Source organism: Stenotrophomonas sp. LMG 10879, from assembly GCF_002750935.1.
Taxonomy (GTDB): domain Bacteria; phylum Pseudomonadota; class Gammaproteobacteria; order Xanthomonadales; family Xanthomonadaceae; genus Stenotrophomonas; species Stenotrophomonas lactitubi_B.
Genome location: NZ_PEJT01000019.1, coordinates 1 through 40844, shown reverse-complemented (window position 1 = coordinate 40844; position 40844 = coordinate 1). Strand labels below are relative to the sequence as shown.

35 protein-coding genes and 1 riboswitch are annotated in these 40844 nt (G+C 66.4%); of the genes, 25 read left to right on the top strand and 10 right to left on the bottom strand.

All coding sequences use genetic code 11. From position 1 onward, the window contains the following. Positions 1-553: 553 nt before the first annotated feature. Entirely contained in the window at positions 554-2131 is a 1578-nt protein-coding gene (locus CR919_RS20735) for a BCCT family transporter (protein ID WP_099821633.1), read from the bottom strand. A gap of 266 nt (positions 2132-2397) precedes the next feature. After that, positions 2398-2499, top strand: a riboswitch (TPP riboswitch). Positions 2500-2592: 93 nt separating this feature from the next. On the opposite strand from CR919_RS20735, the gene thiC reads away from it, so the two are divergent. The 5 genes from thiC (at position 2593) to CR919_RS20710 (ending at position 11746) form a co-directional block, all read left to right on the top strand. Next, entirely contained in the window at positions 2593-4437 is a 1845-nt protein-coding gene (thiC, locus tag CR919_RS20730; RefSeq protein ID WP_099821632.1) for a phosphomethylpyrimidine synthase ThiC, read from the top strand. A 100-nt stretch (positions 4438-4537) separates the two neighbouring features. Beyond that, positions 4538-5209 (top strand): ion channel, encoded by a 672-nt coding sequence (locus CR919_RS20725; RefSeq protein ID WP_099821631.1) that lies wholly within the window; start codon positions 4538-4540, stop codon positions 5207-5209. A gap of 259 nt (positions 5210-5468) precedes the next feature. Continuing rightward, positions 5469-7793, top strand: coding sequence for a winged helix-turn-helix domain-containing protein (locus tag CR919_RS20720; protein ID WP_099821630.1), 2325 nt, complete (start codon positions 5469-5471; stop codon positions 7791-7793). A 115-nt stretch (positions 7794-7908) separates the two neighbouring features. Next, positions 7909-8808, top strand: a complete 900-nt coding sequence (locus CR919_RS20715; protein WP_099821629.1) for a helix-turn-helix transcriptional regulator — start codon at positions 7909-7911, stop codon at positions 8806-8808. A 49-nt stretch (positions 8809-8857) separates the two neighbouring features. After that, positions 8858-11746 (top strand): TonB-dependent receptor, encoded by a 2889-nt coding sequence (locus CR919_RS20710; protein ID WP_207761055.1) that lies wholly within the window; start codon positions 8858-8860, stop codon positions 11744-11746. 299 nt (positions 11747-12045) lie between these two features. On the opposite strand, the gene CR919_RS20705 is transcribed toward CR919_RS20710, so the two are convergent. Both CR919_RS20705 and ppa read right to left on the bottom strand, forming a co-directional pair. Then, positions 12046-13167, bottom strand: a complete 1122-nt coding sequence (locus tag CR919_RS20705) for an HDOD domain-containing protein (RefSeq protein WP_099821627.1) — start codon at positions 13165-13167, stop codon at positions 12046-12048. Positions 13168-13318: 151 nt separating this feature from the next. Further along, positions 13319-13855 (bottom strand): inorganic diphosphatase, encoded by a 537-nt coding sequence (gene ppa / locus CR919_RS20700; protein WP_025874161.1) that lies wholly within the window; start codon positions 13853-13855, stop codon positions 13319-13321. Positions 13856-14037: 182 nt separating this feature from the next. Between ppa and CR919_RS20695 the strand changes: the two genes are divergently transcribed. From CR919_RS20695 to CR919_RS20680, 4 genes are all read left to right on the top strand, one after another. Next, positions 14038-14511, top strand: a complete 474-nt coding sequence (locus CR919_RS20695) for a hypothetical protein (RefSeq protein WP_099821626.1) — start codon at positions 14038-14040, stop codon at positions 14509-14511. Between the two features lie 72 nt (positions 14512-14583). Further along, positions 14584-15084, top strand: coding sequence for an RNA polymerase sigma factor (locus tag CR919_RS20690; RefSeq protein WP_099821625.1), 501 nt, complete (start codon positions 14584-14586; stop codon positions 15082-15084). A 104-nt stretch (positions 15085-15188) separates the two neighbouring features. Continuing rightward, positions 15189-16121, top strand: coding sequence for a FecR domain-containing protein (locus CR919_RS20685; RefSeq protein ID WP_099821624.1), 933 nt, complete (start codon positions 15189-15191; stop codon positions 16119-16121). 314 nt (positions 16122-16435) lie between these two features. Next, a complete protein-coding gene (locus tag CR919_RS20680; protein WP_099821623.1) occupies positions 16436-19354 on the top strand; it encodes a TonB-dependent receptor in 2919 nt (972 codons plus the stop codon). A 117-nt stretch (positions 19355-19471) separates the two neighbouring features. Here CR919_RS20680 and CR919_RS20675 read toward each other — a convergent pair whose 3' ends face one another. Next, a complete protein-coding gene (locus CR919_RS20675) occupies positions 19472-19729 on the bottom strand; it encodes a DUF2789 domain-containing protein (protein ID WP_099785305.1) in 258 nt (85 codons plus the stop codon). 108 nt (positions 19730-19837) lie between these two features. Between CR919_RS20675 and CR919_RS20670 the strand changes: the two genes are divergently transcribed. From CR919_RS20670 to CR919_RS20650, 5 genes are read left to right on the top strand one after another with little or no spacing between them, the layout of a single operon-like run. Beyond that, the gene (locus tag CR919_RS20670; protein WP_099821622.1) at positions 19838-20425 is read left to right on the top strand and encodes a biliverdin-producing heme oxygenase; all 588 of its coding nucleotides are present in this window, start codon (positions 19838-19840) and stop codon (positions 20423-20425) included. A 31-nt stretch (positions 20426-20456) separates the two neighbouring features. Further along, positions 20457-20924: a YbaN family protein gene (locus CR919_RS20665; RefSeq protein WP_099821621.1), complete on the top strand. Its 468-nt coding sequence runs from the start codon at positions 20457-20459 to the stop codon at positions 20922-20924. After that, on the top strand, positions 20911-21639 hold the full coding sequence (gene exbB, locus CR919_RS20660) for a tonB-system energizer ExbB (RefSeq protein WP_099821620.1): 729 nt from the start codon (positions 20911-20913) through the stop codon (positions 21637-21639). Before CR919_RS20665 ends, exbB begins: the two co-directional genes overlap by 14 nt. A gap of 9 nt (positions 21640-21648) precedes the next feature. Continuing rightward, positions 21649-22074: a TonB system transport protein ExbD gene (gene exbD, locus CR919_RS20655; RefSeq protein ID WP_099821619.1), complete on the top strand. Its 426-nt coding sequence runs from the start codon at positions 21649-21651 to the stop codon at positions 22072-22074. Further along, positions 22071-22790, top strand: coding sequence for an energy transducer TonB (locus tag CR919_RS20650; protein WP_099821618.1), 720 nt, complete (start codon positions 22071-22073; stop codon positions 22788-22790). Before exbD ends, CR919_RS20650 begins: the two co-directional genes overlap by 4 nt. Before the next feature lie 132 nt (positions 22791-22922). Here the strand turns inward: CR919_RS20650 and CR919_RS20645 are convergent, their stop codons facing one another. Next, positions 22923-24950 carry a sodium-translocating pyrophosphatase gene (locus CR919_RS20645; RefSeq protein WP_099821617.1) on the bottom strand — a complete coding sequence of 676 codons (2028 nt, stop codon included), beginning with the start codon at positions 24948-24950 and terminating at the stop codon, positions 22923-22925. A gap of 306 nt (positions 24951-25256) precedes the next feature. Here CR919_RS20645 and CR919_RS20640 point away from each other — a divergent pair, with 306 nt between their 5' ends. Next, positions 25257-25760: a hypothetical protein gene (locus CR919_RS20640; protein ID WP_099821616.1), complete on the top strand. Its 504-nt coding sequence runs from the start codon at positions 25257-25259 to the stop codon at positions 25758-25760. Between the two features lie 95 nt (positions 25761-25855). Here the strand turns inward: CR919_RS20640 and CR919_RS20635 are convergent, their stop codons facing one another. Next, positions 25856-27112, bottom strand: a complete 1257-nt coding sequence (locus tag CR919_RS20635) for a 6-phosphofructokinase (protein ID WP_099821615.1) — start codon at positions 27110-27112, stop codon at positions 25856-25858. Between the two features lie 136 nt (positions 27113-27248). On the opposite strand from CR919_RS20635, the gene CR919_RS20630 reads away from it, so the two are divergent. The 3 genes from CR919_RS20630 to CR919_RS20620 all read left to right on the top strand — a co-directional run bounded on the left by CR919_RS20630 (position 27249) and on the right by CR919_RS20620 (position 30079). Further along, positions 27249-27812, top strand: coding sequence for an adenylate kinase (locus CR919_RS20630; RefSeq protein WP_025874177.1), 564 nt, complete (start codon positions 27249-27251; stop codon positions 27810-27812). Between the two features lie 327 nt (positions 27813-28139). After that, entirely contained in the window at positions 28140-29504 is a 1365-nt protein-coding gene (mpl, locus tag CR919_RS20625; RefSeq protein WP_099821614.1) for a UDP-N-acetylmuramate:L-alanyl-gamma-D-glutamyl-meso-diaminopimelate ligase, read from the top strand. Further along, the gene (locus CR919_RS20620) at positions 29501-30079 is read left to right on the top strand and encodes an LON peptidase substrate-binding domain-containing protein (protein WP_099821613.1); all 579 of its coding nucleotides are present in this window, start codon (positions 29501-29503) and stop codon (positions 30077-30079) included. Before mpl ends, CR919_RS20620 begins: the two co-directional genes overlap by 4 nt. Before the next feature lie 143 nt (positions 30080-30222). On the opposite strand, the gene CR919_RS20615 is transcribed toward CR919_RS20620, so the two are convergent. Next, complete coding sequence (locus CR919_RS20615) at positions 30223-32220, bottom strand: bifunctional DedA family/phosphatase PAP2 family protein (protein WP_099821612.1); 1998 nt, start codon at positions 32218-32220, stop codon at positions 30223-30225. Positions 32221-32305: 85 nt separating this feature from the next. Here CR919_RS20615 and CR919_RS20610 point away from each other — a divergent pair, with 85 nt between their 5' ends. Both CR919_RS20610 and CR919_RS20605 read left to right on the top strand, forming a co-directional pair. Continuing rightward, positions 32306-32968: a serine/threonine-protein kinase gene (locus CR919_RS20610; RefSeq protein WP_099821611.1), complete on the top strand. Its 663-nt coding sequence runs from the start codon at positions 32306-32308 to the stop codon at positions 32966-32968. Beyond that, a complete protein-coding gene (locus tag CR919_RS20605) occupies positions 32965-33453 on the top strand; it encodes a DUF2867 domain-containing protein (protein WP_243380379.1) in 489 nt (162 codons plus the stop codon). The genes CR919_RS20610 and CR919_RS20605 overlap by 4 nt, the downstream gene beginning before the upstream one ends. A gap of 47 nt (positions 33454-33500) precedes the next feature. On the opposite strand, the gene CR919_RS20600 is transcribed toward CR919_RS20605, so the two are convergent. Beyond that, a complete protein-coding gene (locus CR919_RS20600) occupies positions 33501-34184 on the bottom strand; it encodes a hypothetical protein (RefSeq protein ID WP_099821609.1) in 684 nt (227 codons plus the stop codon). 107 nt (positions 34185-34291) lie between these two features. On the opposite strand from CR919_RS20600, the gene CR919_RS20595 reads away from it, so the two are divergent. Both CR919_RS20595 and CR919_RS20590 read left to right on the top strand, forming a co-directional pair. Further along, complete coding sequence (locus tag CR919_RS20595) at positions 34292-35110, top strand: NAD(P)-dependent oxidoreductase (protein ID WP_088101214.1); 819 nt, start codon at positions 34292-34294, stop codon at positions 35108-35110. A 92-nt stretch (positions 35111-35202) separates the two neighbouring features. Then, the gene (locus tag CR919_RS20590) at positions 35203-36195 is read left to right on the top strand and encodes a YiiG family protein (RefSeq protein WP_099821608.1); all 993 of its coding nucleotides are present in this window, start codon (positions 35203-35205) and stop codon (positions 36193-36195) included. Between the two features lie 256 nt (positions 36196-36451). On the opposite strand, the gene CR919_RS20585 is transcribed toward CR919_RS20590, so the two are convergent. Further along, positions 36452-37324 (bottom strand): ion transporter, encoded by an 873-nt coding sequence (locus CR919_RS20585; RefSeq protein ID WP_089238093.1) that lies wholly within the window; start codon positions 37322-37324, stop codon positions 36452-36454. Positions 37325-37387: 63 nt separating this feature from the next. Here CR919_RS20585 and CR919_RS20580 point away from each other — a divergent pair, with 63 nt between their 5' ends. Further along, positions 37388-38614, top strand: coding sequence for an acetylornithine transaminase (locus CR919_RS20580; protein WP_099821607.1), 1227 nt, complete (start codon positions 37388-37390; stop codon positions 38612-38614). A gap of 144 nt (positions 38615-38758) precedes the next feature. On the opposite strand, the gene CR919_RS20575 is transcribed toward CR919_RS20580, so the two are convergent. Then, positions 38759-39361, bottom strand: coding sequence for an HAD-IA family hydrolase (locus tag CR919_RS20575; RefSeq protein ID WP_099821606.1), 603 nt, complete (start codon positions 39359-39361; stop codon positions 38759-38761). Between the two features lie 122 nt (positions 39362-39483). Between CR919_RS20575 and azu the strand changes: the two genes are divergently transcribed. After that, positions 39484-39933, top strand: a complete 450-nt coding sequence (gene azu, locus CR919_RS20570) for an azurin (protein ID WP_099821634.1) — start codon at positions 39484-39486, stop codon at positions 39931-39933. A gap of 301 nt (positions 39934-40234) precedes the next feature. Then, the coding region (locus tag CR919_RS20565; protein ID WP_165787298.1) for a transposase at positions 40235-40844 on the top strand (610 nt) is incomplete at its 3' end.

Sequence of the window (40844 nt, the reverse complement as noted above, 5' to 3'; positions counted from 1 at the left end):
CGGGCGGATCAAGGGAGATTCCGGCGTGGGCGCCAAGCTACATGGCGATCGTCGAGATCCAGGCTTGCACGGCGGCCCACGCCGGCTCTCGACACCTACGCTGCCAGATTCCGATCAGATAAGGCTTAGCCGCGGCATCCATGCCGCGGACACCCCCGCCACCCCCACCCGCACGCCCCCCGAAAGTTTCCGTGCGCGTCAGCCACGGAAGAGAAAGAAGAAGAGCAAAAGCAGAGGCAACAGCCGCGCGCTTTGGGTTGGGGTCGGATCCGTTTTCCTTCGGAAAACGGATCCGACCCCTTCTTGTTTTCCGGTACACCTTCATCCACGCATGGCGTGGATCTACTGCCGTCACCGGGAAATTGTCGGAGGCGGGGAGGGGGCCGATGGCGGGACCGTCCACGGCATGGATGCCGTGGCCGAGCCTACAGGGATGTACTTGCGGCGTGTCCCGCCATCGGCCCCCTCCCCGCCAAACCCTCAGCATCCCAAGCCGCTTTTGAAGTTGCCGTTGCTTGAAAAAAGCAGTGCAGCCGCAGGCTGCAAAACACCCTCAATCCGAATCCTGCGCGCGCACCGCCTCCGCCTGGGTCTCTTCCTGCGCCGCCATCTCACGCGCGATCCACGCATCGATCATGTGCCGCTGGCGTTGCGCCTGCCGCCGCTCCCGCGTGTACTCCTGGTCCAGCACCCGGTACAGCGACACCATCACCAGCACCATCAACAGCGCGAACGGCAACGCGGCGATCGTGATCATGCCCTGCAGCGCCTCCAGGCCACCGGCCAGCAGCAACGCGCCCGCGATCAGTGCGATGCCCACGCCCCACGCAATCTTATGCCTGCGCGATGGCTCGCCCGCATCGTCGGTGGACATCGTGGCCAGTACCAGCACCGCCGAATCGGCCGAGGTCACGAAGAAGATCATCAACAGCACCAAGGCGATGCTCGATAGCAGCAACGGCAGTGGCAGGCTGTCGAACAGGGTGAACAGCACTGTTTCATAGCCGTTGCCCAGCGCCTGCACCAGGTCGGCGTGGCCGAAGATCTGCGACCAGATCGCGGTGCCACCGAAGACCGAGAACCAGAAGAAACCGAGCAGGGTGGGCGCAAGCACCACGCCCACCACGAACTCGCGAACACTGCGGCCGCGCGAGATGCGCGCGATGAACGAACCGACGAACGGTGCCCACGAAATCCACCATGCCCAATAGAAGATCGTCCAGTCCGCCACCCAGGTGCTGGACGAGAACGGCGACATGCGCAGGCTCATGGTCACCAACTGGTTGAGGTAGGAACCCAGCGTGGTGGTGAAGGTGTTGAAGATGGCGCCAGTCGGGCCGAGCACCAGCACCAATGCCAGCAGCAATGCCGCCAGCGCCAGATTGACGTTGGACAGCCACTTCATGCCACGCCCCACGCCGCTCAGCGAGGAGGCCATGTACAGCACGAACGCGACTGCAATGATGGTCAGCTGCAGCGGTATGCCTGCGTGCAGCCCGAACACCCGTTCCACGCCGGCGGCGATCTGCACCGTGCCGAAACCCAGTGCCGTGGCCACGCCCACTGCGGTGGCGACCACGGCGGAGATGTTGACCACCTTGCCGATCCAGCCGCGATGGTGTCGGCCGATGATCGGCTGCAGCATGTCGCTGATCTGGCCACCACCGTTGCGGTTGAACTGGAACCAGGCCATCGCCAGGCCGATCAGCGCATAGATCGCCCACGGATGCAGGCCCCAGTGGAAGAACACATAGCGCATCGCGGCGCGTGCGGCGTCCATGCTCTGCGGTTCAATGCCTTCCGGTGGCTTGGTGAAGTGCGAAATCGGCTCGGCCGCTCCCCAGAACACCAGGCCGATGCCCATGCCGGCAGCGAACAGCATCGACATCCAGCTGGCGCGCGAGAACTCGGGCTCGGCGTCTTCGCCACCGATGCGCAGGTTGCCGAAGCGGCCGAACGCCAGGTACATCAGGAACACCAACGCCAGGAATACCACCAGCAGGTACAGCCAGCCGACGCTGCGGATGACATCGCCCAGCGCCGCCTGCACGACGGTATTGAAGGGGCCGGGCGCGAGGCCGGCCAGCAGCACCAGGGCAAACACCAGTGCAATGGAAATGCGAAACACCATGAAGGAGCTTCTCCGATCAAGGGATTGAGGGGAGCGAGCGAAAGCTTGCAGGGAGTGGTCCAGCGACAGCGTGCGCACACCGGACAGGCGCCGCGATGGCGGCAGGGAATGCACCGCTTGCGACGGTGCGGTGCGCGTGCACGTTACTGAATGCGACGTCACGGTTCTGTTAACGAATGGCGATTGGGGTCAGATCCGTTTTCCGCAGGAACCGGATCTGACCCCGGAGGCAACCCCGGAGGCAGGCGGTCTATGCTCTAATGCGCACCAAGAAGCGGGGGTACCGCGGCCTTGTGGCCACGGTTGAGATAGTCCCTTGGAACCTGATCCGGCTCATACCGGCGTAGGGAAGCTTTGCAATGCAGCCGTGCCCCGACCCCGCCCAAGGACCGCCTTGGTGCTGTCCGGGCGCAGGTGCAGTGCGCCGCCGCTTCGTCCCTGACCTTCCTGGACGATGCCCGATGAACGCACAGCTCTCTGCCCTGCAGCAACAGGCCCAGCAACTCTCCGAATCCGTGACCCGGCCCATTCCCGGCTCGCGCAAGATTCACGTGCCCGGCTCGCGCCCGGACCTGCAGGTGCCGATGCGCGAGATCGCGCTGACCCGCACGCCCACCGTGTTCGGTGGTGAAGAGAACGCACCGGTCACCGTCTACGACACCTCCGGCCCGTACACCGATCCGCAGGTCCCTATCGATCTTTCCGCAGGCCTGCCCGCATTGCGTCGTGCGTGGGTGGAGGAGCGCAACGACACCGAACAGCTTGATGGCCTCAGCTCCTCGTTCGGCCGCGCGCGTGAGCACGATCCCAAGCTGGATCCGGTGCGTTTCCCCGCGCGCAGCCTGCCGCGCCGCGCGCAGGCCGGTGCCAACGTCACCCAGATGCACTACGCGCGCCGCGGCATCATCACCCCGGAAATGGAATTCGTCGCCATCCGCGAGAACCAGCGGCTGGAGGCGATCCGTGATGCCGCGCTGCTGCAGCAGCATCCCGGTGAATCCTTCGGCGCATCGATCCAGCACATCATCACCCCGGAATTCGTGCGCGAGGAAATCGCCCGCGGCCGTGCGGTGCTGCCCAACAACATCAACCACCCGGAAAGCGAGCCGATGATCATCGGCCGCAACTTCCTCACCAAGATCAACGCCAACATCGGCAACAGCGCGGTGTCCTCGGGTATTGCCGAGGAAGTGGAAAAGCTGGTGTGGGCGATCCGCTGGGGCGGTGACACGGTGATGGACCTGTCCACCGGCAAGCACATCCACGAAACGCGCGAGTGGATCATCCGCAACTCGCCGGTGGCGATCGGTACGGTGCCGATCTACCAGGCGCTGGAGAAGGTCGACGGCCGCGCCGAAGCGCTGACCTGGGAGATCTTCCGCGACACCCTGATCGAACAGGCCGAACAGGGCGTGGACTACTTCACCATCCATGCGGGCGTGCTGCTGCGCTACGTGCCACTCACCGCCAAGCGCGTTACCGGCATCGTCAGCCGCGGCGGTTCGATCATGGCCAAGTGGTGCCTGGCCCACCACAAGGAAAACTTCCTCTACACGCATTTTGAAGACATCTGCGAAATCATGAAGGCCTACGACGTGACCTTCTCGCTGGGTGATGGCCTGCGCCCGGGCTGCATTGCCGATGCCAACGATGCGGCGCAGTTCGGCGAGCTGGAAACGCTGGGTGAGTTGACGAAGATCGCCTGGAAGCACGACGTGCAGACCATGATCGAAGGCCCCGGCCATGTGCCGATGCAGCTGATCAAGGAGAACATGGACAAGCAGCTGCGCGAGTGCGGCGAGGCACCGTTCTACACGCTCGGCCCGCTGACCACCGACATCGCGCCGGGCTATGACCACATCACCAGTGCCATCGGCGCGGCCATGATCGGTTGGTTCGGTACCGCCATGCTCTGCTATGTCACGCCGAAGGAGCATCTGGGCCTGCCAAACCGCCAGGACGTGCGCGACGGCATCATGGCCTATCGCATCGCCGCGCACGCGGCCGATCTCGCCAAGGGCCACCCCGGTGCGCAGGTGCGCGACAACGCATTGAGCAAGGCGCGATTCGAGTTCCGCTGGGATGACCAGTTCCACCTCGGCCTGGATCCGGAGAAGGCCAAGGAATTCCATGACGAGACCCTGCCCAAGGATGCGCACAAGCTGGCCCACTTCTGCTCGATGTGCGGCCCGCACTTCTGCTCGATGAAGATCACCCAGGACGTGCGCGAATACGCCGAGAAGGGCATGCAGGAGAAGTCCGAGCAGTTCCGTGCAGCCGGCGCCGAGGTGTACCAGCAGGGCTGATCGCAGAGGGCGGCGCCGGGCCACGCCCGGCGTCATCCCATCACCCATCTCACCGACATGCCGCTATCCTCGGCCCATCGTTCCCTGGGGATAAGGAACCATGCCCATTGCCGTGACCACCCGCTGGCTGGCCATCGCCCGCCGTCATCCCTCTGCCTGGCTGCTCGGGGCACAGCTGCTGTCGGTACTGCTGTACCCGGCGCTGGACGAAACCGCTGCCGGGCGCGCGGCAGTAGGCGTGTTCGGCATGGCCGTGCTCGGCCTGGCCCTGTGGGTGGTGCAGCGCAGCCCGCTGGGCACCTGGCTGGCGTTGGTGCTGGCCATCCCGGCGGTGGTGTTTTCCCTCTCTGCGGCACTGCTCGACCGGCCGGCACTGGGCATCACCGCACAGCTGCTGGAAAGCCTGCTGTATTTCTATACCGCGGGTGCGCTGATCGCCTACATGCTGCAGGACCACAAGGTGACCCGCGACGAACTGTTTGCCGCCGGCGCCACGTTCACGTTGTTGGCGTGGGCATTCGCTTTTACCTTTGCGGTATGTCAGCAGTGGTATCCGGGCAGTTTCCAGGGCGCCAGTGGTGGGCCGCAGCGCACGTGGATGGAGCTGCTTTATCTGAGCTTCAGCTTATTGTCAGGTGTTGGGCTGAGTGATGTCGTGCCACTGCATCCGCAGGCCCGCGCGCTGGTCATGCTGGAGCAGTTTTCCGGCGTCATGTATGTCGCGCTGGTGGTTTCGCGGCTGGTCGGCCTGACCATGCTGAAACGCTTCTGAAAATGAACGCCAGATAAAAATATCGCGCCCGAAAGGGCGCGAATGATGATGCTTATTATGTGAATGCGTCGGCGAGAGAGAGCCTGATGTCGACCACGCGATAGGCGAGGTAACTCGCATAGGCTAATATCCGGAGGCTTCGTTTTTTTTGCGGTATGCGCCGATGCTTTGTGCGGAATCTGGCTTCTTGCTGTGCCAAGGATGGGAAGGGATCGATGGTGAACAGTGTTTGCGGCCTGTTTCAACCCCATAGCAACGAATGATCAACAGCGAAATCCAGTCGCCTGAATCCGACCGCGTCCGCGTCGGCGAGTGCATCGTTACTTTGTCCTCGCGTGAGGTCGAAGTCGCCGGTGCCCGCCGTACACGACGTTTGACGCCCAAGTCGCTGGGCGTGCTGCGCATGTTGATGCGGCAGCCCGGGCGGGTGGTGACCCGTGACGAACTGTTCGCCGAAGTGTGGCCGGACACGCTGCCGACCAACGACGTGCTGACCCAGGCGGTTACCCAACTGCGCAAGGCGTTCAGCGTCGACGACGACAATGGCCAGGCGTACATCGAGACCATCGCCAAGACCGGCTACCGCTTGCTGGTACCGGTGCAGCCGCTGGCGGACCACGAGACCGATGCGATCGCTGCGGCAGAGGAGTCGGCGGCATCGCAGCCGACTGCACCGGATGCCGTCGCCCCCGCCGGCGCGGCCGTGGTTGAACGTGGCAGCCGTCGCTGGCGACGCCTGCGCCGTCGCCTGCTGCTGGCGCTGGGCGTGGTGATGCTGCTTGCGCTGGTGGTGTTGAGCGTACTGCTGCTGCGCCGCCCGGCGCCGGTGAATTCTCCGGTGGACGCCGCCGTGGAGAACGGCACGCGGGTGATCGGAAGCCCTGAACGGCCATATCGGTTGATCACCGCGACAGCCGGTTTTGAGACCTATCCCACACTTTCGCCTGACGGATCGCAGGTTGCCTACGAAGGCGCCAACGACGACGGCAAGGGTGGCAACGCCATCAAGGTGCAGACCTCCGGCAATGCGCCCGCACGTCAGCTGCTTTCGCCGCCGGCAGGTGCCAGCGACCGCTTCCCGAACTGGTCGCCGGATGGCCGCGAAATCGCCTTCGCCCGCTTTGGCGCCGATGACAGCTGCCAGGTATTGATCGCCAGTGCCACTGGCGGCGCCGTGCGCCAGGCCACGCGCTGCGACGGCACCGAGCTGCTCAGTTTCGACTGGACACCCGATGGCCGCGGCCTGGTCTTCGGCAGCATGGTCGGTCGCTATGCCCATCGCGGCATCCGCGTGCTCGATCTGGCCAGTGGCCAATGGCGGGCGCTGGACTACGCGGTCGACGAGGATGATTTCGACTACGCCCCGCGCTATTCGCCGGATGGCAAATGGCTGGTGTTTGTCCGCAACCCTCAGCTGGGCGACCTGTGGCGGATGCCTGCCAGCGGCGGCACACCGGAGCAGTTGACGACCGAATCGGCCGAGCTGCGCGGTTGGGCATGGCTGGGCGACGGTCGACATATCGTGTTCGGTCGTCGCGTGGACAGCGAGGCACGCCTGTACTACCTCGACGTCGAGCGCCGCACGCTGCGCGACGCCGGGCTCGACGATGCGCAGTGGCCGGCCGTCTCCCGGCGCGGCGACATGCTGGCATTCGTGCATCGGCGCGCGCAGTTCGGTGTGTTCAGGATGCCCGCGCAGGGCGGTGCCGGCGAGCGTCTGTTCGCCTCCAGCGGCCGCGACGGGCAACCGATGGTGGCGCCGGATGGACGGCAACTGGTGTTCAGTTCCGATCGTTCCGGCAGCTTTGCGCTGTGGTGGGCCGACATGCAGCGGCCGGAGTCCTTGCGACCGATCGAAGGGCTGAAGCCGGAAGCGCGGCAGGCACCGGACTGGTCAGCCGACAGCCGGCATCTGCTGGTGGTGGGCCGCGATGAGCATGGCGAAGCGGTTGTCTACGAGATCGCCCCGCGCGACGAACAGCTGCATCGCCTTCCGGTGCCCGCCGAGCAACCGTTGCAGGCGTTGTACGGCGCCGACGCGGAGCAGCTGCTGGTGGTTGAACGGGATGCCGACCAGCACACCCGGTTGAGCCTGTTCGACCGCAGTGCGCAGCCATGGCGGCGGTTGGCCAGTCTGGAAGGCGTGTCGCAGGCGCGTTTCGACCGCAGTACCGGGCGGGTGCTGTTTACCCGGCTGGCAGCCGGCGGGCTGTGGTCGGTGGACACGGCGTTGACCCCGGCCAGCGTGCAGCAGGTCAGCGAGGACCGGCCGAGCCGCTGGCGCTACCGGACCTGGACCGTGGCCGGCAACGGCAGCATCGACTACCTTGGCAGCAGTGCCGACTGCGGCACCACGCTGGTCCGTATCCAGTCTGGCCGCGAAGAAGCGGAGCGCTGCCTGGACGCGCAGCGCCTGAGCGCGGGCAATGGACTCAGCGCCAGCGCCGACGGAAGCAGCCTGTACCTTGCCCTGGCGATCAGCGATGGAGCCGACATCGGTGTGATGCGATTGCCCGAACAACCGCCCACGCTGTTCCCCGCATTCTCCAAGCTGTTGATCTTGAACGAGAAAGGGCCTTCGTAATTTCTTCGTGACGATCTCGCCGCGATTTCGTGGCGATCTCGGCCGTCTTTCCTGACGCGCTGCCACCTGATTTGGCAAAACGGAGGCCTGTACTTGGCAAATCCGTGGTGCCCTCATGCGTCAACTCTCGCTGGCTGATCGTGGCCAAACCCTATCCCTGGACAAGGCGATCGACGATATCGCGCCGACCTGCATGGGCGTTGCCCGCCTCGGCAGCCTGCAGACCGCCGGCACCAGTTTCAGCGTGTGGATGCAGGTGCGCGGCACCTCATGGGTGGAAGCCAAGGAAGGACGGTTCCGGCTCCGGCAGGGCGAGTGGATCGCGTTCGAGAAGGAGTCCAGGCCGCTGGTCCAGGCCGGACGCAACGGCTTGTGCGTCGGCATGAACCTGAATGTCGAAGCGCTGCGCGTGCTGACCGAGATGGCCGACTGCGGCCTGTATGCCGGCCGCGGTCTGATGAACCGTGCCGATGCACGCGTGGCATTGCGCCTGTGGCGTGACGCCCTCGCCAGCGGGCAGCCGGCGCAGGCGCTGCGTCCGTTGCTGTTGCATCTGGCCGGTCTGCAGCGCAGCCTGGCCGACAACGTACAGCGTTGCCCGGGCCGCTCGCGCAGCCGCAAGCGCCAGGTGTTCGGTCGCATGCAGCGCGCGCGCCTGTACCTGGAAGGCAACAGCCACCGTGTGGTGCGCATCGGCGAACTGGCCGAGCTGACCAACTTCTCCAGCTGGTATCTCTCCAAGACGTTCCAGAGCCTGTACGAGGAAAGCCCGCAGTCGCTTTCGGCACGGTTGCGCCTTGAGCGCGCGGCTGATCTGCTGCGCGACACCGACATGATGGTCGGCGAAGTCGCTGCCGCCAGCGGTTTCGACAACTGCTGCAGCTTCGCGCGCGCCTTCCGCGCCCGCTATGGGCAGTCCGCTTCGCGCTTCCGCGAGAACGACGGGCAGCTTCCGCCACACTCCGCAAAGTCTCCGGTTGTGTCGCGCAAATACAGCGCTGCAACGCAATCGTAACGTGCTACGGCGTTTTAACACGCTACTAACACGTACCTTGGAGAGATTGATGAACGTTCGTATTCCCGCAGTGCGGCTCGGCTTGCTGCCGGCCGGCATTGCGCTTGCCTTGGCACCGTCCTTCGCTTCGGCGCAGGACGCAGCTGCCGGCGGCACGACCGACCTGGACCGCATTTCGGTCACCGGTTCGCGCATCCGCCAGGCGAGCATGGAAACCGCGCAGCCGGTGATCGCGCTGCAGCGCGCCGACATTGAAAAGCAGGGCTTCACCAGCGTTGCCGACATCGTGCAGAACCTGTCGGCGACCGGTTCGCCGGCGATCAGCCGCGCCGATGCCCTGAGCTCGGGCGAAGAAGTCGGCGGCCAGTACGTCGACCTGCGCAACCTCGGCCCGGAGCGCACCCTGGTGCTGCTGGACGGCAAGCGCATGGGCACCAGCACCGGCGGCTACACCGATCTGGCCTCGATCCCGACCTCGGTCGTGGAACGCATCGAAGTGCTGACCGACGGTGCATCGGCCATCTATGGTTCCGACGCCATCGCCGGCGTGGTCAACATCATCACCCGCAAGAACTTCGACGGTCTGGAAGCCAGCGTCTACGGTGGCCAGTACGGCCAGGGCGACGGCCAGAAGCAGGTCTACAACTTCGTCTACGGCCAGACCGGTGAGCGCGGTTCGATCACCTTCGGCGCCGAGTACAGCAAGGAAGACGAGGTCCAGGCCAAGGATCGCTCCTTCAGCCGCTACCCGAACGGTCGCTTCCATCCGAACCCGACCGCCGACGATGCCAATGGCTGGTCGCCGGCATCCAACCAGGGCGTGCTGATCGATGACATGGGCACCCCGAAGGATGCCGACGATGACATCTGGTACACCCGCGCCAATACCGGTGCCGGCAACGGCATCGGCGACTTCCGCGAGTTCGGCACCGGTGATTACACCAATGCCAGCCGTGAAATGTGGCTGCAGAACAAGCTGACCCGTCGCTCGGTGTTCGCCAACGGCAACTACGACCTGACCGACAACATCCGCGCCACCGCGAACGTGCTGTACACCAAGCGCACCGCGACCTCGCAGATTGCCGGCTACCCGTACCAGTCCGAGGTCTACGGCACCCCGCTGTCGGCCGACAGCATCTACAACCCGCTGGGCAAGGACGCGGAATTCATCCGTCGCACCTCCGAGTTCCCGCGCCAGACCGAATCCGAGCAGGAAACCTTCCGCTTCTCGGCCGGCCTGGAAGGTTCGTTCGAGTTCGCTGACAAGTTCTGGGATTGGGACGTGGGTTACGTCTACAACCAGAACAAGGGCGTCAAGACCGGCACCGGCAACCTGTTCATCCCGAATGTGCAGAACGCCGTCGGCCCGTCCTTCATGGACGGCGACGTCGCCCGTTGCGGCACCCCGGGCAAGGTGATCGCCGGTTGCACCCCGTGGAACCCGCTGGCACCGTACGGCTCCACCGGCAATGGTTCGCTGGCTGACCCGGCACTGCAGGCCTACCTGTTCCTGCCGAGCCACGACACCTACACCAACACCACCAAGGCTTACAGCGCCAACATCTCCGGTTCGCTGTTCACGCTGCCGGCCGGTGACCTGGCCATCGCTGCTGGTTACGAGCACCGTCAGGAAAGCGGCGAGTACAACCCGGATGCACTGCTGCAGTCGGGCCTGAGCACCGACCTGGCCGGCGCACCGACCAAGGGCAGCTACAAGCTCGACGAGTTCTACGTCGAACTGAACGTGCCGGTGCTGGCTGACATGCCGTTCGCCAAGGAACTGTCGCTCGACATGGCCGGTCGCTATTCGGACTACAATACCTTCGGCGACACCATCAACAGCAAGTTCGGCCTGAAGTGGAAGCCGATCGACGACCTGCTGGTGCGTGCGACCTATTCGACGGGCTTCCGCGCGCCGAACATCGCCAACATGTACGGCGGCACCTCGCAGACCTTCGACGCCTACACCGATCCGTGCGACAGCAGCTTCGGTTCGGCCTCGCGCAACCCGTCGGTTGCCGCGGCTTGCGGTGCACGTGGCGTTCCGGCGAACTTCCGCCAGATCACCTCCGGTGGCGCACAGTCGACCGGCCCGGGCACCCAGTCCTACAGCGCCTTCGAGTCCGGTTCCAACCCGGAACTGCAGCCGGAAACCTCCAAGACCTGGACGGCTGGCCTGGTCTACAGCCCGAACTTCGTGCAGGGCCTGGACGTCAGCCTGGACTGGTGGAAGATCCGCATCAACAACGTGATCGCCGCCGAGTCGGTGACCTCGATCCTCAACCAGTGCTACGTGCTGGGCGTGGCGTCGGCGTGTGACCGCTTCAGCCGCGGTACCGAAGGCCGTACCGTCAACCAGGTGGTCGACGTTACCCGTACCCTGATCAACGGTGGTTACCAGGAAACCGCAGGTTACGACCTGGGCATCAAGTACCGCCTGCCGGAGTTCTCCTTCGGCAAGATCGTGGTTGACTGGAAGACCACCTACGTCGATTACCTCGAGTACAAGCGCGACAACGAAGCCGAGACTCCGGTCGAGCAGCACACCAGCTGGGCAACCGGCGACTGGGGTGCAAACTTCCGCGTCCGTTCGAACCTGAATGTCGATTGGAGCCTGGGCAACCTGGGCGTCAACTGGGCCGTGCGTTACTACTCGAGCATGAAGGAGCCGTGCTCCTACGACACCGAGTGCAACCTGCCTGACTTCAACTCGGCCTACACCCTGGGTCAGCCGACCCGCAAGGTCGGTTCGAACACCTTCCACGATGTGCAGGTGCGTTACACCCTGCCGTGGCAGGCCACGGTCTCGGTCGGTGCCAACAACGTGTTCAATCACGAAGGCCCGGTCATGTACAGCCAGCCGAACTCGAGCTTCTCGTACTACGGTGGCTTCGACATCGGTCGCTACTACTACATGAAGTACACCCAGCGCTTCTGATCGATCGAAGCGTGACAGCAGAAAGAGGAGGGCGGGCCGCAAGGTCCGCCCTTCTTGTTTGCGCGATCGGGCAACGCGGATACCCACGCCGCGCGCCGAACTTTCGGTCACCCGCGACTGCCCGACACCGCGCGCGGACGAACCTCCGCTCACCAACGGCTGATCCACGCCACGCGGACGAACTTCCGGATACTTCCAGTAGATCCACGCCATGCGTGGATGGATCTTCCGGCACAACTGAAAAAGGCAGGCCTCCTGGCCTGCCTTTTGTCCCATTCCTACTTGCCTGCCGCTACGCCTCAGGCGTCGCTGGGCACCAGCCCCATCAGGCTGTTGGCGTGTTCGCGCCACTGCGGCAGCTTGTTCAGCACACCGGCGCGCTGCAGATACTCTTCATCCACCGGATCACCGTTGACCAGCGCCAGCGCCACGTGCACCGCGCCGGTCACCCAGAAGCTGCGGGTGTTGGCGCGCTGCGGCTGCAGATGGAACGCCACTGCCTCGATGATCGGCATCGGCAGGCCCCACAGGCCCAGCAGATAGGCGCCGGCTTCGGCATGGCCGGGGCGATCGTCGTCGGCCGGCTCGGCTTCGCTGCGCTCGTTGCGCACGCCCGGCAGCAGCAGGCCGATGTCGGCCAGCAGTGCGGCGGTGGCACCGAGTTCGGCGCTGGAGTCGGGCAGCAGGCGTGCGGCCAATCGCGAGGCCATCAAGGCGCGCTGCTGCAGCGAGTTGCGTTCGGCACCGGACAAGGTCGGCGCGGAAAACACTTCGCTGGCCAGCACCAGGTCACGCAGCGTCGCCAGGCCCAGCCGGGTCACGGCCGTGCGCAGGTCGGCGATGGTGCGGCCCTGGCTGAAGAACGCCGAATTGGAAAGCTGCAGCACCTTGGCCGCGATCGCCGGGTCGGCGGCGACCAGCTTGGCAACGTCGGCGCTGTCGGCGTCGTCGTCATGTTCCAGTGCCTGGGTCAGGCTCAGGTACAGGTGCGGCGGCGAGGGCAGCTTCTCGATGCGGCCGATGGCATCGCGCAGGCGCGGGCTGTCCAGCACGTCGCGCAGCTCTTCCAGGCTGGTCAATGCTTCCAGCAGCACTTCCGGCGCCAACGGCAAGGGCAGGAAGCGATGGGCGACACCGATCAGGCGTGCCGGCGGCGGCCGGTTGCCATGCTGCGCGTCGACCAGTGCGATGCGGATGGTCTCCGGGCGCAGGGTGCGGATCTGTCCCAGCAACGTGGTTGCGTTGAGATCGGGCAACTGCGGGCAGACGATCACCGCGTCCACGCCCTGGGTGGCGACCGCGGTCATCGCGGTATGGCCATCGGTGGCGGTCAGCGGCTGCCAGTCTTCCCCAAGATCGGCAATGAATTCGGTCAGCTCAGCCGGCAGGCTGGCTGTATCCCCAACAAGCAGAATACGCACGACACATTCCCCTGGCTGTCTCGACGGTCGATGTCGACGACGTGTGAAGTGACGCAATTTACCTAATACGGCGGCAAAGGTGATGTGCCGCCGTCATGAAACGTGACCCGCATCGCTCCGACGCCGTGCGCCGGAGCAATGCTGTTCAGTCTCAGGCCTTGCTGTCGAGGTGGCGCTGGTGCGCCTCGATCAGGATCTGCTTGGCCTCAGCCGCGCCGCCCCAACCGTCCAGCTTGACCCACTTGCCCTTCTCCAGGTCCTTGTAGTGCTCGAAGAAGTGACCGATGCGCTCCAGCCAGTGGCTGGACACCTGCTCGATGTCTTCCACGTGGGCGTAGCCGCCGAACACCTTGGTGACCGGCACGGCCAGGATCTTCTCGTCGCTGCCTGCCTCATCGCTCATCTTCAGCACGCCGACCGGACGGCAGCGCACCACCGAACCCGGGACCAGCGGCAGCGGCAGCACCACCAGCACGTCGGCCGGATCGCCGTCGCCGCACAGGGTGCTCGGCACGTAGCCGTAGTTGCAGGGGTAGCGCATCGGGGTGGAGAGGATGCGGTCGACGAAGATCGCACCGGTTTCCTTGTCCACTTCGTACTTCACCGGCTCGGAATCCTTCGGGATCTCGATGATGACGTTGATTTCTTCCGGCGGGTTCTTGCCGGGCGAGACGAGTTCCAGACCCATGGTGTGCTCCAGGTGGGGGTGTAGACGGATAGCTCTCCATTTTATGCCTTTGCCGGTCGCTGTGCAGGGTGGGCGGCTGACGGCGCGGCGCGGCGGGGGCCCACGCCGGCGGCCGGGGTTCACCGATGGGGGCGGCGCGGCCAGGCCGGCAGGCTGGACGCACCTTCCCGAGGAGTTGCCGCATGAACGTGTCCGCCCTGCCATTTGGCCTGTTCTGTGCGTTGCTGGCCGCGCCTTCGGCCCACGCCTTCCCCTACGTCGATCTGATCGACTACCCGCACCAGGAAGCCAACTGGGACCGCTTCTTTGCCCTGGAGGGGCGCCTGCAGCATGGCTTCGACGCGATCTGCGGCGACACCTTCTGCGAAGGCGAGTACAGCGATATCCATGCCCTGCGCCTGCGCTGTTCGGTGGATGCGGTACGCGGCACCGTTCGCGAGTGCCTGTGGGCGTTTGCCGCCAGCGATCTGGAAGTCTCCCGCAACGACGGCACAGTGGTGGCCCGGCAGCCGACCTGGCTGTGCCGCCTGCCGCTGCAGCCGGGTACTCCGGTGGAGGCCTTCCACACCGCACTCGCCGCCCGCGACCCGCTGCATGACCCGCTGCCCGGCACCGCGCAGAGCATCTACGACGCCCTGACCGACTGCATCCATTGATGAGAACGTGACGGATTCGCATTAACGGAGTAGCATCCGCGGCGCCTTCCGTCTGTCGTCCCGGTTCCGCGCATGTCCTCCAATGTCGCCGCCCTCACCGAACTGCTGATTCGCGAGCGGCCTGCGCTGCTGCGCCGAGTGCAGCGCATCCTCGGCGGCGAGAATGGTGCCGAGGATGTGATCCAGGCGGTGTGGTTCAAGGCCCGCGGGGTGGACGACAGCCAGGCCATCGACAACCCGCGCGCCTACCTGTTCCGGCTGGCCACCAATCTGGCCACGGACCATGGCCGCGAATCGACCCGGCGCAACCGCCTGCTGGCCGACCACTACCTGTGGGGGCCGGACGAGGTGATTTCGACCGAGGAACAGGTGATGGCACAGGACGAGCTGCAGCGCGTGCTTGACGCGGCGGGGCACCTGCCGGAGCCGACCCGCACCATCTTCCGGCTCAATCGCCTGCAGGGCCTGACCCAGGCCGAGATCGCGCGCCGCCTTGGCGTGTCGGTGACTACCGTCGAGAACCACGTGCGTACCGCGCTGCAACGCCTGGCCTGGGCGCGCAACGGTCGATGATCGACCGGACTTGGGGATGAGCTTCGCTGAAACGTCTTGATTACTGGACCGTGGATGCGGTCTAGTTCCCCCGCCCGCGCTTGAATGCGCCTGTCTGCCAGCCGATGAGCCCGCCGAACATGCTGCCCGCCGCCAATGACGATGCCCTGGCCGAACAGGCCCAGGGCTGGATCGCGTGGCTGGCATCCGGTGATATCTGCGATGCGCGCATGCGCGAGTTCGAGCGCTGGCTGCAACAGCCGGGACACCGTCGGGCCTTCGAGCACGAGCGCGCGCTGTGGCGCAGTGTGGGCCCACGCCCGCAGGCTGCGCCCGTCGAGCGGCGCAGGCCGAATCGCCTGCGCTGGGCAATGGCGGCCACGGCCGCGCTGGTGATGCTGGTGGCATGGCCGGAAGCCTGGTTGCGCCTGCAGGCCGATCACCGCAGCACGCATGTCGTGCAGAGCGTGCAGCTGCCTGATGGCAGCCGTGCCGTATTGGATGCGGACAGTGCAATCGCCGTGCGCTTCGATGCGGACGCACGCCAGATCGAGCTGCTGCGCGGGCGTGCCTGGTTCCAGGTCAGTCCGGATGCGCAGCGGCGCTTCAGCGTGCACGCGGGCAATGGCGTGATCGAGGACATCTCGACCGCGTTCACCGTCGCGCGCGGGGATGACCGGGTGGAGACACAGGTCGGGCAGGGCAGGGTGCGCGTGGCCAGCCCGGCCGACGGCGGCTGGACATACCTGCAGGTGGGCCAGCGTGCGGCCTATGGCGAACACAGCGGGGTGATGCGTCTGCAGGATGTGCCGGCCGACAGCGTGGGCGCATGGCGGCAGGGCGAACTGCTGCTGGACCAGGCCAGCGTCGCCGATGCCGTGCGATGGGTGGGGCGCTATCGCGCCGGCCCGACCTTCGTGCGTGGCGATCTGTCGCGGCTGCCGGCGGTGAGCGCGGCGCTGCGCATCGATCGCCCGGAGCAGGCGCTGGACGCGCTGGCCGCAACTGCAGGGCTGCAGGTCACCCGTCTTCCGTTCGGCGTCGCCATCGTTCAGTAGATCCACGCCATGCGTGGATGATCATCGCGAATCATCCCAGTGTGCCGACCAACGGTCGGCACCCACCGCTGCGACCAGCCGACCAACGGTCGGCCCCCACCGCTGCGACCAGCCGACCAACGGTCGGCACCCACCGCTGCAACCAGCCGACCAACGGTCGGCACCCACTGCGACCGCAAATCCCTCTTGGGGTTGCCGCGCGCCCATCCGTCTTACCCCGCGAACGTACCCGCCGCCGCCACGTACGTCGCCGTGTCCACGTCCGCCGTGGATGACGCCGCGTTCGCGGCACCGATTACCTGACAGGTTCCCCCATGTTCGACTCCCACCGCCCGCGCCGCATGCTGCGCCCGTCCCGACTGTGCATCGCATTGCTGGCTGCCGGTCTTGCCAGTGCCGCACCCTCCGTACTGGCGCAGAGCGCCAGCGGCGACCACGCTGCCGTGCAGCGCTTCGACATTCCGGCGCAGCCCCTGGACGAAGCGTTGCGCAGCTACATGCGCCAGTCCGGCGTACAGGTGGTGTATCCCGCATCGCTGGCGCAGGGTGCAACCTCGCGCGCGGTCAGTGGCAGCCTGTCGGCCAGCGAGGCGCTGCAGCACCTGCTGCAGGGCACGGGCGTGGCAATGCGCAGGGTCAGCGCCGATGCGGTCACCCTGGAAGCGGCACCGCCAGTGCAGGCCGGCAGCGGTGTCATCGTCACCGACACGCTGAGCGTGGCCGGCGACGTTGTTGGTAGTGGTGCCACCAGTGATGAAGCGCGCCTGCTCGACAGCTACCGCAGTGTCGGTTCCAGCACCACGCTCAACTGCACGCACCTGGAGCGCTTCCGCGGCACCTCCAACGGCGACATCGTCAAGGGTGTGGCCGGCGTCACTGCGGGAGATCCGCGCGTGGGCAACGGCTTCGACGTCAACATCCGCGGCATCCAGGGCCAGGGCCGCGTACCGGTGATCATCGATGGCGGCCAGTCCAGCATGGACACCTATCGGGGCTATGCCGGGCAGTCGCAGCGCACCTATCTCGACCCGGACCTGATCTCCAGCCTGACCATCACCAAGGGCCCGAGCCTGCAGGCCAATGCCTCCGGTGGCATCGGCGGCGTGGTCGAAATGGAGACGCTGAAGATCGGCGACGTGCTGCGCGAGGGCCGCGACGTCGGCGTGCGCGTGCGTGGCGGCCTGGCCAACGCCAGTGCCAACAACCTGCCGGCCTACAGTGCCACGCCGCGTACCGATCGCAGCGCCACCGGCAGCCAGTTCTTCAACGTGGCTGCGGCAGGTCACTGGGACCGTTTCGATCTGGTCGCTGCCTACGCGTACCGCGACAACGGCAACTACTTCTCCGGCAAGCATGGCTACGATGATTTCCCGCAGACCCGGCGCACGCTGGCGCCGCTGAATCCGCCGCGTACCGAAGTGTTCAATACGTCTGCACGCTCGAAGTCGGCGCTGCTCAAGGGCACCTGGCGCATCGACGACGCGCAGACGCTGGAAGCCGGCTATCGCCGCTACGAAGGCACCGCCGGCGAGATCATGGCCTCGCAGATCATCCGCGTCGACCGTGACCGCATCCCGCAGTGGGACCCGGGCCATGTCGACATGGACAGTTACAGCCTGCGCTACCGCTTCAACCCGGACAGCGACCTGATCGATCTGCGCGTCAATGCTTCGTACACCGACACCGACAGCGTGATGTACAACAGCCTGACCGGCATCACCCCGTGGTACTTCGACCGCCGCACCGAGTGGTACGACGCGCCGAGCTTCAGTGGTGACCCCGGCTACAAGGATGCCTATCGCAACCCGCTGCGGCAGAAGCGCTTCGGCCTGGATGCCAGCAACACCTCGACGTTCGACACCCGTGCCGGCGCGTTCACGCTCGACTACGGCCTGTCCTACAGTGACGAAGACATCGCCCCGGGGCGCTCGGGACCGGTCATGCACGACGATCTGGTCAACAACCGTTTCCTGCGCAATGCCGAGCGCAAGGAATACAGTGCCGTGGCGTCGTTGAAGTGGCAGCCGGACGAACACTGGGAGCTGTTGGCCGGGGGGCGCTGGAACCGGGTGGATGTGCATGACCGCAACCGCCTGGCCACGCCCGATGCGTACGAGGTGCAGGGCCAGTATCGCTACACCGAGTTGCTCAACGGCAACCCCAAGCTGCCGTCGTGGCGCGCAAAGCGCATCGCGCTGCTGAACTGGTACCCGGATGCGAACGGCAATTTCACCCAGGAATCGCTGCTGGCCTCGCCGTACAAGAAGGGCACGGTCGGCGACATCGGTGGCTGGAACTTCTACGACGCCGGCAAGGCGCAGGATCTGGAAGTGCCGGTCAGCTGGACCTGGTCGCAGCCGATCCGCCGTCGCGACACCGCGTTCTCGCCGACCGCCAGCGTGGCCTACCGCTTCAGCGAAGACACCATGGTCTACGTGAAGTACGCCGAAGGCACCAAGCTGCCGAGCCTGTTCGAGACCACGCTGGGCCTGTTCACCGCCGCCAAGCCGGTGGGCGAGTTGAAGCCGGAGCGTGCGCGCAGCTGGGAAATCGGCGCCAGCACCATCCGCTACGACCTGTTCACTGCCGGCGACCGCCTGGCGCTGAAGCTGGCGTACTTCGATACCCGCATCGACGACCTGATCACCCGTGACTACCGCACGCTGTCGGCCGGCCTGATCCGCAACGTGGACCAGTTCAAGGTGTCGGGCATGGAGTTCCAGTCCAGCTATGACAGCGGCAAGGTGTTCGCCGACCTGTCCGCGCACTACTACTTCAAGGCCAAGACCTGCGCGCCGGACATCGCCGCCGAGCGTCGTGCCTACGGCGCACAGCGCAAGAATGACGAACTGGCCAATACGCCCAACTGTGTGGACGGTGGCTTCGAGGGTTCGTACACCAACACGCAGAACCCGCCGCGCTACATGGTCAACCTGACCCTGGGCTCGCGCCTGTTCGACGAGCGGCTGACGTTTGGAACCCGCGTGGTCCACAACGCGGGCCCGATCAGCAAGCTGGACAAGGACTGGAACGTAGGCCTGTCGGCGATCCAGCAGCTGTATCGGCCGACCACCCTGGTCGACCTGTTCGGCAGCTGGAGCTTCAACGACCAGTTGTCGGTGGAAGCGGGCGTGGACAACCTCACCGACCGCTACTACCTGGACCCGCTGGCCCTGGGCGTGATGCCGGCACCGGGCCGCACCGCGCGCCTGGCGTTGACCTGGAAGTACTGATCGGCGGGGTCGGCCATCCACGCATGGCGTGGATCTACCGAACAACCGGTAGCGCCGGGCCATGCCCGGCGGATCGCGCAGATGAAACGGTAGCGCCGGGCCATGCCCGGCGAATGCTTACAGCCCGGTCGCTGCCTTCACCGCCTCTTCGTGCAGCGCTTCGTTCAGTTCGTCGACCACAGTGGTCCACGCCGCATCGGCCTGCAGCGATTCGCTCAGGAACTGGCGCTGGGCATCGTTCCAGTAGGGCGCCTCGACCACTTCAACGTCGGTGGCCAGCTGGTGCTCGCGGATGAAACGGGCGATGCCCTCGGCGCTGGCATCCAGGCCCAGCTGCAGGAACAGGTTGGTCATGCGCGGTTCGGTGGTGATCATCGTCGGCTCCGGGTGGAAGAAGGGAATGGCCCATTATCGGCGCACACGGGCTTGGGGAAAGCCCCGCAGCAGACGTCTACAGCACGACGACCCTCCTGGCATTCCCCCATGAACGCACACATCGCTCCCGAAGACAGCCGCAGCGTGCGGCTCAAGGCCGCCACCCGCGACAGCCACGGCGCGCTGGACAAGCGCATCATGGCCGGCGACATCTTCGCCGACCGCCGTAACTTCGCCCGCTTCCTGCGCGTGCAGTACCGCTTTCACCGCAGCATCGATGCGCTGTATGGCAACCCCGCGCTGGACGCACTGCTGCCTGATCTCGGAGAGCGCCGCCGGCTGACACAGGTCGCACGCGACCTGCAGGACCTTGAACAGACCCTGCCGGACGCCGACATCCCCGCATTGCCGTTGCACCTGGCGCTGCCCGCAGCGCTGGGCTGGCTGTACGTGGCCGAAGGCTCCAACCTGGGCGGCACCGTGCTGTACAAAATGGCGGCCAGGCTTGGCCTGGACCGCGACTTCGGCGCCCGTCACCTGGCCGCGCATCCGGATGGCGCCGCGCGTCACTGGCGTGCGTTCACCGCGGCGCTGGACGCGGTACCGCTGAGTGCCGGGCAGGAGCAGCAGGTGATCGATGCGGCCGATGCTGCGTTCCGCAGCGTGCACGGCCACGTCGAAGTGGAATTCGCCTGATGAACGCCGACCGCGCGCAGGCGCAGGGTTGATGCGCTGGCTCTGGTTCGCGCTGGGCTGGGTGATGGTCGGCCTCGGCGTGATCGGTGCGTTGCTGCCGGTAATGCCGACCACCATCTTCCTGATCCTGGCGGTGGGGTGCTTCGCGCGCAGCTCGCCGAAGTTCGAGCAGCGCCTGCTGGCGCATCCGCGCTACGGCCCGTCGTTGCGGTTGTGGCGTGAGCAGGGCGCGGTGTCGCGCAAGGGCAAAGCGTTCGCCAGCGCCGGCATGGCGGTGGGGTTCGCGATGTTCTGCTGGGGCGCACACCCGTCCTGGCGCCTGCTGCTGGGCGTGGGCCTGTTCTTCGCGGTCAGCGCCGGCTATGTGCTCAGTCGACCAGCACCACGGGTGGAGCCCACGCCACTGGTGGAAGTGGACGACGCCCATGATCCGCGCACGGCCCGTCGCCGTGCCGCGTCCCCTGATTCTGATGGAACCCGAGACGATGCTGCCTGCTGACCTGGCCCCCGTGGCCGCCCCTGCACTGACCCCGTGGGGCATGTACCTGGCCGCCCACGTGGTGGTGAAAGGGGTGATGATCGCCCTGGCAGTGGCCTCGCTGGCTACCTGGACCGTGTTGTTGGCCAAGGGCTGGGAGTTGGCCCGGCAGGCGCGGCAGCTGCGCGCGGCGCGCGCGCTGCTGCTGCAGTCCGCACAGCTGCCGGCGCAGAGCGAAGACGCAAGCCTGCCACAGGGCACCGCGCTGGCAATGCTGGACGCCGCACGCACCGAACTGCACCTGTCGCGGGATCTGGATGGCCGCGACGGCATCAGGGAGCGCGTTGCCTCACGTCTGGACCGCATCGAACTGGAAGCCGCGCGCGTGCAGCGGCGCGGCATCGGCGTACTCGCCAGCATCGGCGCGGTGGCGCCCTTCGTCGGTCTGTTCGGCACGGTGTGGGGCATCATGAACAGTTTCATCGGCATCGCCCACAGCAACACCACCAATCTGGCGGTGGTTGCGCCGGGCATCGCCGAGGCGCTGCTGGCAACCGCGCTCGGCCTGGTCGCGGCGATTCCCGCAGTACTGGTCTACAACCACTTCAGCCGCGTGCTGGCCGGCCTGCGCGGCCTGCTCGGCGATCTGTCGGCGGCGGTGCAGCAACTGGTCTCGCGTGATCTCGACCGCGCCGCGCCGCGCACCGCAGCCACGTCGCTGCGCGCGGTGCACTGAGGCGCGACGATGGCGATCAGGACCGCGTCCGACCGCGACGACACACCGGAAGAAGCCCACGAGATCAACGTCACGCCGTTCATTGACGTGATGCTGGTGCTGTTGATCATTTTCATGGTGGCAGCACCGCTGGCGACCGTGTCGGTGCCGGTGCAGCTGCCGGCCAGCAGTGCCAGTGCCACGCCGTCGGAACAGGCGCCGGTGTACGTGACCGTGCAGGCCGATCTGTCACTGCGCGTCGGCGAGCAGGCGGTAGCGCGTGATGGGCTGGCCGCGGCACTGCAGACGGCAACCCACGGTGACACCGCGCAGCGCCTGTTCCTGCGTGCCGATACCCGCGTGCCCTACGGCGAACTGATGGCGACGTTGGATGCGCTGCGTGCCGCGGGCTATCTGAAGGTGGCGCTGGTTGGCCTGGAGCAGGGTGCGCGATGAAAGGACTGCGACGCTGGGCGACCAGCCTGGCGATCGTGCTGCTGGTACATGCGCTGCTGATCGGCACGGCCTGCTGGTGGGCGGCACGTGCGCGGGCGCTGGCGGCCACTGCACCGCCCGCAGCGCTGATGCTGGAACTGGCACCGATGGCACAGTCGCCGCCGGTGCCACCCCGCGAGGTCGCCAGCGGGCCACTGCAGCAGCAACAGCAGCGGCAGGCGCCGAAGCCGGCGCTGCGTGAGCAACCGAAGGCGCCCGTGCAACCACAGGGTGAGCTGCCGCCGCCGCGCACGCCTTCGCCGATGCCTTCGCCGGATACCGCCGAGGCCAATGTCGCGCAGACCAGCGCACCGCCGCAGGTCGCCGCCGATGCCGCCGCACGCTACACCGCACCGCAGACCACGGCCGGTGAGCGCAGCCATGCGGAGGCAAGCTGGGAAGGGCGCCTGCTCGGGCATCTGCAGAAGCATCGGCGCTATCCGCGCCAGGCCGAACGGCTGCGCCAGCAGGGCGTGGCCCATGTGTGTTTCGCGGTGGCCCGTGATGGGATCGTGTCCGGCGTGCGGCTGGGCCGCAGCAGCGGCTTCGCACTGCTCGACCAGGAGACGCTGGATACCGTGCTGCGCGCCAGCCCGGTACCGGTGCCGCCGGCCGAAGTGGCCGGCGACCCGGTGGACGTGATGGTGCCGGTGTCGTTCTTCCTGCGCGGGCGCTGATCGGCATCGGGGCTGCCATCCACGCATGGCGTGGATCTACCCGAACACCGCTGACCGGCATCGGGGGCGGATCCCTTTCCGCAGGAAAGGGCTCTGACCCCAGTGGCGCCGTTATCCACGCATGGCGTGGATCTACAGCAATGGCACCAGCAGCAACGCGACGATGTTGATGATCTTGATCAGCGGATTGATCGCCGGGCCGGCGGTGTCCTTGTACGGATCACCCACGGTGTCGCCGGTCACCGCCGCCTTGTGTGCCTCACTGCCCTTGCCGCCGAAGTGACCATCCTCGATGTACTTCTTGGCGTTGTCCCAGGCGCCGCCGCCGGTGGTCATCGAAATGGCCACGAACAGCCCGGTGACGATCGTGCCGATCAGCAGTCCGCCCAGCGCGCGTGGCCCCAGCAGCAGGCCGACCACCACCGGCACCGCCACCGGCAGCAGCGACGGCACGATCATTTCGCGGATCGCAGAGCGGGTCAGCATGTCCACTGCGCGGTCGTACTGCGGCTTGGCGGTGCCCTGCATGATGCCGGGGATCTCGCGGAACTGCCGCCGCACTTCCTCCACCACCGCGCCGGCCGCGCGACCGACCGCTTCCATCGCCATCGCGCCGAACAGGTAGGGAATCAGGCCACCGATCAGCAGGCCGATGATCACCGTGTGGTCGCTGAGGTCGAAGCGGAACTCCTGGCCGGGATTGGCCGCCTGCAGGTTGTGCGTGTAGTCGGCGAACAACACCAGCGCGGCCAGTGCCGCCGAGCCGATGGCATAGCCCTTGGTCACCGCCTTGGTGGTGTTGCCCACCGCATCCAGCGGATCGGTGATGTCGCGGATCTCCGAGGGCAGTTCGGCCATCTCGGCGATACCTCCGGCGTTGTCGGTGATCGGCCCGTAGGCATCGAGCGCGACGATCATGCCCGCCATCGACAGCATGGCAGTGGCGGCGATGGCAATGCCGTACAACCCGGCCAGCGCGTGCGCGCCCCAGATCGCCGCGCACACGGCGATCACCGGCAGCGCAGTGGACTTCATCGAGATGCCGAGGCCGGCGATGATGTTGGTGCCGTGGCCGGTGGTCGAGGCCTGCGCCACGTGTTGCACCGGCTTGTACTGGGTACCGGTGTAGTACTCGGTGATCCACACGATCAGGCCGGTCAGCACCAGTCCGATCAATGCACAGCCGTAGAGGGCGAGAGGGCCATGCACGTTGTCGGCCATCAGTCCGGTGGTGATCGGATAGAACGCGATCGCGGCCAGCACGCCGGAGACGATCACGCCCTTGTACAGCGCGCCCATGATCGAGCCGCCGGGCTTCACCTTCACAAACAGCGCGCCGATGATCGAAGCGATGATCGAAACACCGCCCAGCACCAGCGGATACAGCACCGCATTGGCACCGGCCTCGGCCAGCATCAGGCTGCCCAGCAGCATGGTGGCGATCACGGTGACCGCGTAGGTTTCAAACAGATCGGCGGCCATGCCGGCGCAGTCGCCCACGTTGTCACCGACATTGTCGGCAATCACCGCCGGATTGCGCGGGTCGTCTTCGGGAATGCCCGCTTCGACCTTGCCGACCAGATCGGCACCGACATCGGCGCCCTTGGTGAAGATGCCGCCGCCCAGGCGCGCGAAGATCGAGATCAGCGATGAGCCGAAGGCGAGGCCGACCAGCGCATGCAGCGCCTGTTCCATCGGCAGGCCCATGCGCAGCAGCAGCGCGTAGTAACCCGCCACGCCGAGCAGGCCCAGCCCGACCACCAGCATGCCGGTGATCGCACCGCCGCGGAACGCAACGTCCATCGCCGCACTGATGCCGCGGCGCGCGGCCTCTGCGGTGCGTACGTTGGCGCGCACCGATACATTCATGCCGATGTAGCCCGCTGCACCGGACAGCACCGCACCGACCGCGAAGCCGATCGCGGTGTACCAGCTCAGGAAGATGCCGACCAGCACGAACAGCACCACGCCGGCGATGCCGATGGTCAGGTACTGGCGGTTGAGGTAGGCGCGCGCGCCTTCCTGGATGGCCGTGGCGATGGCGACCATGCGTTCATTGCCGGTGGGTTGGCGCAGGATCCAGCGCGCCGAGACGATTCCGTACAGGATCGCGAGAATGGCGCAGCCCAGCGCCAATGACAGCCCGTGACGTTCCAGCATTAGACCCCTCCGCAGAATGGATGGACAAGCATCCAGTGGCGATGAACTGCACCACGAGGGGGACGACGGGCTGCAGCCTGGAACCAACCCGTACCGACCTTGGTGGTCGTCCGACGTATGGCGGTGTTCAGCATTCCCTGGTGTCCGCAGTATGCGTGCACCCGCGCCCGGATGGTAGCGCCGGACCGTGCCCGGCGAGCGCAGCGGTTCCTGCACCGACGCCATATCCGTCCTCCACATCACCACCTTTGCACCCCGTTAAGCCAACCTCTGCAAGCCTGCGCGCAGTCCTGTCGGAGAATCCCCATGCGCCTGTCCCTGTTGATGCTTGCCGTCCTGGCCCCGGCCCTGCCTGCCTTCGCGGCGGAAGCACCCGAACTGCAGCGCGCTGTCGGTGCACCGCAGGCGGTCGGTGCAGTGCATACGCTGCGGCAGATTCCCGAAGCCTGTGCGCGCCTGGAAGGCGCGTTCACCGGCCAGGCCGCAGAGCCCTATCGTTTCTCGGCGGTGCGCACCAGCGAGCAGTGCCAGCCACGCGCCCGCTTTGTCGACTACGCCAAGGCACAGCCGAGCGCCGACAAGGGCTGGAAGCTCAATGACGTGATCCGTGTGCCGAATGCGGCGTGCCCGGCGCAGCAGGCGGTGGTGCGCGTGTGGCGTCTGCCGGTGAACAACGCGCAGGCGCTGGATGGGCAGGGCCAGTCGCGCATCTATCTGGAAGAAGCCAAGAAGCAGGCCGCCGCCGGCAAGATCCCGCAGGTGACGATGTTCGCCGCGCAACTGCAGATGGAAGGCAAGGCCTGCAACTGAGGCCTTGCATCCACGCATGACGTGGATCTACGGGACGGGAGACCCGGGGAGTGCCGGCCGCTGGCCGGCAACCCCGTGATCAATCCCTTTGTGGGTCAGCCTTCGAACGCTGGCAGCTTCTGCTTCACCGCGACGTTCTTCAGCGTCACGTACTTCGGCAGGCCATCGCTACCGTAGGGCAACGGTGCTTCGCCCTTGATCAACGGCTGCAGGTAGGCACGCGCCTTGGCCGTGATGCCGAATCCATCGCGACGGATGAAGCTGGCCGGCATCTTCTTCTCATGATTGGCGATCTTCGACAGCGGTGCGGCTTCGATCTTCCAGCGATACGGCGCATCGCTGCTGCGCACGATCACCGGCATCACCCCGTTCTGGCCCTTCAGCGCCAGCTGCACAGCGGCCTTGCCCACCGCCTGGGCCTGTTCCCAGTCGGTCCTGCTGGCCAGGTGGCGGGCCGATCGCTGCAGGTAGTCGGGCAGGGCCCAGTGCACCTTCAGCCCCAGCTGGTCCTTGACCCGACCGGCCAGGTGCGCGGCCACGCCGCCCAGCTGCGAATGGCCGAAGGAGTCCTTGCCACCGCCGGCGTCGGCGACGAAGCGGCCATCGGCGGTGGCGATGCCTTCCGACGCCACCACCACGCAGTAGCCCACGCGTGCGACCACGGCCTTGACCTTGGCCAGGAACGCCGCCTCGTCATAGGCGCGCTCGGGCAGCAGGATGATGTGCGGGGCATCGTCCTCGCCGGTGCCGGCCAGGCCGGCGGCCGCGGCCAGCCAGCCGGCGTGGCGGCCCATCGCCTCGTAGATGAAGACGCGGGTGGAGGTCTCGGCCATGGCCGCCACGTCCAACGCCGCTTCGCGCACGGACACGGCCGTGTACTTGGCCGCCGAGCCGAAGCCGGGGCAGGTGTCGGTCACCGCAAGGTCGTTGTCGATGGTCTTGGGCACGCCGATGCAGGTCAGGTCGTAGCCGGAGCTTTTCGCCAGCTGCGACACCTTCAGCGCGGTATCTGCCGAGTCGTTGCCGCCGTTGTAGAGGAACCAGCGCACGTCGTGGGCGCGCAGGACCTCCAGCAGGCGGTCGTAACGGGCACGGTCGGCCTCCAGCGATTTCAGCTTGACCCGGCACGAGCCGAATGCGCCGCCGGGGGTGTGGGCCAGGGCGCGGATGGCCGCAGCACTCTCCTTGCTGGTGTCGATCAGCTCCTCGCGCAGGGCGCCGAGAATGCCGTTGCGCGCGGCCAGGACCTTGATTCCCTTGGCGCGGGCCTGTTCGATCACCGCCGCGGCAGTGGCGTTGATGACGGCGGTGACGCCGCCGGACTGGGCGTAAAGGAGGGTGCCATTGCGCATGCTTCTACCTGCTCAGGGGAGGGGACATTGCAGGGACATTACCCGGATGCGCTAAAGTGGCGCTATTGCGGTGCAGCGAGACCGGACCGTCCGGGACGCGAACCTTCTTTATTTTCAACACGTTGGAGTCAGGTCAATGCGATTGGTTCTGTTGGGACCGCCCGGTTCGGGCAAGGGGACACAGGCGACGCGCCTGAAGGAAAAGCTCGAGATCGCCCACATTTCCACCGGCGACATGCTGCGCGCGGAAATCGCCGCCGGCTCCGAGCTGGGCAAGCAGGCCAAGTCGGTGATGGATGCCGGCAACCTGGTGTCCGATGAGATCCTGCTGGGCATGCTGAAGTCGCGCCTGGCCCAGGCCGATGTCGCCAAGGGCTTCATCCTTGACGGCTATCCGCGCAATGTGGCCCAGGCCAACGCGCTGGACGGCATGCTGGCCGAGATCGGCCAGCCGCTGGATGCCGTGGTGCAGCTGGATGTGGCCACCGAACTGCTGGTCGAGCGTATCGCTGGCCGTGCGCAGGAACAGGGCCGCGCCGACGACAATCCGGAATCGGTGCGCAAGCGCCTGCAGGTCTACACCGAGCAGACCGCTCCGGTGGTCGACTTCTACGCTGGCCGTGGCACCCTGGCCCGCGTCGATGGCGTCGGCGAACTGGACGAGATCGAAGCCCGCATCCTGGCGGCGATCAAGCGCTGAGCCGTTCGGGCGGTCGATGCCGGCTGCCGCAGGCGCAGAAAAACAGGCCTGATCCGCGAGGATCAGGCCTGTTTCATTTCATAGGTGCCAGCAAAGGGCTTGCTCAGGGCCCCCACAGCATGAGCTCCCTTGGGGATGGCCTCTTGGGGAGTAGGACCGGTTCGGGTACTGCGGCTGGCATCCTGAATTGTGTCCGGGTTCACAGAACATCGCTATCGGGAATTCCCTGACATGCGATTGGAGTTTTCTCACAGTGACTGTAGGGGTTCTCTTACCCTGTTGCCGACAATGGCCCTATACAGCCGTGATCGGTCACAATCCCCGGTCATGAGCAGCGTACATATCCTTGCAATCGCCGGCACCTTCATGGGTGGCGTGGCCGCCCTGGCGCGGGAACTGGGCCACACGGTCAGCGGCAGCGACCAGGCCATCTATCCGCCGATGTCGACCCAGCTCGAGCAGCTGGGCATCACCCTGGACCAGGGCTACCGCGCCGACAGCGTGCCGGAAGGCACCGCGCAGGTGGTGATCGGCAACGCGCTGTCGCGCGGCAATCCGGCCGTGGAAGCCGTCCTGGATGCCGGCCAGCGCTACATTTCCGGCGCGCAGTGGCTGTCCGAGCAGGTCCTGCCGGGCCGCGACACCCTGGCCGTGGCCGGCACCCATGGCAAGACCACCACCACCACCATCCTGACCTGGCTGCTGGAGAATGCTGGTCGCTCCCCCGGCTTCCTGATCGGCGGCGTCGCCGAGGACTTCGGCGTGTCCGCCCGGTTGGGCCAGGGCCGCGAGTTCGTCGTCGAAGCCGATGAGTACGACACCGCGTTCTTCGACAAGCGCAGCAAGTTCGTGCACTACCGGCCGCTGGTGGCGATCCTCAACAACCTTGAATACGACCACGCCGACATCTTCCCCGACGTGGCAGCGATCCAGCGCCAGTTCCACCATCTGGTGCGGACGGTGCCGGCGCGTGGCCGCCTGATCGTCAACGGCGAAGATGCGCACCTGGCCGAAGTGCTGGCGATGGGCTGCTGGACCCCGGTCGAACGCTTCGGTTTCGATCCGTCGCTGGAATGGCACGCCGAGCTGCTGGCCGCCGATGGCAGCGCGTTCCGCGTCCATCATCGCGGGCAGGCACTGGGCGATGTGCACTGGTCGCTGCTGGGCCGGCACAACGTGCTCAACGGCTTGGCTGCACTGGCCGCTGCACACGCAGTGGGTGTCGCGCCGGCCGAGGTGATCCCGGCGCTGGCGCGCTTCCGCAGCGTCAAGCGGCGCATGGAAGTGATCGGCAGCCACGATGGCATCACCGTCTACGACGACTTCGCCCATCACCCGACCGCGATTGCGACCACCCTCGAAGGCCTGCGTGCCAAGGTCGGTGATGCGCGCATCGTGGTGGCGATGGAACCGCGCAGCAATTCGATGCGGTTGGGCGCCCACGCACAAGCGCTGGCACCGTCGTTGGCACTCGCCGATGAGGTGGTGTTCCTGCACCGCCCGGAGCTGGCCTGGGATGCGGCCGCAGTGATCGCCGCGGTGCGCGGTGAGGCGCACGCGGTGGCCGACACCGATGCACTGTTGGCGCAGCTGCAGTCCGACGTGCGCAGCGGCGACCATGTGGTGTTCATGTCCAACGGCGGCTTCGACGGCGCACCGCGCCGCTTCCTGGCAGGACTGCAGGCACGATGAGCGGCGAGGGTTCGCTGCCGCTGTTCCCGCTGCATACGACGCTGCTTCCGGGAGCGGCGATCGGCCTGCGTGTGTTCGAGCCACGCTACCTGGATCTGGTCCGCGAAACCGGCCGCAGCGGCGAAGGGTTTGGTGTCTGCCTGATCCTGGAAGGGCACGAAGTGGGAGCGCCGGCAACGCCGGCCGCCTTCGGCGTGCAGGTGAAGATCGAGGATTTCGACGTCGGCGCCGACGGCGTGCTGCAGCTGCGATTGCGCGGCACCCGCCGTTTCCATGTCGAGCGCACGCGCGTGCGCGACAACGGGCTGGTGGTTGCCGATGTGCGCTGGTGCGATGAGGATCCCGATGACGAACTGCGTCCGCAGCATGCGCTGCTGGCGACGGTACTGGACCACATCATCGAGCAGGCGGGCACGGCGTTCGCACCGGCCACGCCGGCATTGATGGACCAGGCCAGCTGGGTCAGCTGGCGGCTGGCCGAGCTGCTGCCGCTGAGCGAGCAGCAGCGCCTGCAGCTGCTGCAGCTGGACGACCCGCACCAGCGCCTGCAGCAGCTGCTGGGCTGGATGCCGTAAGAAAGCGGCCGCAGCGCTCGCCGGACATGGCCTGGCGGCGGTAGATGCCAACCTTGGTTGGCAGCCTTTGCCCGAAAGCGCCAACCAAGGTTGGCGACTACCAGAACGGAGGCGGTAGGGCCGGGCCATGCCCGGCGGATCCATCAGGGCGCGGTGGTCTTCAACCGCAGCACCGGCAGGCCGGTTTCCGGGTGCACGGCTTCCTGCTGAGGCAGCGCCTGCACCGCTTCCTTCACCGCGTTCAACGCCGGATCGATCCCGCGCACCGGGTGCCACATGCCGATCCACTGGAAGTGACGCTCGTAGCGCAGGGTCTGCGCGCTGCCCAGCCACAACGGGGTGTCGCCCGGCTGCAGCTGCGCTGGTGCCTGCCACAGGCGCAGTACGTAGCGCTCATCGGCCTGTGCGCCCTGGCGCACCATCAGCAGCGCTTCGACGCGCGTATCCAAGGTCGCCGGCAGCACCGGCAGTTCATCGGCGCCGGTGTTCTTGTCCAGCATCAGCAGCGCTTCCTGCCAGCCGGCCTGCGCCTGCACCTGCCAGCCGCGCGCTTCCAGCTGCGCCTGCAGCTGCGCCAACGGACCGGCCACCTGCACATCCAGCGGCCAGCGCTGGTCATCGTCGAACTCGTTGCGACGCGCCGGCAGCTTCGCCCAGTCGTGCTGCCACCAGGCCTGCGCGTCCATCGCCAGCGGTGCCGGCAAGGTCGGCTCGAAGCGTTCCAGCTTGATGGCGATGTTGCGCGGTGCGTACCACATCGCCGCCACCGCGAAGACGCCGTAGAACAGCCATGCCACCGGCTTCACCCAGAACGAGCGGTTGAAGCGGCGGCGATAGGCGATGCCCAGCACCAGCAGCCAGAACGTGCCGAACAACATGCCGCCGATGACGTCACTCAGCCAGTGCGCGCCCAGGTACAGGCGCGAGAAGCCGATCAGGCTGACCACGATGCCCGATACCAGGTACGGCCAGACGCGGGTGCGGCCGGGCATTTCGCGGGCGATCAGCACCGCGAAGAAGCCGAAGGTGATGGTGGCCATGGTCACTGACACCGACGGGAAGCCGAAGCCGCTGCTGGCATCGATCGGGCGCACCACGTCGACGGTGGCGCCGAGCAGTTTGGTCAGGGCCAGGCCGAAGGCCAATGCGGCCAACCAATGTGCAGCCGCCATCCAGCGCCGGCGCCAGACCAGGTAGCCCATTGCCGCAGCGGTTGCCGGCAGCAGCACCTGCCATGCGCCCAACGAGGCCAGGGCGGCCATCGGGTAGTCGGCCAGCGGATTGCGCAGCGCCAGCATCGCCTGGTGCACCAGCAGATCCACCGCCAGGGGCTCGCCGTGGGCGACTACCACGGTCAACAGGGCGAACCAGCCCCAGCCCAACAGCAGCAGCATCAGCGCCAGCATCGCCAGCGGCACCGATTCGCGGCGCTTGGGGTCGAGTACGCCGACGGTGTAGCGACCGAGTGTCGGGTGCCGGTTGGACCAGTCGAGCAGGCGGGCCAGCCAGTTGTCCATGCGTGCGGCCGACCAGCGATAGCCGTACAGCACGATGGCCCAGACCAGGCTGAGGATCACCGCCAGCAGGCCGGCCACCACGACCAGCCGGCCGGCAACCGCAGCGACGGCGTCATAGGCTTCGCCGAGGATCCAGCCCGGGGCCAGGAACAGCACGGCCCAGGAGATGCTGGCGATGCCACTGGCCTGCACGTAACGGCTGGCAGGCATCTTCATCATGCCGGCGATGGCGGGCACGAATGGGCGGATGGCACCGACATAGCGGGCGATCAGGATGCTCTTGAACGCATTGCGGCGGAACAGGTTCTCGCCCCGGTCGAGCAGCTGCGGGTAGCGGCTGAACGGCCAGACGCCGCGCAGGCGGTCGCCCCAGCGCCGGCCTATCCAGTAGCTGATGCCATCACCGGCGAACGCACCCAGCGCCGCAGCCGCAACTGCATACGGCCCGGAGATCTGGCCCAGGCCGATGAACACGCCGACGGCGAACAGCAACGGCAGCGCTGGCACGATGGCGCCAAGAATGATGACCGCATCGCAGAAGGCGATCAGAAAGATGACCGCACCCGCCAACACGGGATGAGCGGCAATCCACGCGAGGGTGGCGTCGATCCATGAAGAGTCCATTTCCCGATTATAGAGGCGTGAAGGTGACTGGTTCCCAGCCGCTTGGTGACCGTTTGCAACCATCGCCATCGCCTAGAATGTCGCCATGCCTGTATCCAACAACGCGCCAACGCATGCACTGAAGGCCGACAGTTTTGGCCGGATCCTCCTCGTGCAGGGGCCTGAAGGCCCCTTCGTGCGCCGTGATCTGAGCGCCACGCCGCTGTGGCTGCGGCTGCCTGCGTGGTGGCTGGCGCGGCGCGAAGCGCGTGCGCTGAAGCACATCCACGGCATGGCCGACGTGCCGCAACTGCTGGACTGGAATGGCCGCAACCTGGACCGCAGCTTCATGGCCGGCGATGCGATGTACCAGCGCCCGCCGCGCGGTGATGTGGCCTGGTTCCGCGCCGCGCGTCGCCTGCTGCAACAGCTGCATCGACGCGGTGTGGCCCACAACGACCTGGCCAAGGAAGCCAACTGGCTGGTGACCGAGGACGGTCGCCCGGCGCTGATCGACTTCCAGCTGGCGGTGATCGGCGACCCGCGCTCGCGCTGGATGCGCTTGCTGGCGCGCGAAGACCTGCGCCACCTGCTCAAGCACAAGCGCATGTACTGCCGCGCGTCGCTGACACCGGTGGAGAAGCGCGTGCTCAAGCGCACGTCGTGGGTGCGCGACCTATGGTTCGCCACCGGCAAGCCGGTCTACCGCTTCGTCACCCGCCGCATCCTGCATTGGGAAGACAACGAAGGGCAGGGACCCAAGCCGTGAGCACGCTGCCGAGCGAAGGCAGTGTGCTGCGCTCGCAACTGCCGGGTGCCGATTTCGTCCATGCCTGCCAAGAGGCGGCGCCGCGCAACGGGCGTTCGGCGCTGCAGGCCTACCGCGATATGGCAGCGGCGGTGCCGGGCTGGTTCGACGGGCTGATGGGCCTGCGCAACCGTGGCATGCGGCTGCTGCGCATGAAGGATCTCGGCTCGCTGCGCGCGGTGCAGCAGACCGTCGATCCACAGCCCGGGCAACGCCTCGGCATCTTCACCCTGCAGGCGCTGGGCGAAGATGCCATCGTGCTGGAAGACGACGACCGCCATCTGCGCGTGCAGCTGGCGCTGCAGTGGCACGGCGATGCGCTGGAAGTGGCGACGGTGGTGCACACCCACAACGCGTTCGGTCGCCTGTACATGCTGCCGGTTGCGCCGGTGCATCGCTGGATCGCGCCGCACCTGCTGAGCAAGCAGATGCGCGGGTATCGGTAGATCCACGCCACGCGTGGATGCGCGTTGCGGCGTGGCGCGGCGGCCTGCTACGGCGTCACCGGCACCACCTGCTGGCCGATGAAGTTGCGCTTGCCATCGAAGTCATAGCCGATCTGCAGCTGTCCCACATCCGGGCACGCATGGCAATCGCGCAGCGGCGTGCGGTACAGCAGGCGGATGCCACCGCCGTCCAGCGCTGCGGTACCGGCGGCCTGCGCCGGCGCGAACGGCGTGGCCTGCGGGTTCGCCTTCAGCACCTCCTGCACGCCGGGATCGGCGCGCAGCGTGTCGTCCAGCTGCACTGCATCCACGTCGATACGCTTGCCTGCGGCATCGACCAGGCGTGTGCCTTCATTGGTGTTGGCGCGGAATGGGTATTCGACGGTGGCCACGCCCAGGCCATCGTGTTCATGCCAGGCGGTCACGTAGGCCAGTTCGCCACCGGTGGAGAGCTGTTCGGCGGCAGTGACCGCATCGGCACTGGCGCCGCCGGCACGCATCGCATCACGCAGGCAATCGCGGGTGGCCGCGCTGTCGCCCTGGCGGCAGGCATTGAGGTCACCATCCCAGACAACGGCCTCGCTCCAGCGCAGCTTGCCATCGCCAGCTGCCTTGTCGACGCTGGCGGCGTCATCCTTGGCCGGCGCGCTGCCGGGTTCAGGCGAACGGCCCTGGCAGGCAGTGAGCAGGGCCAGGCCCAGGGCAGGCAACAACAGGCGGGAACAGCGCATGGCATGGACCTCGTGCAGTGACCGGGCCGCCAGTATCGTCAACGTGCGGTGAACTCCGCGTCGGCGCGGCATACTAGCGGCTCATTGCATACGCTGGAGTGTGGAACGTGGGCAGTCTGCAGGGCAAAACCCTTTTCATCACCGGTGCCTCGCGCGGCATCGGCCTGGCGATCGCATTGCGCGCCGCGCGCGATGGCGCCAACGTCGCCATTGCTGCCAAGTCGTCGGTGCCCAATCCGAAGCTGCCGGGCACCATCCACAGCGCCGCCGAGGCCGTCACCGCAGCCGGTGGCCAGGGCCTGGCGCTGAAGTGCGACATCCGTGAAGAAGACCAGGTGCAGGCGGCGGTTGCCGCCACCGTGGACACCTTCGGTGGCATCGACATCCTGGTCAACAACGCCAGCGCCATCTGGTTGCGCGGCACCCTGGACACGCCGATGAAGCGCTTCGACCTGATGCAGCAGGTCAATTCGCGCGGCAGTTTCCTCTGTGCGCAGGCCTGCCTGCCTTACCTGCTGCAGGCGCCGAATCCGCACATCCTGACCCTCGCACCGCCGCCGAGCCTCGATCCCAAGTGGTGGGGCGCGCACACCGGTTACACGCTGGCGAAGATGGGCATGAGCTTCGTCACCCTCGGCCTGGCTGCCGAGTTCGGCCCCCAGGGTGTGGCGGTCAATGCGTTGTGGCCGCGCACGGTCATTGCGACCGATGCGATCAACATGATTCCCGGCGTGGACATCGGCGGCTGCCGTACGCCGCAGATCATGGCCGATGCTGCACACGCGGTGCTGGTGCGCGAAGCGGCCGGCTTCCATGGCCGTTTCCTGATCGATGACGAGGTGCTGGCCGAGGCCGGCGTGACCGATCTTTCCGGGTATGCGGTGGATGCGTCGCGTCCGCTGCTGCCGGATCTGTTCCTGGATTGAGCCCGCCGGTGGAAAGAGGCCGACGGCTGCGGCCCTCGGCCTGCTGCGCTAGAATGCTCGAATGTAATCGTTTTCAACAGGGAAGTGAGCCCATGTCACGTACTCTTTCCATCGCGGCGCTGGCCGCTTCGTTGTCGTTGATCCTGGCCGCCTGTGGCGACAAGGCACCCACAGCCGGCGGCGGCGCGGGTTCTTCCGCAAAGCCGGAGGCCAGCGCGGCGCCGGCCGACGCCCAGCAGCAGTTGACCGCGAAGCTCAACGCCTACATTGGCTGCTTCAACGCGCTTGATTCGAAAACGCACGGCAGCATCCAGTCCTATACGCGCTGGATCAAGGACGTGGATGCCGGCCCGAGCGGGCGCGAGACGAACGTGTACGGGCCGTTCGAGATCAGCGATTACGACTTGAAGCAATGCGACGCCCCCGTGACCGAAGCGATCGCCGCCAAGCCGGCGCTTGCCGATCTCGATGCCGCTGCAGGTCAGTACCAGCAGGCGCTGAAGGCACTGGTGCCGATCAGCAAGGAAGCCCACGACTACTACGAGCGTCAGGACTACGAAGACGACAGCTTTGCCAAGGGCAAGCAGCTGCATGCGCCGTTGATGACCGCCTTCAAGGATTTCGTGGTTGCCAGTGAAACGTTCAACGCCGAACTGGAGCGCCAGAACGACGCTGCCCAGCGCGAACAGCTCAAAGCGCTGGAACAGGCCGAAGGGCGCACGCGCGAGTACTACCGTCTGGCGATGATGCTGGAAGCCAAGGCCATCGTGGAGCTGATGACCGAGGACGACTTCGATCAGGCCAAGGCGCGCGAACGCCTGGATGCCTTCAACCGCATTTCCGATGAAGCGCATGCCAAGGTCGCCGACCAGGAGCCGGGCAAGCTGGACTGGAACAGCTTCGAACGCGAGGCCGAGAACTTCCGCCGTGAAGGCAAGGAGCGGCTGCAGCGCGTCAGCGCCAACACGCCCTACACTGACTTCGAACGACGCATGCTTGATTCGCCCTCGATGGCGCCGCGTGGTTCTGCCGGCAAGCTGATGCAGGAATACAACTCGCTCGTTTTCCAGAGCAACCGCCAGTAACCGGCACGCCAGCGCCTTTCCAGGCCAGCACGAACTGGATGAGGCGCTCCGGGGCCGCGCACTTTGAGGGATACCGTCGAGGGTGGTCGCGGCCTGCAACGATCTGCTGACCACCAGCAACCTGCTGACCACCTGCAACGGCATGGATTGCGCCGGTGGATCGACCCCATGCGTGGATGCAGCACGTTGCATCCACGCATGGCGTGGATCTACTGCCGCAGGCATTGGTAGTGCCGGCCGCTGGCCGGCATCACCGTCAGTGGCTGAACGTATCCGGCAACGGCCCGCCGCACTTGCGGCAGTGCCGCGCATCCGGTTCGTGGCCTTCCAGGCCGCAGTGCGGGCAGCCACGGGCATCGCGACGCGCGGCCAGTTCGGCATCGCGCATGGTGCTGGCCAGCTCGGCGGTGTAGATGCCGGTGGGCACGGCGATGATGCTGTAACCGATCAGGATCAGCACCGAGGTGACGAAGCGGCCGAGCACGGTCTGCGGCACGATGTCGCCGAAGCCGACCGTGGCCATCGTCACCACCGCCCAGTACATGCTGCTGGGGATGCTGGTGAAGCCATGGTTCGGGCCCTCGATCACGTACATCAGGGTGCCGGCAATGATCGTGATGGTGACCACCGTGAACAGGAACAGCAGGATCTTGCGCCGGCTGCGCCACAGCGACTGCATCAGCACGCCGCTTTCTTCGATGTAGCGGGTCAGCTTGAGGATGCGGAACACACGCAGGATGCGCAGTGCGCGCACCACCAGCAGGCTCTGCGCACCGGGAATGAACAGCGACAGATAGGTCGGCAGGATCGAGGCCAGGTCGATGATGCCCCAGATGCTCACCGCATAGCGCAGCGGGCGCTTCACTACCGCCAAGCGCAGCACGTATTCGGCGGTGAACAGGATGGTGAAGCCCCATTCCAGCACGTACAGCCAGTCGGCGTGGGCGATGTGGAAACGCTGCACGCTGTCGAACATCACCACCAGCACGCTGGCGATGATCGCGTACACCAGCAGCAGGTCGAAATTGCGCGAGGGCCGGCTGTCGTGGCGATAGATGATGTCGAACCATCGGCGGCGCCAGCCGGTCTCGGTGGCGGGGTTCAGCTGGGGGGCGGAAAACGGTCGCATGCGTGCATTGTGCCGCACCGGTTCCGGCGCGAGAATGGGCGTTCCTGAACCCTGCCGACTGCCATGACCGCCGCTACCGATCCGCTGATCTCCCTGTCGCACTACTACCTGCCGGTGTACAAGCCCCGCCAGGTGGTGCTGGAGCGAGGCCAGGGCGCCCGCGTGTGGGACAGCCAGGGCCGTGAGTTCATCGACCTGGCCGCCGGCATCGCCGTGTGCGGCCTGGGCCACAACGATCCGGACCTGGTCGCCGCACTGGTCGAACAGGCCGGCAAGCTGTGGCACACCAGCAACGTGTTCTACAGCGCGCCGCCGCTGCACCTGGCCGAGGAACTGGTGAAGGCCAGCCGCTTCGCCGAGCGTGTGTTCCTGTGCAACTCCGGCGCCGAAGCCAATGAAGTGGCGATCAAGATGGTCCGCAAGTGGGCCTCCAGCCAGGGCCGTCCGGCCGACAAGCGCGTGATCATCACCTTCCGTGGCAGCTTCCATGGCCGCACCATGGGCGCGGTGACCGCCACCGCGCAGCCGAAGTACCAGGAAGGCTACGAGCCGCTGCCCGGGGGCTTCCGCTACATCGACTTCAATGATGAGGTGCAGCTGGAAACGGCAATGGCCGCCGGCGACGTAGCGGCGGTGATGCTGGAGCCGATCCAGGGCGAGGGCGGGGTGATGCCGGCCAAGTCCGGTTTCCTCAAGCGCGTGCGCGAACTGTGCGACCAGCACAACGCACTGCTGGTGCTCGACGAGATCCAGGCTGGCATGGGCCGTACCGGTACGCTGTTCGCGCACTGGCAGGACGACGTGGTGCCGGACATGGTGACCCTGGCCAAGGCGCTCGGTGGCGGTTTCCCGATCGGTGCGATGCTGGCCGGCCCGAAGGTGGCCGAAACCATGCAGTTCGGTGCCCACGGCACCACCTTCGGTGGCAATCCGTTGGCCGCGGCCGTCGCCCGCGTGGCGCTGCGCAAGCTGGCCTCGGCGGAAATCGCCGCCAATGTCAGCCGCCAGTCGAAGGCGCTGCGTGATGGCTTCGCCCGCATCAACGACGAGTTCAAGGTGTTCAGCGAAGTGCGCGGTCGCGGCCTGATGCTGGGCGCCGTGCTGAGCAAGGACTTTGCCGGCCAGGCTGGCGCGATCCTCGACCACGCCGCCGAACAGGGCCTGCTGACCCTGCAGGCCGGTCCGGACGTGCTGCGCTTCGTGCCGTCGCTGAACATCACCGACGAAGAAGTGGCCGAAGGCCTGAAGCGCCTGCGCGCGGCGATTGCCGCGTTCATCGCAGCACGCTGAAGCCCCAATGTCGGGGTCGGATCCCTCTCCTGCGGAGAGAGCTCTGACCCCGTTGCCGCGGAATCCCTGTAGAGCCGAGCCCATGCTCGGCTCCTGTTGCCTGATACCGCGGTGAGCCGAGCATGGGCTCGGCTCTACAGGGGTTCACGCAATCCGATAGCGTTTCAATACCTTGCCCAAGCCGCGGCCATCGTGCACCGTTTCCGCATGCAGGCCCGCCGCGCGCGCGCCGCGCACGTTGGCGAACAGGTCATCGACGAACAGCGTGTGCGCCGGTGCCACCCCGAGGGCTGCGAGCGTGCACAGGAACACCTCCGGCGCAGGTTTGCGCAGGCCGAAATCCGCGCTGCAGAACACGCGATCCTGCAATGCAGGAAACAGCTGCGGCAGCAGCGTCGGCAGCGCCTGTGCCATCAACGCACCGTTGTTGGTCAGCACCGCGATCGGCACCTGCAGTGCCTGCAGCCGTTGCAGTACCGGCAGTTGCGGGTGGCTGGCCGCGTAGCGTGCGGCGATCCAGGTTGGCAGCGTTACCGTTGTGCCGAGCAGTTCGCCAAGCCGGGCCAGATAGCGCGCGCCATCCAGCGTGCCGCTGTCGTGTGCCGCTTCCAGTCCGCTGTCGTACAGCGCGGCCTGCACGTGCGCGGTCGGCACGTCCAGCGCCTGCGCCAGATGCAGCACGCGCTGCGCGCGCTGGTAGTGCACCAGCACGCCATCGACATCGAGCAGGAGAAGGTCGATCCGCATCCGTCGAGCATGCCATTGCCGTATCCCCGCGCAAACCCTGGACCCCGACTGCGACACACGGTCGCAGCCGGGCGCGCAGGCCGCTGCCTAGAATGGCCATCGAACCTGCAGGAGACGCGATGATGAAGGCTTGGATGGTAGCGGTGGGACTGGGCGCGTTGATGCTGGCGCCGTCGGCGATGGCGCGCGTATGTGCGGTGAGCATCGACAGCACCGACCAGATGAGTTTCAGTAGCCGCGAGATCAAGGTGGCCGCCGATTGCAGCGAAGTGGACCTGACCCTGCGCCACACCGGCAAGCTGGCCGTCACCGCGATGGGCCACAACTGGGTGCTGACCCGCACCGCTGACTACCAGCCGGTGGCGATGGCGGGCATGCGCATGACCCTGGCCGACAGCTACCTGCCGAAGGCCGACAAGCGTGTTCTGGCCCACACCAAGGTGATCGGTGGTGGCGAGACCACCCGCGTGCGTTTTTCCACGAAGGGTCTGCAGAAGGGCGGTGATTACACCTTCTTCTGCTCGTTCCCCGGCCACTTCGCGATGATGAAGGGCAAGTTCGTCTTCGGTTGATGCCGTCTGTAGAGTCGAGCCATGCTCGACTGCTCTCCGCGCTCCGCGCTCCGCGCTCCGCGCGGTAAGCCGAGCATGGCTTGTATGTTCCTCCCGGCTCCTACGAGGTATGTAGGAGCCAGGGTGGAGGGACCGTCAACATGATATCTGCGGGTAGCAGCCGACAGACGAGCCGAGCGATCCCCATCCCGCACCTTAACGTCGATAAAGGATCTAGCGGCCTTTGAGGACCGCCGATGTAGGCAAGCCAACGTGGTGCGGTACCACCCCAGCCCCTCAACAATAGCTGGGAGTTGCGCAGATGTCAGATCGTTTGGCCGTCGGCATCGATGCCGATTCAAAGAACCTTGTGGTGGCCTGCCATGGCACCAAGGGCAGCACCCGAATCGCCAATTCAGCGTCGGCCATCGATAAGTGGCTGTCCGGCCTGCCGACCAGGTCGCGCATTGGGGTGGAGGCGACCAATCGCTACCACGAGCGTGTAGTCCAAGCCGCCCAGATGGCTGGCCATGCGGTCTTTGTGCTCAATCCGCGCGACATCAAGCATTACGCCAAGGGTGTGGCCTGCCGCGGCAAGACCGACTCTGGCGACGCGCAGGTTATCGCGCGCTACATCGCCAAGGAGGCCGATAATCTGCACGAGCATGTCGCCCGTTCGCCTGCGCAGGAGCGGCTGCACCTGCTGCTCCAGCAACGTGACAGCCTGGTCCGGAGCAAGGCGAAGTTGAATCTCTCGCTAGGCGCGGGGGCGTCGGAGTCGCCCATCTTTGGGCGCATCTTCGGCGGTCTGAAAGAGGCCATTGCCATGCTGGACCAGCAGATTCAGCAACTGTGTCGCAGCGGCGAACAGCGCGACCTGTATCGGCGGATCATGACCATCCCGGGGATCGGACCGACGGTGGCGGCCTTCG

Excerpts from the sequence above, each read along its gene's own strand:
- CR919_RS20735 (WP_099821633.1), bottom strand. The coding sequence starts at position 2,131 with ATGGTGTTTCGCATTTCCATTGCACTGGTGTTTGCCCTGGTGCTGCTG.
- thiC (WP_099821632.1), top strand. The coding sequence starts at position 2,593 with ATGAACGCACAGCTCTCTGCCCTGCAGCAACAGGCCCAGCAACTCTCC.
- CR919_RS20725 (WP_099821631.1), top strand. The coding sequence starts at position 4,538 with ATGCCCATTGCCGTGACCACCCGCTGGCTGGCCATCGCCCGCCGTCAT.
- CR919_RS20720 (WP_099821630.1), top strand. The coding sequence starts at position 5,469 with ATGATCAACAGCGAAATCCAGTCGCCTGAATCCGACCGCGTCCGCGTC.
- CR919_RS20715 (WP_099821629.1), top strand. The coding sequence starts at position 7,909 with ATGCGTCAACTCTCGCTGGCTGATCGTGGCCAAACCCTATCCCTGGAC.
- CR919_RS20710 (WP_207761055.1), top strand. The coding sequence starts at position 8,858 with ATGAACGTTCGTATTCCCGCAGTGCGGCTCGGCTTGCTGCCGGCCGGC.
- ppa (WP_025874161.1), bottom strand. The coding sequence starts at position 13,855 with ATGGGTCTGGAACTCGTCTCGCCCGGCAAGAACCCGCCGGAAGAAATC.
- CR919_RS20695 (WP_099821626.1), top strand. The coding sequence starts at position 14,038 with ATGAACGTGTCCGCCCTGCCATTTGGCCTGTTCTGTGCGTTGCTGGCC.
- CR919_RS20690 (WP_099821625.1), top strand. The coding sequence starts at position 14,584 with ATGTCCTCCAATGTCGCCGCCCTCACCGAACTGCTGATTCGCGAGCGG.
- CR919_RS20685 (WP_099821624.1), top strand. The coding sequence starts at position 15,189 with ATGAGCCCGCCGAACATGCTGCCCGCCGCCAATGACGATGCCCTGGCC.
- CR919_RS20680 (WP_099821623.1), top strand. The coding sequence starts at position 16,436 with ATGTTCGACTCCCACCGCCCGCGCCGCATGCTGCGCCCGTCCCGACTG.
- CR919_RS20675 (WP_099785305.1), bottom strand. The coding sequence starts at position 19,729 with ATGATCACCACCGAACCGCGCATGACCAACCTGTTCCTGCAGCTGGGC.
- CR919_RS20670 (WP_099821622.1), top strand. The coding sequence starts at position 19,838 with ATGAACGCACACATCGCTCCCGAAGACAGCCGCAGCGTGCGGCTCAAG.
- CR919_RS20665 (WP_099821621.1), top strand. The coding sequence starts at position 20,457 with ATGCGCTGGCTCTGGTTCGCGCTGGGCTGGGTGATGGTCGGCCTCGGC.
- exbB (WP_099821620.1), top strand. The coding sequence starts at position 20,911 with ATGCTGCCTGCTGACCTGGCCCCCGTGGCCGCCCCTGCACTGACCCCG.
- exbD (WP_099821619.1), top strand. The coding sequence starts at position 21,649 with ATGGCGATCAGGACCGCGTCCGACCGCGACGACACACCGGAAGAAGCC.
- CR919_RS20650 (WP_099821618.1), top strand. The coding sequence starts at position 22,071 with ATGAAAGGACTGCGACGCTGGGCGACCAGCCTGGCGATCGTGCTGCTG.
- CR919_RS20645 (WP_099821617.1), bottom strand. The coding sequence starts at position 24,950 with ATGCTGGAACGTCACGGGCTGTCATTGGCGCTGGGCTGCGCCATTCTC.
- CR919_RS20640 (WP_099821616.1), top strand. The coding sequence starts at position 25,257 with ATGCGCCTGTCCCTGTTGATGCTTGCCGTCCTGGCCCCGGCCCTGCCT.
- CR919_RS20635 (WP_099821615.1), bottom strand. The coding sequence starts at position 27,112 with ATGCGCAATGGCACCCTCCTTTACGCCCAGTCCGGCGGCGTCACCGCC.
- CR919_RS20630 (WP_025874177.1), top strand. The coding sequence starts at position 27,249 with ATGCGATTGGTTCTGTTGGGACCGCCCGGTTCGGGCAAGGGGACACAG.
- mpl (WP_099821614.1), top strand. The coding sequence starts at position 28,140 with ATGAGCAGCGTACATATCCTTGCAATCGCCGGCACCTTCATGGGTGGC.
- CR919_RS20620 (WP_099821613.1), top strand. The coding sequence starts at position 29,501 with ATGAGCGGCGAGGGTTCGCTGCCGCTGTTCCCGCTGCATACGACGCTG.
- CR919_RS20615 (WP_099821612.1), bottom strand. The coding sequence starts at position 32,220 with ATGGACTCTTCATGGATCGACGCCACCCTCGCGTGGATTGCCGCTCAT.
- CR919_RS20610 (WP_099821611.1), top strand. The coding sequence starts at position 32,306 with ATGCCTGTATCCAACAACGCGCCAACGCATGCACTGAAGGCCGACAGT.
- CR919_RS20600 (WP_099821609.1), bottom strand. The coding sequence starts at position 34,184 with ATGCGCTGTTCCCGCCTGTTGTTGCCTGCCCTGGGCCTGGCCCTGCTC.
- CR919_RS20590 (WP_099821608.1), top strand. The coding sequence starts at position 35,203 with ATGTCACGTACTCTTTCCATCGCGGCGCTGGCCGCTTCGTTGTCGTTG.
- CR919_RS20585 (WP_089238093.1), bottom strand. The coding sequence starts at position 37,324 with ATGCGACCGTTTTCCGCCCCCCAGCTGAACCCCGCCACCGAGACCGGC.
- CR919_RS20580 (WP_099821607.1), top strand. The coding sequence starts at position 37,388 with ATGACCGCCGCTACCGATCCGCTGATCTCCCTGTCGCACTACTACCTG.
- CR919_RS20575 (WP_099821606.1), bottom strand. The coding sequence starts at position 39,361 with ATGCGGATCGACCTTCTCCTGCTCGATGTCGATGGCGTGCTGGTGCAC.
- azu (WP_099821634.1), top strand. The coding sequence starts at position 39,484 with ATGAAGGCTTGGATGGTAGCGGTGGGACTGGGCGCGTTGATGCTGGCG.